Consider the following 55239-nt stretch of genomic DNA (forward strand, 5'->3'; position numbering starts at 1 on the left):
ATCGGCCGGATCCGGCGCGGTGCGATCGGGCTGCGCGATCGCGGCCTCGATCCAGGCCAGCGGAATGCCCCGTTCGCGCAGGCGCCGCTCGGCATGAATGCTGAGGCGGATGATCACCCCCCCTCCGCCGCGATCACGCGCCCCGTCGCGGCATCCACCACCAGGCGCCGTTCGGTGCCGCGGCGGCGCAGCGTGAGGCGGAGCGTGCCGGCATCCGCGCCCTCCCCCCGCTCCACGATGGAGAAGACGACGCCGGCGCGAAGATCGGCCAGGAAGGCGGGCAGCGCCACGCCGAGCAGCGCCGCGGCCTGGTCGGCCGCCAGCACCGCATCCCCCGCGGCATCGATCTCCACCCGGTCCGGCACCATCATGCGCGCATCCTCCGCCCCGCATCATGGCACGGCTTGACCGCGCGCGCGCGGGGCGGCACGGACGCGGGCATGACCGAACAGACCCCCTCCCCCGCCGCACCCGACCTCGATGAGAAGGGCGCCCCCTACCACGACCTGCTCGGCCTGAAGCTGGAACACTGGGCGGATGGCCATGCGCGGCTGGTGTGCGAGGCCGGGGACCAGCACCGCAACCGGTCCGGCATCATCCATGGTGGGCTGGTGCTGTCGATGATCGACCAGGCCGCGGGCTATTCGGGGCTTTGGTGCAGCGTGCCGGGGCATGTGCGCAAGGCGGTGACGCTCGACCTCGACTGCAAGTTCACGGGCCAGGTGAAGGGCGGGCGCCTGGTGGCGGAAGCGAAGGTCGCGACCCGTGGCCGCAACATCTTCTTCGTGCGGACGGAAGTGTTCGACGCCGAGGGCAAGCTGGTGGCCTTCGGGTCCTCCACCCATCGCTGGCGGGCAGGCAGCGAGACGCATGAGGGCCAGCCGGCCAACGCGCCGGACCGCGGCTGACGCGCGCCTAACCCTCCAGCAGCGGCAGGGCGGCCTGGGGGCCGGCCAGCATCTCCACCAGCCGCGCCACCTCCACCCGCGCCAGCCCGCCGCGGCTGGCGGCCAGGGGCAGCAGGCGGCCGATGGTGTCGGCCAGGGTGCGGTCGAAGGCGGCTTCGGCGGCCAGGCGGCGCCCCGCCACTTCCAGCCGCCGCAGGTCGCGCGCCATGCGTTCCAGCATCGCCACCTGCTCATCGGTCGCAGGCGGGCCGGCGGCGATGCGCGTTGCCTCCGCCAGCAGCCCCTCCGCCAGGGCGCGGTCGTAAAGGGTGTAGCAGGCCGCGCCGACCTCCCGCCGCAGGGTCAGCGCCAATTGGCGGCGCTGATCGCGCGCCATCGGGTTGTCGGTCGCTTCCAGCCCCTCCATCCGGCGGACCAGGCGCTGGGCAGCGCTGGCCATCTCCCCGGGTGAGGCAGCGCCGGCGACCAGCGCGCCATCGCGCGTGAGGGCCGCGGCCAGTTCCTGTTCGGCGGTCGGCTGGACCGAGGGCATCAGGCTGCCGGCGACGCAGACGGCGACCCCCGGCCGGGTGGCGTCGCGCAGCAGCAGCGCGAGGCCCGCCAGCAGCGCCGCACGGCCTTCGCCGGCCAGCGGCGCCAGCGCGGCCCGGATCTCCGTCTCGCTGCCGCCCTCCCGCGCGCCGGGATAGGCGGCGGCCCAGAGGGCGGGGGCATGGCGCCAGATCGCGCCGCAGAGGGCGAGCATGGGCGCGGCACTGTCATCCGGCAGGCCGGCCTCCGACCAGCCCTGGGGTGGGATGGGCAGGGTGGCGCGACCGGCCGCGGGCCAGAGGCGCTCCCCCAGCGCCTGGACCAGCGCCTCATCCGACAGGCTGCCGCCGGCGGCCAGCACCTCCAGCTCCACCACGATCTCGCCGACCGCGACGGCGACGGCGGCGGTGATGGGGCGGATGGCGCTGCGCGGGACCAGCAGCGGGGATTGCCGCCAGCTGCCCGGGTTCACCAGCACGCCTTCCAGCGGCAGGCACAGCAGGCGGCCCAGGCGCACGGGGCGCTGCGGGCGCAGGCGACGAAGCCGGGGGCGGATACCGTCCAGCAGGATGTCCACCTCGCTGCGGTCACGCAGGGCATCGAGCATGGCGACGACACGGCCGAGCGCATGATCCGGCGCATCGGCCAGCGCGGCGCGGAGGCCCCTCTCCGCATTGCCGGGGATGGTCATGCCGTCATCGCCCGGAGGCTTTCGTTGCGCGCGGCCATCTCCACAAGGCGCGTGCCGGCCAGGACGGGCAGGGAACCCAGCAGCCGGCGGCCGCGCAGCACCGTGTCCCAGTCCATGGCGCCGCCGGGCCAGCGATCCGTTTCCAGCGCGGGGACCGGAAAGATCGCCGCGATTTCCGCCGCCAGGGCGCTGCGGTCCTTCACGGGGGCGGAAGCCCAGAGGGCGGTGATGGGGGGCCAGCCATCCAGCAGCCAGTCCGGCCGTTCCGCCAGTTCCGCCATCAGCCGCACCCCGGCCGGGCCGCGGGCCAGCAGGCCGGGCAGGTCGTCCAGCAGGGGCCAGAGGGCCGCGAGGCAGGCGCGGATGGAGGCCAGATTGTAGCGTGCCGCCGCCAGAACGACGAGGCCGGCATTCCGGCCCGAGGGCGCCGGCACGCGGCGCGTCCATTCACAGAGATCGGTGCAGAAGGCCTCCAGCCCCGCCACCTGGCGGGATTGCGGCCCGGGTACCGTGGCGGCGATCCCGGAATCCGCGAGCGCTTCCGCCAGCCCCCCCAGCAGCGCCGCCGCCGGCGCATCCAGGGGCGCGGGCAGCCGCGCCTGCAACGCGGCCTTCACCGACTGGATCGCGGCGCGCTGTTCTTCCAGCGCCGCTTCCGCCGCGGCCTGGGCGGGACGGCCGGCATGGCCCATCAGCGCCACCTTGCGCACCACGCCCCGCACGGCGGCAGGCGTAGGGTGCTGGAGCAGCGAGAGCCGGGCCCAGAGCTGGCGGTCATGCAGGGAGGGGGTGCAGGCCGCGACGGCCGATCGCCAGTCCAGCACATAGGTGCCGCGGCCCGTCAGGCTCGGCAGCAGCAATTCGGGGGGGCTGCCCGGCAGGCGGCGAATCCGGCCGCCCCACAGCATGGGTGCGGTGAAGGGCACGAAGATGCCACGCTCCGCACGGTTGGCGGGACGTTCCTGCGACGACGATCCGGCGGTGGTCAGGTCTCGGTCGGGCATTGGCGCGTCACCCTGCGCCAATGCGGGTAAAGAAAGTGTGCCGCGCGGCGGGGATCAGCCCGCCTGGCCGCCGCGCCCCTCAGCGGGCGCGGAACACCGGCTTGCGCTTTTCCAGGAAGGCGCGGGTCGCTTCCTTGAAGTCCTCGGTATAGGCGAAGTCGCCGTTCAGCCGGACATCCTCCGCCGTGACCGGCAGCGCGCCGCGCAGCTTCTGGAGCGCCTGCTTGTGGAAGCGGTTGGACAGCGGCGCGCCGGCGGCGATGCGATGCGCCAGCGCCAGGGATTCCGCCTGCACGTCCTGGTCCGGCACGAGGCGGGAGAGCAGGCCCTTGTCATAGGCTTCCTGGCCGGTCAGCACCCTTCCCTCGATCAGCATCTCCATCGCCACCGCATAGCCCGCAATCTGGAGCAGGGCGTCGAGGTCCGAATAGGCGTACCAGATGCCGAGGTTGCGGGCCGGGATGCCGATGCGGGTGGCGGGGCCGCCGACGCGGAAATCCGCCTTGATGGCGATGCCCGCGCCGCCGCCCATGGTCCAGCCGCGGCAGGAAGCGACGACGGGGTGGCGGCAGCGCTGGATGGAGGCCATGGAGCGGTCGAAGCCCGCGCCATATTCGGCTTCCCGCTCGGGGGTGCCGCGCTCGTTCTGGAAGGCGGCGATGTCGGCGCCGGCGCAGAAGGCTTCCTCGCCCTCGCCCCGGATGACGACGCAGCGCAGGTCGTCGTCGGCGGAGCATTCCTCCATCGCCTCGGCGAGCGCCACCCACATGGGCAGGTCCATCGCGTTGCGCTTGGCGGCGCGGTCGATGGTGACGGTGGCGACGGCGCCGTCGCGGGCGAGGCGGATGTGCGGATGGGGCATGGGGGTGAGCGTAACCCCCCTGCCCCGCGGCGGCCAGATGGGGGGGCGCGGCGACACACGCTTCGCGCAACCCCGGGGGCGGTGGGCCGTTGGCGCCGGTGGAAGCAGAAGGGGAGCCGGGCATGACGGAAACACGGACGGACCAGGAAGCGCGCGACAAGGTCTGGGCGATGATCAAGGACGTCGCCACGGCGATCATGGTGACGGTGGATGCGGGCGGGAACCTCCGCGGGCGGCCGATGCAGGCGGTGGCGATGAAGGAGTTCGACGGCGTGCTCTGGTTCTTCACCAGCCAGCCCTCCCCGAAGACCGAGGAGATCAGCCATGATGGCCGCGTGCTGCTGGCCTATTCGGACCCGTCCTCGCAGGACTATGTCAGCGTCTCCGGCACCGCGAGCGTCGTGCGCGATCCCGCGAAGCAGAAGGAATTGTGGTCCGAATACCTGCGGACCTGGTTCCCCGGTGGGCCGGAGGATCCCAGGGCCGCGCTGCTGAAGGTGGAGGTCGAGGGCGCGGAATACTGGGACGCGCCCAATTCCACGCTCGTGCACGCCTATGGCTACGTGAAGGCGCGACTGACGGGGGAGCCGCCGGAGGCCGGCGCCAACGACAAGGTGGCGTTCAAGCGCGGGGCGTAGGCGCGGGGGAACGCTGTTCTCCCGTGGCATGGTCGGCGGCCAGAGTCCGGCAGGACCCTGGCCGCGGGGTTTTCAGCCGCGGCGGCGCAGCGCTTCCTCGATCAGGCGCCGGTCGCGGGCCTCGCTGCGGCGATTATAGACGACAACGATCGCCCAGATCACCGCGATCAGCCAGGCGCCCTGCCCGACCACGAAGGGCAGCAGGATGAAGAGCAGCCCGCCGACCCAGAGGATGGCGTTGAAGACGGCCTGGAAGGGCCGCCCCTGCAACAGGATGGCCAGCGGCGGGACGAGGATGGCGAGCAGGTAGGACATGAGGGGGAAATGGCCCCGCGGCGGGGCTGGTTCAATCGCCGTCCCCGCGCCTGACAGGACCGTTACGCGGCCAGCCCGCCGGCGGCTAGGCCGCCAGCCGCACCACGCGGCCTTCCATCGCCTCCACCCGCCGCACGCCGATGATCTGGCCCAGATTGCCGGCGACGAGGTGCACCATGCCGAGCGGCATGGCGTGCAGCGCGACCTCCGCCCGGATCACATCCCCCTCCCGCGTCGCGCGGACGAGGTCGGGGATCAGGTCGCGCTTGGCGAAGGGTTGCAGGATGCGGGAGAGCAGGCCGGGGGAGGCATCGGCGCTGACGGTGAAGCGCGCGGCGACCAGTGAGTCGCCATCGAGGAAATCGGACATCTGACGAAAGGCTCCGGAAGGGCGGACGAAGGGACCAGGCACCCGGCAACGCGCGACCATGCCCCCCCATCGGGGGGCACGGGGTCAGGCGGCCGGGCCGGTAATTCGGCCCTTGAGGGTCCGGAACATCGTCACACGGCCACGCTAGCAGCCGGGCCGGGCCGTGTCACGACCTCAGGATGCCGGCTTGGGCGGGGCGGCATCGGCCAGGTCCTCGGCCGGGTGCTTGTTCTCGCCCCGGTCGATGACGAGCTTCTGGTGGGGATAGGGGATCTCGATCCCCAGCTTGTCGAAGCGCTGCTTGATGCGGCGGTTGAACTCCCGCCCCACCGCCCAGCGCGCGGTCGGCTCCCCCTTGATGCGGGCGCGGATGAGGACGCCGCTGTCGGCCAGGCGCTCCACCCCCAGCACTTCCATCTCGTCCCGGATGATGGGGGCGAATTTGGGATCGGCGCGGATCTCGGCCGCGACTTCCTTCATCACCGCCACCACGCGGTCGGTATCCTCGCCGTAGGCAACGGAGACGTCGAGCACGGCGAAGCTGAAGTCGCGCGTCATGTTCGTCACGGTGGTGACGGCGCTGAAGGGGATGATGTGGACGCTGCCATCCTGGGCGCGCAGCCGGATGGAACGGATGGAAAGCTGTTCCACCACGCCGGACAGGCCACCCACCTGCACCACGTCACCGACCGCGACCGCATCCTCGAACAGCAGGAAGATGCCGGTGATGACGTCCCGGACCAGGGTCTGGGAGCCGAAGCCGATGGCGAGGCCGACGACGCCGGCGCCGGCGATCAGGGGGGCGACGTTCACGCCGATCTCGGTCAGCACGTTCAGCGCGATGAAGATCAGGATGGAGGCCGACAGCACGGTGCGCAGCATGGGCAGCAGCGTGCGGACGCGCGCGCTGCGCGCCGCCTTGGCATCGCGGGAGAGCTTCGTGAGGTAGCGCTCGATCGCGGCGTTGGAGAGTTCCCAGACCGTCACCGCCGTCAGCACCGTGAGGCCCACGGAGACGAGGGAGGAGAGCAGCCGCGCGCCGAGCTGGCCGCGGCGGAACCAGGCGAAGGATTCGATCCCCCAGCTTTCCAGCAGGAACAGCAGGGCGAGCACGCCGATGATCAGCGTCACCAGGCCCTTCAGCACCGGGAGGTAGCGGTTGGCGCGCGCCTCCAGCCCGGGATAGCGGCGCGCCATGTCGGGGCCGATGGCGAAGCCGCGGGCGATGCTGCGGCGGATCACCTCATCCGCCAGCTTCGCCAGGCCGAGGATCAGGATGGTGGTGGCGGAGACGCGCAGCAGGCGTTCGAAGCCGTCCCGGACCTCCAGCGCCCAGACGCCCCAGAGCGCCATGAGCCAGAGGATCGCCAGCAGGTGCCAGACATCCGCGACGCGGTCGCGCAGCCCGCGCAGCAGCAGGCGCATGCGGTCCGGCTTCTCCTCCTCCGCCAGTTCGGGCGCGCGGAGCGCATCGGCCACGGCCTCCCGGTTCTGGAGGATGACGATGACCAGCAGCAGGGAGACGATCAGCAGGGCGAGGCGCAGCACCGCGTCATAGGCCGCCCAGGGCATGCCGAAGAGCAGGCCGCTTTCCGCGATGGCGTAGCCGGAGATCGCCACCACCATGATCCGCCGGACCCAGATGGTGACATAGGCAGCCGTCTCGTCGCTGCTCGGCACCAGGCGGAGATGGGTGGAGTTGGGCGAGAAGAGGACGCGCGACATGGCCATCACGGCGCGCAGCGCCATGTAGCTGTTGTTCGCGGTCAGCAGCACCAGCTCCGTCGTCGGCAGGGGCCGCACGAAGCCGATCATGCCGTAGGAGATGATCGCGAAGGCGGCGACCGGCACCAGGTCCAGCAGGAAGCGGGCGAGGACGAGGGGCACGCGGCGCACCCAGGTCCAGCGCGCATCGGCGGCCGGCGCCATGGCATCCAGCCGGTCGGACCAGCGGCGGAGCCCGCGCCGCGTCAGCCATTCCGCCACCAGCCCGGCGCCGAACAGCAGGCCCAGCTTCCAGGCGGCATCGATCACCCGCGCCTGGGTCACCGGATCGCGCGCCATGCCGCCGAGCCAGGTGAAGAGCGCGGGCAGGTCCGTCGCGGCCTGGACGGCGGCGACCATGCTTTCCGAGATGGATTGCAGGCGCTGCTGGGCGCCCATGAGCAGCTGCGCGCCCAGCGTATTGGGGGCCAGCAAGGCGGGCTCCGCGGCCGCGGGCGCGGCTTCGGCCGGCGCCGGCGCCGCGGCGGCAGGGGCGGAGGCAGGGGCGGAGGCAGGGGCGGCGGTGCCGTTGCGCTGGGCGGCGGCCAGTGCCTCCAGCGTCCGCATCAGCTCCGCCCGGCGGGCATCGTCGCGCAGCAGGCCCAGCAGGCGATCGAGTTCCGCCGGGCTGGTGGCCGCCGCCGGGGCAGCGGGCGCGGGGGCAGCCGGGACCTGCGCCAGCGCCGGCAGGGCGATGAGCAGGAGGAGGAGGGGGAAGGCACGGAGGAGGGCGCGCATGGCGCAGGGGTACACCCTGCCGGGGGGGCCGCGGTCAACCCTCGGATGTATCACGCCGTGTCACCCCGCCCCCCGGACGCACGCCCAATCCGGCGGTCCAGGGTCCCCCTGGACCCTGGCGAGGGGGTCAAGGGGGAGCAGCGCTCCCCCTCCTCCGCCACGCGGACGGCGCCCCCCATGTTGCGGTGCAGCGCCACACGGGGGAGGATGGGGGCGTGCCGGGCCCCTCCCCTTCCCTCTGGACCATCATGATCGCGCTGCTGGCGGCGCATCTGGCGGGGATGGGGGCCTTCCTGACGGTGCCGGTGCTGGCGCCCGCCATGGCGGGGGAAACCGGGGTGCCGGCCAGCCTGGCGGGCTTCCATACCGCGCTGGTCTATCTCGGCGCCCTGTTCTCCGGCCCCTTCACCGGGCCGCTGATCCGCCGCTGGGGTGGCGTGCGGATGCTGCAGGTCTGCATGCTGGCCGTCGGGGTCGGCATCGCCATCGCGGCGCTGGGGCATCCGGTGGCGCTGGTGGTGTCCGCCCTGGTGGCCGGGCTGGGGCATGGGCCGCTGACGCCGGGGGGCAGCCACCTGATCGCCGCCCATACGCCGCCGCGCCGCCGCGCCCTGGTGTTCAGCCTGAAGCAGGCCGGGGTACCGCTGGGGGCGATGGTGGTGGCGGCGCTGGCGCCGGCCATCGCGCTGCTGGCGGGGTGGCGGGCCAGCATCCTCTGCATGGCTGCGATCGCCTTCGTGGTGGCGGTGGCGATCCAGCCGCTGCGGGCCGGGCTGGACCAGGGGCGGGAGGCGCCGGGCGATGGCGGCGCGGGATTCGGCGGGCTGCTGCGGGAATCCGCGGCCTCCGTCGCCATGCTGCGGCAGGACCGGGCGCTGGCGCGGCTGACGGCCATGTCCTGCGGCTATGGGGTGGCGCAGTTCTGCTTCTCCACCTTCTTCGTGGCCTACCAGGTGGCCTCGCTGGCCGTGCCGCTGGCCCAGGCGGGGCTGCACTTGGCGCTGGCGCAGGCGGCGGGGGTGGTCGGGCGCATCGGCTGGGCGCTGCTGGCGGATCGCTGGGGCGCGCGAATCGTGCTGGTGGCCTGCGGGCTGGGGGCGGGGATCGCCGGGGGGGTGCTGGCCTTCGCCGATGCCGGCTGGCCGATCCTGGTGGTCACCCTGGCGGGCGTGGTGATGGGGGCGACGGCGATCGGCTGGAACGGGATCATGCTGGCGGAAGCCGCCCGCCTGGCACCCCAGGGCCAGGTGGGGGCCGCGACGTCCGCCCTGTCCTTCGCCTTCGCCATCACCATGCTGGTGGCGCCGCCGGCCTTCTCCCTGCTGATCGCCGGGACGGGGGGCTACCAGGCGGGCTTCCTGATGTGCGTGGCGGCGGTGCTGGCGGGCGCCTGGGCGATTTCGGGGGCGCGCCGCTAGCCGGCCCGATCGGCGGCTTGCCGTCCCGGCCATCCATGCCATGTTGCGGGCATGGTCACGTTCCTGATGGTTCTCGTCGTCCTTTCCATGCTGGGCACCCTCGGCGTCATGTTCGCGGGGATGCTCGGGCTGGTCCGCAGTGACGAAGGCGGCGGCGCGCGGTCCAACAAGCTCATGCGGGCGCGCGTTGTCATGCAGGGCGTGACGCTTGTCCTGTTCCTGCTGCTGGTGCTCGTGAAGGCCTGAGCAGGTGCAGCATCGGGCCGGGCCGCCGCGCCTTGCCCGCCCGGACCCCGCGCCCTATGGTCCGGCCCGTTTTTGCGGCAGCGATTAGCGCCCGGGGCAGCATCTGCGCCGGCGCCGACCAGGGATCCGGCAACCGATGAAAATCCTCGTCCCCGTCAAGCGGGTGGTCGACTACAACGTGAAGGTCCGCGTGAAGGCGGATGGCACGGGGGTCGAGACGGCCAACGTGAAGATGTCCATGAACCCCTTCGACGAGATCGCGATCGAGGAAGCGGTCCGGCTGAAGGAGAAGGGGGTGGCGACGGAAATCGTCGCCGTCTCCGTCGGCCCGACCGCGGCGCAGGAGCAGATCCGCACCGCGCTCGCCATGGGCGCCGACCGCGGCATCCTGGTGGAGGCCGAGGGAACGGAGCCGCTGGCGGTCGCCAAGATCCTGAAGGCGCTGGTGGAGAAGGAAGGCCCGCAGCTGGTCATCCTCGGCAAGCAGGCCATCGATGACGACATGAACGCCACCGGCCAGATGCTGGCGGCGCTGCTGGGCTGGGGCCAGGGCACCTTCGCCAGCAAGGTCGAGATCGCGGACGGCACCGCCCGCGTGACGCGCGAGGTCGATGGCGGGCTGGAGACGGTGGCGCTCACCATGCCGGCCATCGTCACCGCCGACCTGCGGCTGAACGAGCCGCGCTACGCGTCCCTGCCGAACATCATGAAGGCCCGCAAGAAGCCGATCGAGACGATGAAGCCGGGTGACCTCGGCGTCGATGTCACGCCGCGGCTGACGGTGCTGAAGGTGGAGGAACCGCCGAAGCGCCAGGCGGGCAAGAAGGTCGGCAGCGTCGCCGAACTCGTGGACAAGCTGCGCAACGAAGCGAAGGTGATCTGAAGATGGCCGTCCTGGTCCTTGCCGATCGCGGCGAAACCGTCTCCCAGCCCACGCGCAGCGCCCTGGCGGCGGCGCAGAAGCTGGGCGGGGAGGTGCATGTGCTGGTGTTGGGCGCCGAGGGTGCGGCGGCCGCGGCGAAGCTGCCGGGGGTGGCCAAGGTGCTGGTCGCCGCCGGCGACAGCATGGCGCTGGCGGAGCCGGTGGCGGCGCTGCTGGTCAGCCTCGCGCCCGCCTATGACGCCCTGCTGGCCCCGGGCAGCGCGGCGGGCAAGAACGTGATGCCGCGGGTTGCCGCCCTGCTCGACGTGCAGATCATCAGCGATGTCGCGGGGGTGGAGGGGCCGGATACCTTCCGCCGCTTCATCTATGCCGGCAACGCGCTGGCCACGATCCGCACCAGCGATGCGAAGAAGGTGATGACGGTCCGCGCCGCGTCCTTCGACCCCATCCCGGCCGAGGGCGGCAGCGCCGCGATCGAGGATGCGGCCGCCGCGGCGAACCCCGGCGTCTCCACCTTCGTGGGCGCCGAGATCGTGAAGCAGGAACGCCCCGAACTGACGGCGGCGCGCGTCGTCGTCTCCGGCGGCCGGGCCATGGGGTCCTCCGACAGCTTCAAGATCCTGGAAGGCGTTGCGGATCGCCTGGGTGCGGCCATCGGTGCGTCGCGCGCCGCGGTCGATGCGGGCTATGCGCCGAACGACATGCAGGTCGGCCAGACCGGCAAGATCGTGGCGCCGGAACTCTACATCGCCTTCGGCATCTCCGGCGCCATCCAGCACCTGGCGGGCATGAAGGACAGCAAGGTCATCGTGGCCGTCAACAAGGATGAGGAAGCGCCGATCTTCCAGGTGGCCGATTACGGCCTGGTGGGCGACGTCTTCAAGATCATCCCGGAACTCGAAGCCGAGCTCGACCGGAAGTAATCGAGCGCGGGAACACCGACGCCGGCTGTGGCCCCGAACGGGCCGCGCCGGCGTTTTTCATGTGAGGGGGAGTGAGCGATGGCGACGATCCAGCGGCTGGGCATCATCGGCGCGGGGCAGATGGGCAACGGCATCGCCCATGTCGCGGCGCAGGCGGGGGTCGAGGTGGTGATACTGGACGTGGCGGAGGCGGCACTCGCCAAGGCCATCGCCACCATCACGAAGAACATGGACCGCCAGGTGCAGAAGGGCACGCTGGCCGCCGCCGACAAGGATGCGTCGCTCGCGCGCATCGCCACCACGACGGACTACGCCACCTTCGGCGATTGCGACCTGGTGATCGAGGCCGCGACGGAGCGGGAGGATCTGAAGCTCAAGATCTTCGCGACGCTGACGCCGCATCTGCGCGCCGATGCGCTGGTCGCGTCCAACACCTCCTCCATCCCCATCACGCGGCTGGCGGCGGCGACGGACCGGCCCGGCCGCTTCGTCGGCATGCATTTCTTCAACCCCGTGCCGATGATGAAGCTGGTGGAGGTGATCCGCGGCCTGGCGACGGAGGATGCGACCGTGGCGGCCGTGGCCACGCTGGCGGAGCGGATGGGCAAGACCGTTGCCTTCGCCGCGGACTACCCCGCCTTCATCGTCAACCGCATCCTGCTGCCGATGATCAACGAGGCCTGCGTGGCCCTGCAGGAAGGCGTGGGCGACATCGCCTCCATCGACACCGGCATGAAGCTCGGCTGCAACCACCCGATGGGGCCGCTGGAATTGGCGGATTTCATCGGCCTCGACACCTGCCTGGCGGTGATGGAGGTGCTGCATGCCGGCATGGGCGACAGCAAGTACCGGCCGAGCCCGCTGCTGCGGAAGTATGTCGAGGCCGGCTGGCTGGGGCGGAAATCCGGCAAGGGGTTCTACGACTACAGCGTGACCCCGCCGAAGCCGACGCGCTGATGCGCATCACGGCCCTCTCCGCCGCCGCCGAGCATCTGAAGCCCGCCCGGGCCGCCGATGCCTATGCGGGGCGGGAGAGCCTGAGCTTCGTCCGGCTGCGCGTGCAGACCGACCAGGGGCTGTTCGGGGAAGGGCTGACCGGGCGCTTCCTGTCCGCCCAGGTCGTGGCGCTGCTGAACGGCGAAGTCGCGCAGGCCGTCACGGGGCAGGACCCGATGGCGCATGAGGCGCTGCGCGGGATGCTCCTGAAGCGGCTCAACCCGCGGGGCGCCACCGGGCCCTTCGTCGCGGCGCTGTCGGCGCTGGACCTGGCGCTGTGGGACATCAAGGGGAAGGCGCTGGGCCTGCCCGTGGCGCGGCTGATCGGCGGCGCGCGGGATTCCGTGCCGGCCTACGCCACGGCGGGGATGCCGGCCTTCACGGAAGCGGAACTGGTCGGCGCCTGCGAAGCCGCGCTGACCGAAGGCTTCGTGGGCGTGAAGCTGCTGGTGGGCACCGGGCGGCCGATCACGGAGGATGCGGCCCGCATCCGCGCGGTGCGGCGCGCCATCGGCGATGCGCCCCTGATGCTCGACGCCAATTGCGGCTTCACGGTCGCGGAGGCGAAGCGGCTGGCGGCCCTGGTGGCGGACTGCGACATCGCCTTCTTCGAGGAACCGGTCCGGGACAACGACATCGCCGCCCTCGTCGAACTGCGCCGGTCCACGCCGATCCCGCTCGCCTCCGGCCAGATGATGCAATCACCCTCCTGGTTCCGTGACGTGCTGGCAGCGGGTGCCCTCGATATCCTGCAGCCCAATGCCGCCTTCTGCGGCGGGATAACCTCCATGCTGCGGATCATGGCGATGGCGGAAGCCCATGGCGTGCCCGTGACCGGCGCCGGCGGGTTCGAGGCCGCGAACCTCCCCGCCATGGCCGGCCATGCCCATGGCGGCATGCTGGAAGTCCACGGCGCCCATGCCGCGCTGCGCGACCGCTTCGCGCACCATCCCCATGCCGAGCGCGGGCGCATCCTGGTGGCGGAAACCCCCGGACTCGGCTTCGGACTGAAGCCCTGACCGCCCTGCCGGGGTTCCAGGGCCTGGCCGGCAAGCCGGGGGCACTCGCGACCTACGGGCTGCTGGCGCTGGACCTGGCGGCGCTGGGCTGGGTGATCCTGGAATCCTTCCTGCCCGCCAGCACCACGGTGCTGGCCATCGACATCGCCGTCGGGCTGGTGCTGGTCGCCGAGATGGCGATCCGGCTGCGCACCTCCCGCGCCGCGCGGCGGGAATTGCTGCACCCCGCGGGGATCGCGGACCTTCTCGCCGTCATCTCCTTCCTGCTGGCGCCCTTCTTCGCGGGCTGGGGGTTCCTGCGCAGCCTGCGCACGCTGCGGCTGCTGCGATCGGCCCGCCTGGTGCTGCACCTGCGCCAGGACATCCCGGCCTTCCGGCGCAACCAGGACGCGGTGGTGGCCGCGGCCGACCTGCTGGTCTTCATCATCGTGATGACGGGCGTGGTCCACGCCACCCAGCACCGCAACAACCCCAACATCTCCGACTGGGCGGACGCGCTGTACTTCACCGTCACCGCCCTCACCACCACGGGGTTCGGCGACATCACCCTGCCCGGCACCTCTGGCCGCCTCATCACCGTTGTCATCATGCTGGCGGGCGTCACGCTGTTCCTGCGCCTGGCGCAGGCGCTGTTCCGGCCGACCAAGGTTCGCTTCCGCTGCGAAGCCTGCGGCCTGATGCGCCACGACCCAGACGCGGTGCACTGCAAGGCCTGCGGAGCCCTGCTCAACATCCGGGATGAGGGAGATTGAAGGCGGCGCCCCTCGCCGCCATCCTCTCCTGATCCGCCCCGCAGAGGGCGCCACAGGGAGATACCGTCGAATGCGCCTGACGCGCCGTAGCCTGCTCGCCACCCCCCTTCTCCTCCCCGTCTCCGCCCGCGCCCAGACGGGCTGGCAACCGACGCGGCCGATGCAGCTCATCGTCGGCTTCGCGCCGGGGGGCGGGACGGACATCATCGCCCGCACGATCGTCGAGGCCGTCGCGGCCACCTTCCCGGTGCCCCTCGTCGTCGTGAACCGGCCCGGCGCGGGCGGGGCCATCGCCGCCGAACAGGTGGCGCGCGCGGCACCGGATGGCCACACGCTGCTGATGGCCGGCGGGTCGGAAAGCACCTCCCTCCCGGCCCACCGGGACCTGCCCTACGATCCGAAGCGAGGCTTCTCCGCCGTCATCCGCCTGACCCGGAACGCCCACTTCATCTGCACCCGCGGGCGCGGGGGGAAATTCACCACCCTCGCCCAGGTGATCGAGGCGGCGAAGGCCAACCGCGGCGGGATCACCCACGGATCCTCCGGCGTCGGCACGCTGTCGCACTCCATCTTCATCATGTTCGAACGCGCCACCGGCACGGAACTGCTCCACGTCCCCTACACCGGTGGCGGACCGCAGCAGCAGGCGCTGCTGGCCGGGCAGATCGACCTGGCCGTGCAGGCCTCCGACGAACTCGGCGGGCTGGTGGCGTCGGGCGACATGCTGCCGCTGGCCGTCACCACCGCCGAACGCCACCCGGCCTACCCCAACGTGCCGACCATGCGCGAACTCGGCAGCGACCTGGTGGCGGAGAACATGAAAGGCTGGGTCGGCCCCGCCGGCATGACGGAAGACATGATCGGCTACCTGCACGACCGCTTCCGCCAGGGCATGTCCACCCCCGTCTGGCGCCGCTTCATGGAACGCGCCGGCGACCCCGACGGCTACGCCAACGGGCCGACCTTCCAACGCGACATGGACACGCTGCTGGACGCGATCCGCGGGGCCATCCGGCGGGGGTGAGGCGCGGGCTGTCCAGGGGAAGAGGGCTCCGCCCCCTTCCCCGAACCCCTTCCCCCGCAAAGGGCCAGCGGGCCCTTTGAACCCATGAGATTGGCCGGTGATGGGAGGGGCGCCGCGCGACCGCGTGTTGCCGCGCGCGCGGAGCCCCTCCCATCACCGGCCAATAACCCCGCGGTCCAGGGTCCCGCTGGACCCTGGCGCGGGTGAGGTCCGGAGAGGGGCGCGCAGCCCCTCTCCGGGAAAGCGCCACGCCCTACGGCGCCCCGGGGCTCAAATTGTGCTCCCGCATCACCTGCTGGAGGGCCGGCAGGTCGCGCGCGCGGACCAGGCGGATGATGGCGAAGTGGTGGTCGGCACCGCGGCGAAGCAAATCCATCGTGTTGCGGCGGCGGATCACGGCGGCGGGGACGCGGGCGCGGAGATCGAAGAGCAGGTCCACCATTTCGCGGTTCGGGCAGGGGGCGAGCATGGTGGTGTGGAAGGCGATATTCGCGGCTTCCTGATCCTCCACCGTGCCGGCTTCGAGCGCCCTGGCGAAGGCTTCGGCGTGAAGCTGCATGGTGGCAAGGGCGGCGTCGTCCAGCCGGTCGATCACCAGCGCGGCGGCGGCCACTTCCAGCACGGCGCGGGTTTCCATCACCTGGGCGACGCGGGCGGGGTCGAAATCCTCCACCTGGTAGCCGCGGCGGGCGATGTGGCGGACCAGGCGCTTTTCCACCAGGCGGTCCAGCGCCTGGCGGATATCGAGCCTCGTCGCGTTGTAGGCGGCTTCCAGGTCGATCTGCCGCAGCCAGGACCCGGCGCCGAGGCGACCGAGATGGATGTCCGTTTCCAGCAGGCGGACGAGGTCACGCGTGCGGGCGGGGGCGGCGGCCTGCATCACGGTTTCTCCTGACGGGATTGGACGGTTGACCCTATGGCGCCGATCATGGCATCAAAATTGGCGCCAATCCAGAAGGACGCGGCATGAGCCTTTCCCCCCGGCTTCGCATCGGCGTGGATTCCGGCGGCACCTTCACGGATGTCTGCCTGTGGGATGGCGCGTCGGGGCGGCTGGCGGTCTGGAAGGTCAGCAGCACGCCGGGCGATCCCAGCGAGGGCATCGCGACAGGCATCGGCCAGGCGCTGGCGGAGGCCGGGCGGGCGGGGGCGGAGGTCGCCTATTTCGGCCATGGCACCACGGTCGCGACCAATGCGCTGATCGAGGGGCGGGGCGCGCGGACGGGGATGGTGACGACCCGGGGCTTTCGCGACGTGATCGAGATCCGCCGCCAGATGCGCCCGGCGCTCTATGACCTCCAGGCCCGGAAGCCGGAGCCGCCGGCGCCGCGCGACCTGCGGCTGGAGGTGTCGGAGCGGCTGCGCTTCGACGGCAGCGTCGAGACGGCGCTGGATGAGGACGAGGCGCGGGCAGCCGTGCGGCGGCTGCGGGATGCGGGGGTGGAGGCGGTCTCCATCTGCTTCCTCTTCGGCTACCTGGCGCCGGCGCACGAAGCCCTGGTGGCGCGGCTGGTCGGGGAGGAAATGCCGGGTGCCTTCGTCAGCACCTCCCACCAGGTGGCGCCGGAATTTCGCGAGTATGAGCGGTTCTCCACCACGACCGTGAATGCGGCGCTGGGGCCGGTGATGCGGGGCTATCTCGGGCGGCTCGCGCCGCGGCTGGCGGCGATGGGCGTGGCGGCCACGCCGCATCTGACGCAGAGCAATGGCGGGGTGATCTCGGCGGAGGCGGCGTCCCGCTTCCCGGTGCGGACGGTGCTGTCGGGGCCGGCGGCGGGGGTGACGGGGGCGCTGGCCATCGGGCGCGCGGCCGGGGTGCCGGGGATCATCACCTTCGACATGGGGGGCACCTCCTCCGACGTCGCGCTGATCGATGGCGGGCGGCCGCGCATGGCGGTGGATGTGGCGGTGCATGGCAATCCGCTGCGGGTGCCGATGCTGGATATCCACACCGTGGGCGCGGGCGGCGGCTCCATCGCGTTTGTCGATAGCGGCGGGCTGCTGAAGGTGGGGCCGCGCAGCGCGGGGGCCTTGCCGGGGCCGGTCTGCTACGGCCTGGGGAACGGGGAGCCGACGGTCACGGATGCGAACCTCGTGCTGGGCGTGCTGAACCCCACGCATCTGCTGGGCGGGCGCATGGCGATCGATCGCGGGCGGGCGGAGGCGGCCATCACGCGGCTCGGCGCGCGGATCGGGCTGGATGCGATGCGGACGGCGCAGGGCATCATCAGCGTCGTCACCGCCAATATGGCGAAGGCGATCCGCGTGATCTCCGTGGAGCGCGGCTATGATCCGCGCGACTACGTGCTGATGGCCTTCGGCGGCGCAGGGCCGCTGCATGCGGCGCGGCTGGCGCGGGAGCTGGGCATGGCGCGGGTGCTGGTGCCTCGCAATCCGGGCATCCTGTGTGCCATGGGGCTGCTGCTGAGCGATCTGCGCACGCATCTCTCCGCCGGGCGAATGCTGCCGCTGTCGGCCGAGGGGCTGGCGGGGCTGCGGGAGGGCTTTGCCGGGTTGGAATCGCAGGCCGCGTCCTGGTTCGCCGATGAAGGGATTGCCGAGGCGGATCGCGCCACGGCGCGCGCCATCGACCTGCGCTATGAAGGCCAGGGGCATGAGCTGATGGTGGATTGCCCCGACGGCCCGTTGGACGATGCCGCGCTGGCCGAGGTGACGCGGCGCTTCGAGGCGGCGCACAAGCAGGTCTATGGCTATGCCTCCCCGGAGGAGCCGATCCGCGTGGTGACCCTGCGGCTGGAGGCGACGGGCCGCGTGCCGAAGGCCGATATCGCAGCGCACCCGCTGGCGACGACGGATGCGGCGGAGAGCATCATCGGCACGCGTCAGGTCTGGCTGCCGGAAGCGGGCGCCGTGGTCCCCTGCCCGCTGCATGACCGCGCGCGGCTCGGCCCCGGGCATCGCGTGGCCGGGCCCGCGGTGATCGAACAGATGGACAGCACCACGCTCCTGCTGCCGGGGCAGATCGCGACCGTCGATCCCTGGCTGAACCTGATGGTGGAGGAAGCGGCGTGAACGCCCCCGTCGATCCCATCACGGTCGAGGTGATCGGCAGCGCGCTCTCCACCATCGTGGAGGAGATGGGCAAGGCCATCATCCGCGCCGCCTATTCCGCCAACATCAAGGAACGCCGCGACTGCTCCGCCGCGCTGTTCGACACCGAAGGGCGCATCATCGCACAGGCGGAGCAGATCCCGCTGCATCTGGGATCGCTGCTCGGCATCGCGGATCGCGTGCTGGGCAGCACGGATCTGGCCGCGATCCAGCCCGGCGACGTCTTCATCGGCAATGACGCGCATACCGGCGGCGGCACCCACCTCAACGACATCGTCTTCCTGGAGCCGGTCTTCGTGCAGGCTGCGTTGGTCGCCTGGGTGGCGAACCTCGCGCATCACTCGGATTTCGTCGATCGCGGCCACGCCCACATCTTCCAGGAAGGGCTGCGCATCCCGCCCATCCGCCTCTATCGCGCCGGCGTGTTGCAGCAGGATGTGCTGGACCTCGTGCTGCTGAACTGCCAGGTGCCGCGGGAGCGGGTGAATGATTTCCGCGCGCAGATGGCGGCGAACCGCCTCGGCGTGCAGCGCTACCAGGCGCTGGCCGCGCGCTACGGCGTGGCGGTGCTGCACCAGGCGACGCGCGACCTGCTGGACTATGCGGAGCGCAAGACCCGCGCCGGCATCGCCGCCATCCCCGACGGACGCTACGCCTTCCAGGCGCCCTTCGACACCAGCCTGTGGCCGGACCTGCTGCATCTGGCGGTCGCGATCGAGGTCGCCGGCGACGAGATCCGCTTCGACTTCGCGGGCAATCCGGCGCAGACGCGGTCGGGCCTCAACATGGTGTTCACCGCCTTGCAGGCGACGGTCTACTACGTCGTGAAGACGCTGCTGGACCAGGACACACCCGCCAATGCGGGTTTTCATCGGCCGATCCGGATCAGCGCGCCCGCGGGCTCCATCGTCAATGCGCTGCCGCCCGCTGCCGTCTACAGCCGACACGACGTGGCGCAGCGGCTGGTCGATATGTGCTTCGCGGCGCTGGCGGAGGCGATCCCGGATCGCGTGCCCGCGGCCTCCACCGGCGTGACGGTACTGACGATGAGCGGCACGCATCCCCGCACCGGCCGCTACTACGTCTACAATGAAAGCATGGGCGGCGGCTTCGGCGCGCGGGCGGGGCAGGACGGGATGGATGGCGTCCACGTCCACACCACCAACTCCGCCAATATCCCGGTGGAGGCGCTGGAATCCGAACAGCCCGTGATGGTCGAGGCCTATGAGTTGGTCCGCGACAGCGGCGGCCCCGGGCGTTTCCGCGGCGGCATGGGCATCCGGCGCCGCGTGCGCGCGGTGGGGCATGAGGCGACGGTCAACCTCGGCGGCCCCTGCAACATCGTCCCGGCCTGGGGGCTGGAAGGCGGGCTGCCCGGCGGGCTGGCGCGCGTCGAACTCTCCGCGGGCGTCGCCGCGCTGAAGCGGCGGGACGGGTTGATCCCGGATGGCGGGTCGGGCGCGGCCGTGACCTCCGGCGGCGGCGGCCGCGGCGATCCGCGCCTGCGGGATCGCGATGCGGTGCGGCGTGACTTGCGGGAGGACCGCATCAGCGCGGAAGCCGCGCGCAGCATCTACGGGCTGGAGGATTGATGGGGCGCTTCCTCCTCTCCCGCCTCGGTGACGGGATCGTGGCGATCTGGGGCGTGGTGACGATCGTCTTCGTCGTCTCCCGCCTGCTGGGCGATCCTGCGATCCTGCTGCTGCCCGTGGGCGCCACGGAGGAACAGCTCCAGGCGCTGCGCGCGGGGCTCGGGCTCGATCGGCCGATCTGGGAGCAGTACGTCACCTTCCTAGGCGGGGCGCTGCGTGGCGACTTCGGACAATCCTTCCAGTTCATGCGCCCTGCCCTGTCCGTGGTGCTGGAACGGATGCCGGCGACGATGGCGCTGGCGGGATCGGCGCTGCTGGTGGGCGTGGTGCTCGGCTGTGTCGCGGGATCGATGGCGGCGCTGTTCCGCGGCACCATCGTGGAAGGCGTGGTGATGCTGCTGGCGCTGCTGGGCCAGGCGACGCCGGTCTTCTGGCTAGGGCTGCTGCTGATCCTGCTCTTCGCCGTCGATCTCGGCCTGCTCCCGACCGGCGGCTATGACGGGCCGATGAGCCTGGTGCTGCCAGCGCTGACGCTCGGCACCTTCACCACCGCCAGCATCGCGCGGCTGCTGCGATCCGGCATGCTGGATGTGATGAAGGACGACCATGTGCGCACGGCGCGTGCCAAGGGGCTGCTGCCGGGCACGGTGTTCCTGTGGCACATCGCGCGCAATTCGCTGATCCCCGTCGTCACCATGGTCGGGATCCTGGCCGGTGAGCTGCTCGGCGGATCGGTGGTGACGGAGACGGTCTTCTCCTGGCCCGGGGTCGGGCGCCTGATCGTGCAGGCGATGGAGGCGAAGGATTTTCCCGTGGTGCAGGCGGGGGTGATGGTGATCGCCACCATCTTCGTCGTCATCAACCTCTTCGTCGACCTGCTCTACGGGCTGCTCGACCCGCGCATCCGGGCACGGCGATGAGGGCGGTGTGGCAGGCGCTGACGCGCCGTTCCGGATGGCTGGGCCTGTTCGGCGCCACGCTGCTGGTCGTGCTGGTGCTGCTGGCGCTGTTCGGACCATGGCTGGACCTGCCCGACCCCACGCGGACGAATCTCCGCGCGCGCATGGTGGGGCCGACCATCACCTGGTTCAGCCTGGGCGCGCATCCGCTGGGCACGGACCAGCTGGGGCGGGACATCCTGTCCCGCATTGTGGCGGGCAGCCGCGTGACCTTGATGGTGGCGGGCGCGGCCGTGCTGCTGGGGGGCGTGCTGGGCACGCTGCTCGGCCTGATATCCGGCTATTTCGGCGGCTGGGTGGATCGCATCCTCATGCGGCTGGTGGATATCCAGCTCGCGCTGCCGCTGATGCTGCTGGCGCTGATGGTGGTGGCGGCGCTGGGGCCGAGCCTGCGGAACCTGATCGGCGTGCTCGCCCTGGTGTCCTGGGTCCGCTACGCGCGCATCGTGCGCGGCCAGGTGCTGGCGGTGCGGGAACGGGAATTCGTGCAGAGCGCGCGGGCCATCGGTGCCTCACATTCCCGCATCATCCTGCGCCACATCCTGCCGAATGTGCTGACGCCGGCGCTGGTGGTGGCGACGCTGGAACTGGCGCGGGTGATCGTGCTGGAGGCGGGGCTTTCGTTCCTGGGCCTCGGCATCCAGCCACCCGATCCATCCTGGGGACGGATGCTGGCGGATGGGCGGACCTACATCTCATCCGCCTGGTGGATCATCACCTTCCCGGGCCTGGCGCTGATGCTGACGGTGCTGGCGGTGAACCTGCTGGGCGACTGGCTGCGGGACTTCTTCGACCCGCGACTGGCGGTGCGGTGATGGCGCTGCTGGCGATCGAGGGTCTGTCGGTCGGCTTCGCGCGGGAAGGCCGCTTCGCCCGCGTCATCCCTGACCTGACCTACAGCGTCGAGGCGGGCGAGACGCTCGGCATCGTCGGCGAAAGCGGCAGCGGCAAAAGCGTGCATGCGCTGGCGCTGCTGGGCCTGCTGCCGCAGCCGCCGGGCCGCATCCTGGGCGGGCGGGCGGTGTTCGACGGGCATGACCTGCTGGCGATGCCGGAGGCGCGGCTGCGGGACCTTCGCGGCGGGCGCATCGGCATGATCTTCCAGGACCCGATGACGGCGCTGAACCCGGTGCTGACCATCGGGCGGCAGATCGCGGAACCGCTGATCCGTCACAAGGCGATGTCCATGCGCCAGGCACTGGACCGCGCCACGGATCTGCTGGCGCTGGTCGGCATCCGCGATGGCGCGCGGCGCCTGTCGCAATACCCGCATGAATTCAGCGGCGGCATGCGCCAGCGCGTGATGATCGCCATCGCGATTTCCTGCGAACCCGCCTTGCTGATCGCGGATGAGCCGACCACGGCGCTGGACGTGACGGTGCAGGGGCAGATTCTCGACCTGATGGCGGAACTGCGGGACCGGCTGCGCATGACGATGGTCTGGATCACGCATGACATGGGCGTCGTGGCCGGCATCGCCGATACGATCCAGGTGATGTATGCCGGCCGCATCATGGAACGCGGCCCCGTCAATGCCGTCTTCGCCAGCCCGCGCAGCGCCTATACCTACGGGCTGCTGCAATCCCTGCCGCATGGCGCGCGGCCGCCGGGCGGGCGGTTGATGCAGATTCCCGGCGCGCCGCCTGACATGTTCGCGCCAACACCCGGCGATCCCTTCGCCCCCCGCAACCCCTTCGCCACGCCCCGCTGCCATCGCGAAGCGCCACCGCTGCGCGCGGTGGAGGACAGCGTCGCAGGCCATATGGTGGCGGCCTGGTACGATCTGCCGAGGCTGCTGGCATGACCGCACCGCTGCTCCGCGTCAAAGGTCTGCGCCGCCACTACGCCAGTGGCGGCGGGTTGTTCGGCCGCGCGCGCTACGTGACGCGCGCCGTCGATGATGTCTCCTTTGCCGTGATGCCCGGGGAGACGCTGGGCCTCGTCGGGGAGAGCGGCAGCGGTAAGAGCACGACAGGCCGCCTGGTGATGGGGCTGGAGGAGCCGGATGCCGGCCGCGTCGTCTTCGACGGCACCGACCTGACATCGCTGTCTGCGTCACGACGCAAGCCGTTCCGCCAGCGCATGCAGATCGTCTTCCAGGACCCCTATGCCGCGCTGAACCCGCGCATGCGCGTCGGCGACTTCGTGGAGGAACCGCTGCTGGTGCACGGGGTGGAGGCCGGTCCGGATCGCGTCGCGGCGCTGTTCCGCACTGTCGGCCTCGATCCCGCCTTCATGCAGCGCTACCCGCATGAATTCAGCGGCGGCCAGCGCCAGCGCATCGGCATCGCGCGCGCCATCGCGCTGCGGCCGCAATTCCTGGTGGCGGATGAACCCATCACGGCGCTCGATGTCTCGATCCAGGCGCAGATCGTGAACCTGTTCCAGGACCTCCAGGAAAGCATGGGCCTGGCGCTGCTGTTCATCGCGCATGACCTCTCGATGGTGCGCTATTTGTGTTCGCGCGTGGCGGTGATGCTGCGCGGACGGATCGTGGAGATGGGGCCGACCGAGGCGGTGTTCGGGGATGCGCGGCATCCCTACACGAAGGCGCTGCTTTCCGCGGTGCCGATCCCGGATCCGGCACAGGAACGCGGCCGCCGGAGGCTGGCCTTCGATGCCGGCGGCTATGTCTTCCCGCCGGATGCTGCGCTGCGCGATACCGGCGATGGCCATTACGTCCTGATGGGAGAAGCGGCATGACTCCGGCCGATCTGGTACGCGCCACCATCGCGGGGGAGAGCACGCCCCGCCCGGCCTTCTCCTTCTGGACGCATTTCCCGGGCATCGACCTCGACCCCGATGCCATCGCGCGGGAGACGGTGGCCTTCACCCGCGCCACCGGCGCGGATTTCGTGAAATCCATGCCGAACGGCCTCTATGTCGTGGAGGATTGGGGCGTCCGCGCGGACTATTCGGAGATCGCGGCGGGCGGCGTCGCGAAGGTGACGGCGAGCCCGATCCAGGCGCCGGAGGATTGGACGCGCGTGAAGCGCCTGGACCCCACGGCCGGCGTGCTGGGGCGCGAATTGCGGCATCTGGGGCTGCTGGTGGCGGCGCTGGGGCCGGCGGTGCCGGTCCTCGCCACCGTCTTCTCCCCCGTCACCATCGCCAAGAAGCTGATCGGCGGCAACGGCTTCGCGACCCATCTGCGCGATCATCCCGCGCTGGTGCAGGCGGCGATGGCGGAGATGGCGGAAACCACCGCCGCCTTCTCCCGCGCCGCCATCGCGCTGGGCTGCGCGGGCGTCTTCTTCGCGGTGCAGGACGCGACCAGCACGGTCGGCGCCGAGGCCTATCGCCGCGACTTCCTGGCGCATGACCTGGCGGCGCTGGAAGGCGCGAAGGCGGGCTGGTTCAACGCCGTGCACATGCATGGGGACGACATCCTCTTCGACCTGCTCAGCGAACTCCCCGTGCCCGTGCTGAACTGGCATGTCGGGGAGACCGCGCCCTCCATCGCGCAATACCGCGCGGCGGGCGGGCGGAAGCCGATCCTGGGCGGGCTGCGCCGCACGCCGATCACCCAGGGCGACATGGCCGCGATCGAGGACGACCTGGCCGCGATCCGCGCCAGCGGGAATGGCGTGCTGATCTCGCCAGGCTGCGTCATCCGCCATCCCGTCGATACCGCGCTGCTGGCGCGGATCGGCGCGCGCATCCGGGGGGAGGCATGAAGCGCGTCCCCATCGCCGGCGCCGAGCTCCTCGTCGAGGATATCGGCGAGGCGAAGCGCGGCACCATCATCCTGGTGCATGGCGGCCGCGGCATCGGCGACCATGCGGGGGAGATGGCGGCCTACCGACCGCTCTCCGACGAATACCGCGTGATCGCCTATGACCAGCGCGGCTGCGGGCAATCATCCCTGACGCCGCCCTTCACCTTCGACCGCCTGGCGGATGATCTGGAGGCGTTGCGCGCCACGCTGGTCGGCGCGCCCTGCATCATCCAGGGCGGCAGCTTCGGCGGCATGATCGCGCTGACCCATGCGCTGCGCCACCCCGGCAGCGCCACGCACCTGATCCTCCGCGGCACGGCGCCGAGCCACCATCACGAGGCCGAGGCAATCGCCAACATCAAGGCGCGGCTGCACAAGGCGACCAGCGCGTCGGTCCGCATGGTGGAGAAGATGTTCTCCGACCAGGTAGTGGACGATATGGAACTGCGGCTGATCTGGGCGGCGCTGCAGCCGCTCTACTACGAGCGGTTCGATCCCGATGCCTCCCTGGAGCGCACGCGGACCATGTCCTTCCATGCGAAGACGCATAACGACCTCTTCGCGGAGAAGGATTACGACCTGCGCCCCCGGCTCCCGGAGATCGCCATTCCCACCCTGGTCGTGTGTGGCGCGGCGGACTGGATATGTCCGCCATCCCAGTCCAGGCTGATCGCGGAAGCGGTGCCGAAGGCCGAGCTGTTCATGGTCGAGGGCGCCAATCATTCGGTGCATGTGGAGGCGCAGGACGCGGTGCTGGCACGCATCCGGCGCTTCCTTTCGGAACATGAGGAGAGGCAGGCATGACGGGCATCCCATTCGCGCGCCGCGCGGCGCTGGCGGCACTGCTGGCCACGGGCCTTGCGGGGCAGGCGCTGGCGCAGCCGCGCAACCTGACCATCGCGCTGTCCACCAATGTGAACACGCTGGATCCGCACAACACGACGACGATCGGCACCGATCTGTCCGTCATCTCCCACATCCACATGGCGCTGCTGGTGCGCGGGCCGGACATGAAGCTGCAGCCGCAACTCGCCACCGAATGGCGCGCCGTGGACGATACCACGTGGCGCTTCACGCTGCGCAGCGGCGTCACCTTCTCGAACGGGGAGGCGCTGGACGCAGAGGCGGTGAAGTGGAACCTCGAGCGGGTGATGAACCCCGCCAATAATGCGCGGGTGCGGCCCTGGTTCGCGCTGGTGTCGGAGGTTTCCGTCATCTCGCCGACCGAGATCGAGGTGAAGACGCGCAGCCCCTATCCTGCGCTGGCCGACCAGCTCTCCACCTTCTTCCTGCTCCCGCCGCGCTGGACGCAGTCGAACAACCCGGCCAATTCAGCGGTCGGCGCCGGGCCCTATGAGCTGCGGCAATTCACCAGCGGCGACCGCGCCGTGCTCCAGGCCCGCGCGGGCTGGACGGGCGATCGCCCGGCCTTCGACACCGTGACCTTCCGCGTGATTCCGGAGGCCGGCGCCCGCATCGCCGCGCTGATGGCCGGCGAGGTCGACCTCATCACCGGCGTGCCGCCGAGCGAGATGCGGCGCATCGACCAGTCCGGCCGCGCGCGCAGCGGGCATGTCGATTCCATCCGCAGCGTCTTCGTGAAGTACAATCTGCTGACGCCACCCTTCCGCGACAGTCGTCCTCTGCGCCAGGCGCTGAACGCCGCCGTGGACCGGGAGGCGATCCGGGACGCGATCTGGAACGGCATCGGCAGCGTCTCCACCTGCCAGGTCCTGACCCCCGCCTATTTCGGCTACAATGAATCCCTCCGCGCGCCGACCTACGACCCCGCCCGCGCGCGGCGCCTGTTGCAGGAAGCGGGTGTGCGGCCGGGGCAGCTGACCATCGAGTTCGAGGTGCCGATCGGCCCCTATCTGCTCGCGCAGGAAATCACCCAGGCGGTGGCGGCGCAGCTGGAGGAAGTCGGTGTCCGCACGCGGATCGTCGAGATGGAGTTCGGCGCCTGGATGAACAAGTATCTCCGCGCGCCGACCATGGGGCAGATGGCCTATCTCTCGCAGGCCTGGCCGACGCTGGATGCGGATGGGCTGCTGGCGCTGTTCGAAAGCGGCAGCCCCTATGCCTACTGGAACGACGAGCCCTTCACCACGCTGCTGCGCCAGGCGCGGCAGACGACGGATGCGGCACGGCGGCGCGCGATCTATGCGCAGGCCACGCAGCGGATGTGCGAGGAATCGCCGGTGCTGTTCCTGTTCACCCAGCCCGTGACCTACGCCACCTCCAACCGCGTCACCTGGCGGGCACGGGGCGATGACTGGGTGCGGGCGGGCGACATCGCGCCACGCTGATCCGGCGGGACCGGTGCGCCATGGCGCGCCGGCCCCGGCGGCGAAGGCTATTCCGGCTGGTAGTTCACGCTGCGGAGGAGCTCCGTGGCGCGGCTGATTTCGTTACGGATGAAGGCCTTGGTCTGGTCGATGCTCTCCGTCACCGGCTCCAGCACCTGGCTCGTGAGGCGCGAGACGATGGCGGGGTCGCGCATCGTCTCCTGCATCAGCGCGTTCACCCGGCCGCAGATCTCCTGCGACGTGCCCTTCGGCGCCCAGGAGGCATACCAGGACTGGAATTCGTAGCCGGGCAGCCCGGCCTCCGCCATCGTCGGCACGGTGGGCGCCAACGGGGAACGCTCGGCAGCGGCGATGCCGAGGGCACGGACGCGCCCATCGCCCGTCGCCGGCAGCAGCGCGAAGGACGGGTCGATGAGGAGCTGCGTGCTGCCGCCCATCAGATCCGTCAGCGCGGGCTGCGTGCCGCGATAGGCCACCATGTCGAGATTGGCGCCGGTGCGGCGGTTGAACTCGATGGTGGCGAGGTGCCCGGCGGAGCCGAGCGAGGAGATGGCGATGTTCCAGTCCCGCGGATTGGCCTTGGCCGCGGCGACGACCTCGGCGACCGTGCGCTGCGGGCGTGCACCGCTCATCACCATCACCAGCGGCGCGCGGGCGACGCGGGCCATCACTTCCAGGTCGCGCTCGGGGTCGAAATTGGCCCCGCGGAGGACCAGCGGCATGACCGCCGTGTTGAAGGCGGAGGCGAGGAGCGTGTAGCCATCCGGCGCCGCGGACAGCACTTCGCGCGTGCCGACCAGGCCGGCGCCGCCGGTGCGGTTTTCCGCGATCGCGGTCGCGCCCAGCTTCTCCTGCAGCTTCTGCGCCAGCAGGCGGGCCAGCGCATCATTCGCCGCGCCGGGCGGCCAGGGGCACACCACGCGGATGGTGCGGCCATGCGGCCAGGCGGCCTGGGCATGGACAACGGGGGCGGCGAGCAGGCCGAGGCCGCCGGCGGCGGACTGGATCAGGGTACGGCGAAGCATTGGTTTGTTCCTCCTTCTCGGGTTGTCAGCCACGCACCCAGTCGAGTGGGACGTGGACGTATTTGATGGCCTGGCGCCAATAGGTGTAGGCGATGTGCAGCGACCCATCGGCGGCCTGGCGGAGCGAGGGGTAGCTGAACTCCCGGTTCAGCCTCTCCTTCGAATTGTTCGTCATGCAGAAGCCATCGCCGGTTTCGAGGTTGCGGCGATGCGGCCAGGTGAGGCCGCCATCGTCGCTCACCGCCAGGGTCATCGGCGCGCGCGGCGCGCCCCAGAAGGCGCTGCGGCCTTCCGTGGGCGGCGCCACCGGGGCCTCCATGTCGCCGATGTCGTCATAAAGCGACACCCGGCGATCCGTCGCATTCTTCGCGCTGCTGTCGTTGAACAGGATGGCGATGCCGCCATCGGCCAGGCGGATCGCCTGGATGGAGGAGTTGTTGTTGGGCAGCGTCGTGGGCTGCGGCGCCGTCCATGTGCGGCCGCCATCCTGGGACGTGCTGCGGTACACCCAGTCGGCCCAGCGGCTGCGGTAGAACGCCACCAGCGTGCCGTCCTGCATGTCCAGGATGCACATGTGGCAGGTGCCGGTGCTGTCGGGCACCGCGTGTTCCGTCCAGGTCCTGCCCTGATCGGCGGAGAGCATGACGGAGGAGGTGTCGAGGTCACCCGTCCAGGCGCCGGCGGGCGGCTTGGTGCAGCGCCAGATCGGCAGCAGCCAATTGCCTTCCGACGTCACGATGATGGGCTGGCGGATGAAGGTGCCGAAGCCCGGCTGCTCCCCGATCATCGTCTCGATCGGGCCCCAGGTCGCGCCGCCATCCCGGCTGATGCGGCGGCGGATCATCGCCGTGTCCTGGTTGCCGCTGATCTGCGCGGTCCAGAGCAGCCAGAGCGAACCATCCGGCGCGGGGAAGAGCAGCGGGTTCTGTTCCGACCGCGTCGGGTCATCCGACAGTGTCTGTGTTTCGGACCACCGCGTGGCACCAGGCGCGAGGCGGGAGAAGCGGACCGAGATGTCCGGCACGCCTTCCTGGGTGCCGCCGAACCAGACGCAGCCGAGATCGCCGCCCGGCAATTCCATCAGGAAGGCGGCGTGGTTCTGCACGCAGGGCGTGGGGATGAAGCATTCCCTGCGCGCGGGATCGCCGGGGGCGGCGGCCAGAGTCTCGGGCTTGTCGATGATGCCGGTATCCATCGCGGCGGTTCCTCAGAAGGCGCGGCGGTAGATCGCGAGGATCTCCGCCGCACTGATGTCGCGGGGGTTGTTGTCCAGCAGGCGGCGGATGGCGTGGGCCTCGGTCGCCATCGACTCCAGCGCGGATTCGGGCACGCCGAGCGCGGAGAGGCGCATCTCGATCCCGAGCCTGGCGCAGAAGGCATGGGTGGATTCCCGCACGACACCTTCATCGCTGCTGGCGGGCAGGCCGAGCGCCTGCAGCACCAGCGCCGTCTTCTCCGCCATCACCGGCGCGTTGAAGGCCAGGGTATGCGGGAAGACCAGCGCGCAGGCATGGCCATGGGCGATGTGCTGGCGCGTGCCGAGCGGATAGGCCACGGCATGGCCCGCCGTGGTGTTCACCGGGCCGAGGCAATAGCCGCCATAGAGCGAGGCGAGCATGAGGCCAGCGCGGGCTTCCTTGTCGCTGCCATCGGCGACGGCACGCGCGAGGTAGCGGCCGACGAGGCGGATGCCCTCCAGCGCATAGAGGTCGATCAGCGGATGCGCGCGCCTGCTGGTGAAAGCCTCCACGCAATGCGCCATGGCATCGACGCCGGTGGCGGCGGTGACGGCGGGCGGCACGCTCATCGTGAGTTCCGCATCCACCACGGCCAGGTCGGCCAGCATGTGGCGGCTCTGCACCGCCAGCTTCTGCTCCGTCGCGGGATCGGTGACGAGGGAGCGCGTGCCGGCCTCGCTGCCCGTGCCGGCCGTGGTCGGCACCTGCACGAGCTTCACCTGGCGGCCCTTCACCTTCTCCGGCCCCACCACCTCATGCAGCGTCTGCCCGCTGCCCGGCAGCACGGCGACGAGCTTGGCGAGGTCAAGCGCGCTGCCGCCGCCGAAGCCGACGACCAGTTGTGGCTTCACCTGCTCCGCCATGGCGAGGGCGGCGTCGAGGTTCGGCAGGTCCGGCTCCGGCTTCACATGGCCGAAGACCGTGACTTCACCGGGCAGGCCCAGCACATCGACACGCTTCGCGTTGAAGCCGCCGCTGATGACGAGGGTGCGGGTGATGCCCTGCTCCCGCGCCCACTGCCCGACGATGCCGACGGTGCCGGCGCCGAATTCCAGCCGTGTCGGGCGCAGGATCTCGATGGGACGCAGAAGATCGGTCATTGGGGCGCTCCGGCCGCGAGTTGCTCGGCGTATTCGATGGCCTCGATCAGGCTGGTCTCGCTGGCGATGCCTTTGCCCGCGATGTCGAAGGCGGTGCCGTGGTCGACGGAGGTGCGGATCACCGGCAGGCCGAGCGTGACGTTCACGCCGGACAGCGCCTCCCACTTCCCCGTCTTCGGATCGACGTTGAAGCCGAGCAGCTTGACGGGGATGTGGCCCTGGTCGTGATACATCGCGACCACCGCATCATACTGGCCGGCGCGCAGCTTCACGAAGACGGTGTCGCCGGGGATGGGGCCGAGAACGTCCATGCCATCGGCGACGGCCTTCGCGATGGTGGGTTCCGTCACGTCGATGTCCTGGCGGCCGAACAACCCGCCCTCCCCCGCATGCGGGTTCAGCGCGGCGACGGCGATGCGGGGCTTCTGGATGCCGAGGCGCTTCAGCGCGCCATGCGTCAGGTCCAGCACGCGGCGGATGCGCTCGGGCGTCGCGCGCGGGGCCACTTCCTCCAGCGCGCAATGCGTCGTCACATGGCTGACGCGCATATTGCCATGGGCCAGCAGCATCACGCTGCCCTTCACGCCGGTGAGTTCCGCCAGCATCTCCGTATGGCCGGCATAGTGGTAGCCGGCGTTGTTCAGCGCCTCCTTGTTCAGCGGCGCGGTGACGATGGCGCCGACGCGGCCTTCCATCGCCAGCTTCACGCCCTGTTCGATGGCGAGATAGGCGAAGCGCCCGGCCTCCGCCGCCACCTGGCCCTGGATGATCGGGGCCTGTTCCTCGCCCGCCTGCAGGAAGGCCAGCGCCGGCCAGTGGCCATCGGCGGGGACATGCGGGATGGGCGGCGCGCCGGCGGCGGCGCGGGCCTGTTCCAGCGCCGTGCCGTGGCCGATGACAAGCAGCTTGAGGTCACCGGCGGCGATGCGCGGGGCCAGCGCCGTGCAGGCCTTGACGATGATCTCCGGCCCGATGCCGGCGGGGTCGCCCATGGTGATGGCGAGGTGGCGACTCATGCGGCTTCTGTTCCCGTCAGGATGCCGTTCGCCGCCAGCAGGTCGCGCCACAGCGCATCCCCGCCGAAGGCGCCGGATTTGGAGATGACCTCGACGCCGTCCCAGCGCCCGCCGAGCAGGCGGGACCGGGGCACGCCTGGGGCGAGCAGGCCGGTGGCTTCCAGCGCCGTCGCGCCCAGCGCCTCGCACAGCGCGCGCAGCGTCTCGCCCCCCGCCACGATCAGCGTGCCGGGACGCGGCAGCGCGGCCACCAGGCCGTGCAGCGCGGTGGCGATGTGGCGGGCGGCGGCGGCGCGGGGCGTGCCCTCAGGCAGGGTGAAGCCGGCCAGGGCGGCGCCCTCGGCCCGCATCAGGGCGGCCAGCCGCGCGGCGCTGTCGGCGCCCCCATCCGGCAGGCGCAGCGCCAGCGGCCCGCAGGCCGCCAATTGCCGCGCCGTGACGCCCTGGTCGGAGCCGAAAAGGCCCAGCACGGGGCCGCGCAGCATGGCGTCGCGCGTCGCGGGATGGCGTCTGGCCAGGGCGCCCGCCAGCCCGCCGCTGCCGCACCACAGCACCGGGCCTTCGGCGGCCAGGCCGCGGGCGACGATGCGCGCCAGGTCGCCATCGCGCTCCGCATCGCAGACCAGGATCCCATCGGGCAGCGCCCCGCTTTCGGGCAGCGGCCGCGCCGAGAGCCCTTCCTGCGCCAGCAGGGCGGGCAGCGCGGCGCGCGCGGACCAGCCGCCGGGTGCCTCGGCGTATTGCGTGCCGGCCCGCGTGATGCGTCCCATGGCCGGGAAGGCGGGTGCCAGCACCACATGGCGAAAGCCGTCGCGGCAGGCCGCGAGTTCGGCGATGGGATGGCCGCGCAGCAGGCTGTCCAGCTTCTTGAAGGCGATGGTGGCGCCGGCGAGCATCGGCGCCGCGGCCCGCAAGGCCACCAGCGCGGCGCCGCGCGTCGCTTCCCGCGTGCCGGTGTCGAGGGCGAGGCTGCCCGCCGCATCGCCATGCCAGGCCACGCGGACAGGACCGAAGAGGCCGGTGAACTCCGCCGCGCTGTCCAGCGCGCCGGTCAGGTCATCCGCCAGCAGGCGCAGCATCAGCGGCCGCCCCGCGCGACGCCGATGGCGCCGAGGGAAAGGCGCACGCCCTCCCCCAGCTCGGCCGCGATGCGCAGCGCCTGGGGCACGGCATCGGCCACGAAATCCGCGATGGGCGCTCGGCCCGCGGCGATGGTCATGCTGATTCCGGCGATGGGCCGGCCGCGCCCGTCCAGCACCGGCGCGGCCACGGTGCGAAGGCCATAGGCATTCTCCCCGTCGGAGACCGCATAGCCCTGGGCCCGCACCGCCGCGAGGCGCGCCAGCAGCGCATCGAGATCCGTGACCGTGCGTTCGGAGAGCATGAGGCGCGGCACGGCGGCGAGGTGTTCATGCTGCTCCGCCACCGGCAGCCAGGCCAGCATCGCCTGGCCAAGCGCGGTGGCATAGGCGCCGATCCGCGTGCCCGCGCGTCGCACCAGGCCATGGCGTTCGAGGCCGGCTTCCACGCGGGCGAGATAGACGACCTCCCCCTGTTCCAGCACGCCGAGGGAAGCCGCATCGGCATGGGCGGGCACGACCTCCTTCAACAAGGGCGTGGCGTGGCCGGGAAGATCATCGGCCGACAGCGCGGCGAAGCCGAGTTCCAGGCATTTCAGCGTGAGCCGGAAGCGCCGCGTGTCCGGCACCGCGCGGAGATGGCCGAGATCGGCGAGCGTATGCACGAGGCGATAGGCGGTGCCGCGATCCAGCCCGCTGCGCGACGCGACTTCCGCCAGAGTCTGCTCCGGATGGTCCGCGGTGAAGCTGCGCAGCACGGCGAAGACCTTGGCGACGGACTGCACCTGGTTCTTCGGGTTGTCCATGGCGCGCGCGGAGGCGCTGCGCATCGAGGCCCCGTTGCTGTCCTGCGCAAGGCTCATGCCCGGCGACGTCCCTTCCCCTTGATTATCGGATTCCGAACTTTTGTTCGGAACTGATGCTTAGGGGTACTCCCGGCGGCTTCGGGCCGTCAAGCGGAAGCCTGCTACAGGGAGGCGCCGCCGCAGATCATGATCTGCTGGCCGGTGATGGCCGCGGCCTCCGGCCCCAGCAGGAAGGCGGCCAGCGCGGCCACTTCCTCGGGCCGGATGAAGCGGCCGATCGGCGGCGCCTTGGGCTGCATGGAGGCCCGGGCGGGATCGCGCAGCATCGGCGTATCCGTGACCCCGGGCGCCACGACATTCACCGTGATGCCGCGCGGCGCCAGTTCCGCGGCGAAGGAACGCGCGAGGCCGACCAGCGCGGCCTTGGTCGCGGCGTAGTAGGCGCGGCCCGGCGCGCCGCCGGAGGTGCGGCTGCCGATGAAGACGACGCGGCCACCCGCTTCCATCCGCGGGATCAGCGCATCGGCAAGCCGCGCGGCGACATCGACATGCAGGCGCCAGAGCTGGTCCCCGGTCTGCGGCTGCATGGCGCCCAGCGCCTCCGCCCGCATCAGGCCGGCGGCGTGGACAAGGGCCTGCGGCGCCAGCCCATCCAGCACTGGCAGCAGCGCATCGGGGTCCAGCAGGTCGACCGCGCGATGCGTGTAGCCCGCGCCCGCCCAGTCCGGCGCCTTGCGGCTGAGGCCGGTGACCTGCCAGCCATCGGCGAGGAGGCGCTGCGCGATGGCGGCGCCGATGCCGGAGGAGGCGCCGGTGACGACGGCGTGACGAGGGGACATGGCGATCACCGCGCCTTGTTCAGGAATTCGCCCATCACGCGCTGCGGCTCCCCGGCATCGAAGGCCTGGCGATGGAGCAGGCGCGCCGCCTCCATCGTCTCGTCGAAACCGGCCTGGGTGGCGGCGCAGAAGCGCTGCTTGTTGAGCTTGAAGGCGAGCGGCGGCTTGGCGGCGAGTTCCGCGGCGATGGAAAGCGCCTTCGGCAGCACCTCCTCCGGCGCCACCAGGTGATGCAGGATGCCGAGGCGGTGGCATTCCTCCGCGCTCGCCAGCCGGCCGGTCAGCACCATCTCGATGGCGCGGGACAGGCCCAGCATCTCCCGCATGATCCAGAAGCCGGTGGCGCTGACCATGCCGGAATTGATCTCCGGCTGGCCCATGCGCGACCCCGCATGGCCGATGCGGATGTCGCCGAGCAGCGCGGTCTGGAAGGCGGAGCCGGCGGCGAGGCCGTTCAGCGCCATGATCATCGGCTTCTCGAAGCGCCGCAGCGCGCCATAGAGGCGGCGCCATTCCTCGATCCATTCCTCCGCGCGGGCGCCATCGAAGGTCCGGCCCTCATTCAGGTCCTGCCCCGCGCAGAAGGCGCGCGTGCCGCTGCCCGTCAGCACGACGGCGCGGATGGCCGGGTCCGTGTTCGCGCCGTTGATGAGGGCGACGAGCCGCGCGCGCATCGGCGCGTTCCAGGCATTCAGCCGATCCGGCCGGTTGAGGGTGATGAGGAGGATGCCGTCGCGATTCTCCGCAAGGACCTGGCCCACGGCCTCGGCGTCGATGGTCATGCTGCGTCTCCCCGCGTCGCGCCGGATGCTTCCACCCGCGCGCATGCAGCGTCAAGCGCGGGGGGCGTCGATTGACGCGGCGCCGGACGCGCGGGAGCATCGCGGCGGGAGGGCCGCGCATGCAGCAGGGCGTGCCGCCGCCGGGCGGGTTTCTCGAGTTTTTCCGTGCCATCGCGGCGACGGAACCGGCGCGGGTCTTCGCGATCGTCGATGGGGCGACGCTGGATTTCGGCACGCTGGATGCGCGGAGCGATGCGATGGCGCAGGCGCTGCGGGGCCTCGGCGCGGCGCGCGGCGACCGCGTGGCGGTGATGCTGCCGAATGGCGCGGGGGCGCTGGCGCTGGTCTTCGCGCTGGCCAAGGCCGGGCTGGTCTGGGTGCCGCTGAACACCGCGCTGGTCGGCGATTCCCTCCGCTACATCCTGGGCCACGCGAAGCCGTGCATCCTGGTGGCGGAGGAGGCTCTGCCGGGCGCGGTGCCGCTGGCGGCGCTGGAGGGCGGGGCGGCGGCGCGGTTCGAGGAAACGCTGCCCGACCCCGCCGATGACTTCGCCATCGGCTACACCAGCGGCACCACCGGCCCGCCCAAGGGCGTGCGCGTGTCCCACCGCATGTTGCGCCTGGCGGGAGAGGGCGTGCTGCTGGTGGCGGATGCACGCGATGGCGACGTGATGTTCATGTGGGAACCGCTGTACCATATCGGCGGCGCGCAGATGGTGGTGGTGCCGCTGCTGAAACGCGCCGTACTGCACCTGGTGCCGCGCTTCTCCGCCAGCCGCTTCTGGGATGAGGTCATCGCCGCGGGGGCCACGCATCTCCACTACCTCGGCGGCATCCTGCAGATCCTGCTGAAGCAGCAGCCGAGTGCGAAGGAACGCGCCCATGGCGTGCGCGTCGCCTGGGGCGGGGGCGCGCCCGCCGAGATCTGGGATGCGGTGCGGGACCGCTTCGGCGTCGAGCTCCGTGAATGCTACGGGATGACGGAGGCCAGCAGCTTCAGCACCGCCAACCGCAACGGCACCCATGGCGCCGTTGGCACGGCCATGCCGTGGTTCGAGGTGACGCTGCGCGGCCCCGATGGCGGGCCGGTGCCACAGGGCGAGCGCGGCGAGATCATCGTCAGCGCGCGCGATCCGCTGGCGCTGACGCAGGGCTACCTCGACAACCCGGAGGCGACGGCGAAAGCGCTGCGAGGCGGTGCGCTGCACACCGGCGATTCCGGGTCCTTCGATACTGAAGAAAATCTGTTCTTCCATGGCCGCATGTCCGACAGCGCGCGGGTGCGCGGCGAGAATGTCGGCGCCTGGGAGGTGGAGAGCGTCGCGGCGCAGCATCCCGATATCGCGGATTGCGCCATGATCGGCGTGGCGGCCGAGGTCGGGGAGCAGGAGATCAAGCTGTTCGTCCAGCCCAAGCCTGGCGTGTCGCTGGACGCGGCGGCGGTTTCCGCCTGGCTGGATACGCGCCTCGCCCGCCACCAGCGGCCGCGCTACATCGCCGTGGTGGAGGGTTTCGAGCGCACGCCGAGCCAGCGCATCATGAAGCACCGGCTGTCGCGCGGCACCGACGATGCGTGGGACCGGATGGCCTAGCCGCCCCAGACGCGCCCGAGCAGCCGCAGCCAATTGCCGCCGAGCAGCTTGAGGATGAGGTCGTCACCCCAGCCGCGCCGGACCATGGCGGCGGTGATGTGCGGCATCTCATGGATGCGCTGGATACCGCGGGGCTTGTTGATCTTCGCGGTCGCGAATTCCGTCAGGTTGCGGGCCATTCCCTTGTCCCGGCTGGCGTAGTTCTGGTACGGGCCGGGCCGCGGATGGTCCAGGCTGAAATCGGCGCCGAGGCCGACGTGATCCTCGCCGACCAGCGCGATCACATGCGCCATCGCGTCGATATAGTCCTCCACCGTCGCGTCATTGCCGGCGCGCAGCCCCGGCGCGAAGAGGCTGATGCCGATGATGCCGCCGGCTTCCGCGCAGGCTTTCAGCAGCGCATCCATCTTGTTGCGCGGCACGTCATGCAGGGCGCGCGGCAGGACATGGCTGATGGCGCAGGGCTGCCTGGACCAGGCGATCGCGTCGAAGCTCGTCCTCTCCCCGACATGCGAGAGGTCGCAGAGCACGCCGACGCGGTTCATCTCATGCACCACCTCGCGCCCGAAGCCCGTCAGGCCGGAATCGGTCAACTCCAGGTAGCCGGCGCCCGAATAGTTCTGCGTATTGTAGGTCAGCTGCATGATGCCGACGCCGAGATCCTTGAAGATCCCGATATCCTGCAGCCGGTCCTCGATGGGGGAGGTGTTCTGCCAGCCGATGCTGATCCCCGTCCGCCCTTCCCGCTTGGCGGCATGGATATCGGCAACCGTCCTGACGGGCCGCAGAAGGTCCGCATTCTCCGCCAGCATCCGCCGCCAGTCGCTGATGTTGTCGAGGCCGCCGCGCAGATCCTCCCACAGCACGGAAGCGGCGTTCACGGCGGTGACGCCGCCGGCCTTCATCTCCTCGAAGATGGTGCGGGACCAGTTGCAGGTGGACAGGCCATCGAAGACGACCGCGCGCGCATGCAGCGCGGCGGCGCGTTCCATGATGGCGGGGTCCTCATGCGCCAGCATCACGCGGCCTTCGCCAAAGCGCGATCGACGAAATCCAGACGATCCTGGCCCCAGAACAGCTCGTCATTCACGACATAGGTGGGCGTGCCGAAGATGCCGCGCTGCTCGGCTTCCGCCAGGTTGCCGTGCCAGGTCTCGATGTGGCGCGGCAAGGCGGGATCACGGACGAGCGCGGCGCCTTCCTCCCCCACCGTGGCGCGGGCCAGGTCGCGCAACGTCCCGACATCCGCGATGTCGCGATCCTCGGCCCAGAGCGCGCGCTGCACGGCGAAGCTGAAGGCGGCCGCGTCGAGCGCGGCTTCCTGCACCGCGATCACGGCCTGGGCCGCGGTCTCGATCGTCCGGCAGGGGTAGAAGCGCGGCGTCAGGTTCAGCGGCATGCCGAGATGCCCGCGCCAGCGCGCCAGTTCCAGCCCGTGGTAGTCCTGCCGCGGCTGGGCGCGGGTGCGCAGCGGGATGCCGCCATTGGCCTCGATCACGCGGATGGGCCGCAGCACGATCCGCGCGCCATGCTTGCGCGCGATGGACCAGAGTTGCGGCGTGCCGAGATAGGCCCAGGGGGAGGAGATGCCGTAGAAGACCAGGATCTCAGGCTGCGGCATCGCTGTCACTCTCCAGGGGTCCGGTCCAGGGCGTCCATTCGTCGCCCTGCAATTCGGCGGTATCGTAGCGGTCGAACTGGTCGCGGATCAGGGCGCGATCCTCGACGAAGAGGCTGCGGGCCATCGCCTCCGCCAGGCGGCGCGCGCCTTCGCTGACCGAGGGGATGCCGCTGGTCAGCTTGCCGTGCGACAGCACCGCGGGGAAGGTGAAGCAGGCGATGCGCGACAGGCCGGGACAGGCACCGGGATGGCGTTCCTGGAACTCGAATCCCGGGCCGAGGTCGGGGTGCTGCGCCAGCGCCTCGTCGCGTTCCTCCGGCGGGGGCGTGTAGCTGTCCGCCCAGCGGCGGATATGCGGCGCGATGGCCTGCAATTCCGGCCGCGTCTCCGGCGCGATGGCGAAGCCGGTGGCGAGGATGAGGAAATCCAGCCGCAGCACGCCGCGTGGCGTCTCCACCCGCAGCGCGCCGCGATCCTCCCGCGCCGACAGGATCGGGCAGCCGAAGAGGAAGCGCGCATTGGGGAAGGCGGAGACGCGCAGCACGGATTGGCGCGGCGCGGGCAGTTGCGCGTCATTGGCCAGGCGGAAGAAGCGCCATTTGTCCGCCATGGGCAGGCCCATGAAGCCATGCGCCATGCCCTTGCTGCCGATGCCCGTGAACTTGTCGATGCGCGGCATCTCGGCACGGCGGATCAGCATGTCCACGGACGCCGCGCCGGCTTCCAGCGCCACCGCGGCGTTGTCCATGGCGGAAGCGCCGGCACCGACCACGCCGACGCACTTGCCGGCGAGGGAGGCGATCTCGATCGCCTCCGCCGAGTGGGCCCAGAAGCGGCGCGGCAGGTCGCGCAGCACCGCGGGCACGGCGGGGCCGCCGAGGCCGTCGATCCCGGTGGCCAGCACCACGCGGCGCGCATGGATCACGCCCGTATTGGTCGCGATGCGGACAGGGCCATCGGGCAGCGGCTCAATCGCCGTGACCTCGATCCCGTTGCGGACGGGCAGCGCCAGCACGCGGCGATACCAGACCATGTAGTCCATCCACATCGGGCGCGGGATGCGGAACATCGCGGCCCAGGCGGCCTCCCCCCACTGCGCCTCGAACCAGGCGCGGAAGGTGAGCGAGGGGATGCCGAGCGCGGGGCCCGCGACCTCCTTCGCCGTGCGCAGCGTGCGCATGCGCGCCGTCGTCACCCAGGGGCCCTCGGTGCCGGCCTCCGCGCGGTCCAGAACCGCCAGGCGCGTGATGCCCAGGAAGCGCAGCGCCGCGGCGGCGCAGAGGCCGGAGAGGCCGCCCCCGATCACGGCGACGTCGAGCAACTCCCCGCCCTCGAAGCGCGTCTCCGGCACCCAGGCCCTGGGCGGCAGGTTGAGCAGCGCCAATTCGCGCGCAAGGCGCGCTTCCAGCGCGGGCAGGCCTTCGGGCGTGGCGGCGGATTGCTGCATCGCGGCGAAGCCTAGGACCGCGGGGCGCGGGGCCACAACCCTGTGGCGGTCCGGCACCGGATGTCGGATGCTTCATCTTCGGGATTGCGCCGTCGCCGGAAGCCCCGCAGATTGTGCGTCAGGCGCATTGTTGTTCGCAATACGAACAGGCGTCGGGGGGGCTTGGTGCGGCGGCTGGGCGTCATCGTGAATCCCATCGCGGGCATGGGCGGGCGCGTCGGGCTGAAGGGCACCGACGGGCCGGCCGTGCTGGCCCGCGCGCGGGCGCTGGGGGCGGAGCCGGTCTCGGGCCTGCGCGCGGCACGGGCGCTGGCCGAGTTGCAGGGGGTGGCGGTGCTGGCGGCGCCGGGCGCGATGGGCGCGGAAGCCTGCGCGGCGGCCGGGCTGGCCTGCGAGACGCTGGACGGCGTGACGATGGATGCCGCCGGCACGCGGGACGCGGCGCGGGCCATGGCGGCGGCCGGTGTGGCGTTGATCCTCTTCGCCGGCGGCGACGGCACGGCGCGGGACGTCACGGGCGTGGTCGGCACGGCGGTTCCGGTGCTCGGCATCCCGACGGGCGTAAAGATGCAATCCGCCGTCTTCGCGACCAGCCCCGCCGCCGCCGGGCGGCTCGCCGCGCGCGTCATGGCAGGCGAAGCGCGGTTCCGGGAGGCAGAGGTCATGGACCTCGATGAGGAGGCGCTGCGCCAGGGCCGCGTCAGCCCCCGCCTGCATGGCGTGGCGCTGGTGCCGGAGGAACGCGTGCTGATGCAGGCGGGGAAGGCCGGCGCGGTGGTGACGGATGAGGCCGCGCTGGAAGCGCTGGCCCGGCGCATCGCCGGCGAGATGGGGCGCGGGCGCCTCTACATCCTGGGCTGCGGCACGACCATGCGCCGCGTGAAGCGCGCCATCGGCTTCGACGGCACGCTGATGGGCGTGGATGTCGCGCTGGATGGAAGGCTGCTGGCGGCCGATGTGAGCGAGGCGCAGCTGCTGCGGCTGACGGAGACGACGCCGGCGACCGTGATCCTCGGCGTCTCCGGCGGCCAGGGCTTCCTGCTCGGCCGCGGCAACCAGCAGGTCAGTGCCGCGGTGCTGCGGCAGGTCGGGCGGGCGAACCTGGTGGTGGTGGCGGGGGCGATGAAGCTCGCCGCCCTCGATCCCGCCTGCCTGCATGTGGATACCGGCGATGCGGCGATGGATGCGGAACTCACGGGCTACATCGCGGTGCGCACCGCGCCGGACCGCAGCGCCATGATCCGGATCGCCGCCTGAAGGAGATGAGGGACGTGACAGGAGAGAGCATGACGGCGCATCCCTGGATGGCCAATTCGGTGCCCGCGATCAAGGAGGCGATGCTGCGGGAAACCGGCGCACCCTCCATCGAGGCGCTGTTCGAGCAGATCCCCGAGGCGCATCGCACGCAGCACGCCTTCAACCTGCCGCCGGCGCTGCGGTCGGAGGTCGAGCTGCGGCGGCACATGCTGCAGCTGCTGGCGAAGAACAGATCCTGTGAGGAGAACCTCTCCTTCCTCGGCGCCGGCATCTGGCAGCATCACGTCCCGGCCATCGTGGATGAGGTGGCGGGGCGGAGCGAGTTCCTGACCTCGGTCTGGGGCACCGCCATGTCGGACCACGGCCGCAACCAGGCCTGGTTCGAATTCTGCTCCCAGCTCGGCGAGCTGGTGGCCTGCGATTTCGTCGGCCTGCCCGTCTATTCCTGGGGCTGCGCCGCGGGCAACGCCATCCGCCTGGCGTCGCGGCTGAACGGGCGGCGGCGCGTGCTGGTACCCGCCTGGATGGACCCGGAGCGCCTGGCGGTGATCCGCCAGTATTGCGAGCCGGAAGGCATGGCGTCCCACATCGCGGTGGTGACGGTGGCGCAGGATGCCACGACGGGGCTGCTGGACCTGGCCGACCTCCGCGCGAAGATCAGCGAGGGTGTCACGGCGGTCTATTTCGAGAATCCCTCCTTCCTCGGCCTGATCGAGACGCAGGGCGAGGCCATCGCGCATCTGGCGCACCAGGCGGGGGCGCAGGTGATCGTCGGCGTCGATCCGATCAGCCTCGGCGTGCTGGCGCCGCCACCGGACTACGGCGCGGACATCGTCGTCGGCACGACGCAGACGCTGGGCGCGCATATGAGCGCGGGCGGCGGTGCGGGCGGCTTCATCGCATCGCGCGACGAGGAGCGCTATGCTCGCGAATACCCAACGCTGAACATCTCCATCACCACGACGCGCAATCCCAGCGAGCACGGCTTCGCGCTGAGCCTGGCGCATCAGTCGAGCTACGGGATGCGGGAACAGGGCAAGGACTGGACCGGCAATTCCGTCTACCTCACCGCCATCGCCAATGCCGTCTACATGTCCCTGATGGGCCCGGAGGGTTTCCGGGAGTTGGGCGAGTTGGTGCTGGCACGGTCCCATGCGGCGGCGAGGCGGATCGCGGCGGTGCCGGGCGTTGCGGTGCGCTGGACGGGCGGGTTCTTCCGGGAGTTCGTCGTGGATTTCTCGGGCACCGGCCAGACGGTCGCGGCGGTGAACAAGGCGCTGCTGGCGCGCGGCATCTTCGGCGGCAAGGACCTGTCCGCCGACATCCCGGCGCTGGGGCAGAGCGCGCTCTATGCCGTGACGGAGATCCACTCGCCGGAGGACATCGAAAGACTGGCACTGGCACTCGAGGAAATCGTGCGATGAGCGGGACGCCGAAGCTGATCCACCAGGCCCGGTGGAACGAGCCCGTCGTGATGGAGATGGGTGTGAAGGGGCGGCGGGGCATCGTCTTCCCCAGGCCGGAGACCGATGCAGCCGCGCTGGTGCCGGCGGGGATGCGCAGACGCCAGGCCCCTGCCCTGCCGGAGATGACGGAACACGACGTGCTGCGCCACTACCTGCATCTCTCGCAGCAGGTGCTCGGCATGATGGGCGTGAGCCTCTTCGGCACCTGCACCATGAAATACAACCCGCGGGTCAGCGAAGCGCTCGGCCTGCGGCCGCAGATGGCGGAGATCCACCCGCTGCAGGATGACAGCACCATCCAGGGCCTGCTGGAGATCGTGCACCGCTTCGACCTGATCCTGCGGGAGCTTTCCGGCATGGACCAGTTCGTCTTCCAGGCCGCCGGCGGGGCGGATGCCGCCTATACCCATACCTGCGTGACGCGCGGCTATTTCGCGGCGAAGGGGGAGCTGGAGCAGCGGAACGAGATCATCACCTCCATCCAGGCGCATCCCTGCAACCCCGCCACCGCCGCGACCGCGGGGTTCAAGGTGGTGACGCTGATGCTGGAGGAGAATGGCTATCCGAGCATCGAGGCGCTGAAGGCCGCGCTGTCCAACCGCACCGCGGCGCTGATGATCAACAACCCCGACGATATGGGCGTCTACAACCCGCAGATCGTCGAATGGACGAAGCTCGTGAAGCAGGCGGGCGGCCTTGCCTTCTACGACCACGCCAACTTCAACGGCGTGATGGGCCGCATCCGCGCCCGCGAACTCGGCTTCGATGCCTGCATGTTCATGCTGCACAAGACCTTCGGCGGGCCGAAGGGCGGCGGCGGGCCGGCGGTGGGTGCCTATGGCTGCTCCGCCGAACTGGCTCCCTTCCTGCCCAAGCCGATCGTGGTGAAGGATGAGGCGACGGGCCTGTACCGCATGGACCATGACCGGCCGGATTCCGTCGGCAAGGTGCGGGAGTTCCTGGGCAATCTGCACATCGTCATGCGCGCCTATGTCTGGGCGCGGGCGATGGGGGGCGACGGCATCAAGGAAGCCGCCGATCTTGCCGTGCTGGCCAACAACTACATGGAGAAGAAGCTCCTCGCGATCCCCGGCGTCGCGCGGTCCAATCCGGAAGCGAAGACCTGGCGGATGGAGATGACGCGCTACGGGCTGGGGCCGCTGAAGGAGGAAACCGGCCTCGGCGTTGTCGAAGTCGGCAACCGCATGACCGACTACGGGATCGACGCGCCCTGGCTGTCGCATGAGCCCTGGGTTGTGCCGGAACCCTTCACGCCGGAAGCGGGCGAGCTGTGGTCGAAGGAGGATATCGACCTCTGGTGCGACGTGCTGGCCAAGGTGTGCGACGAAGCGCGCAGCGATCCGGAGATGGTGCGCACCGCACCCCACAACGCGCCGATCGGCCGCGTGGATGGCGAGGCGCCGGAAGACCCCGCGCGCTGGGCCACCACCTGGCGCGCCTGGCAGCGCAAGCGGGCGGCCCTGGCCCAGCAGGCGGCGGAGTGATCCAGCAGGCCGATGTCGCCATCATCGGTGGCGGCATCGTCGGCCTCTGCCTGGCCCGCAACCTCGCCATCGCGGGGCGCGACGTGCTGCTGCTGGATGACGGGCGCCATGGCGGCACCAACGCCAATGCCGGCAGCCTGCATGTGCAGATGCAGAGCCGCTTCCTGCGGATGTATCCGGAGCTGGTGCCGAACCTGGAAGCGTCGCTGCCGCTGTATCCGGCGGCGGCGCGGCGCTGGTCCTCGCTGGCCGAGGAACTCGGCGCGGATGTGGAGCTGCGGCAATCCGGCGGGCTGATGGTCTGCGAGGATGCCACCAGCTACGAATTTCTCGCGCGGAAATGCGCGCGGGAGGAGGAACTGGGCCTGCGGGTGGAGATGCTGGATCGCGCGGCGGTCCGCCGCATCGCGCCCTATCTCGGCGATGCGGTCGTTGGCGCGGAGCTCTGCCATGACGAGGGCAAGCTGAACCCGCTGCTGGCCAATCGGGCGCTGTGGGATGACCTCCGCCAGCGTGGTGTCCCGCATCGGCTGAAGGTCTGGGTGGAACGGATCCAGCGCGACGGCGCCGCTATGGCACTGACGCTGTCGGATGGCAGCGCCCTGCGCGCCGGGACGGTGGTGCTGGCCGCAGGCGCGGGAACGGGCAGGCTGGCGGCGCAGCTTGGCGCGCATGTCCCGACCGTCGCCGAGCCCCTGCACATGAACATCACCGAAGCCGCCGCGCCGCTAGTGAAGCACCTGGTGCAGCATGCGGAGCGCATGATCACGCTGAAGCAGCTGGCGAGCGGCCAGGTGGTGATCGGCGGCGGATGGCCCGCGCGATTCGCGGGGCCGGATCAGGCGCCCACCGTGCGGATGGAGTCGCTGGTGGGCAACCTCACCCTCGCGCAGCATATCGTGCCCAGCGTGCGCGACCTGCGGCTGCTGCGCACATGGGCCGGCGTGAACACGACGACGGATGGGCAATGCGTGCTGGGGCCGCTGGCCGCAGCGCCGCGCGTGCATGTCGCGGTGCCGGGCGATGCCGGCTACACGCTCGGCCCGCTGGTGGCCGACATGGCAGCCGCCATCCTGCTCGGGCGCGATCCGGGCTTTGACGTCGCGCGCTTCACGCCCGACCGCTTCAGTCCCGCAGCGAGCGGTTGATGCGGTCCGCGGCCTCCAGCAATTCAGGCAGGAAGCGGCTGTGAAGCACCTCGGCCGTGACGCGCGACGACGGGCCGCAGACATTCAGCGCCGCCAGCACCGCACCGCCTGGGGCGCGCAGGGGCACGGAGACGGATCGGAGCCCGACCTCCAGCTCCTCATCGACAATGGAGAATCCGTTGCGGCGCACATCCTCGATGATTGCGCGCAGCTTCGACTTCGAGGTCACGGTATTCGGCGTATGCGCCACGGGCTTCATCGCTGCCAGCGCCTGGCCGAGCGCCTGGTCGCCAAGCCCCGCGAGCAGCACGCGACCCACCGAGGTCGCATAGGCCGGCAGGCGGCGACCGACCGCGATGCCGACCGCGACGACACGACCGGGCGAGGGCGCATGCGCGACATACAGCGCATCCTCCCCATCCAGCACGGCGGCGAAGGCGGCCTCCCCCAGCCGCATGGACAGATCCGCCATGATGGGCCGCGCGATGTCCCAGAGGCCCAGCGACGCCACGGCGGAATGGCCGAGTTCGAGGAGCTTGGCCGTGGGACGGAAACGCCCCCCCTCCTGCTCCATGTAGCCGGCATGGGTGAAGGTCAGCAGGAAGCGACGCGCGGTGGCGCGGCTGAGGCCCGTGCGCTCCGCCACCTGGGACAGCGTCTGTCGCGGGCTCTGCCGGTCGAAGCTGCGCAGCACGTCGAGCGCACGCAACACGGATTGCACGATCTCCCGATCCTCCCGCGGGGGCGCTTCGGGCGCGTGCAGGTCGCGCGGCATCGCATCATCCATCGTGGTCGTGCCCATCAGGTCAGGCTGTTCGCAGGGCGAACTTAGGTCGCGTGAATCCGCGCGGTCAACGGCCGAAATTCGTGGAAAGCCCCTTGCGGCTTCGTCATGTCGTGTTTCACACTGCGGGCACGCGTTCGCTGTGCGGTTGACGCCGGCGGGTGACAGAAGCAGGGAAGGAAGGGAAGAGACATGACCGAGACCACCCGCAGCGGCCTCTCTCGCCGCAGCCTGGGCACCGCGCTGGGCGCAGGCGCCGTGGCACTCGCCGCACCTGGCGGCGCGAGAGCGCAGACGCCGACGACGCTTCGCTGGTGGTCGCCCCAGACCGCGCCGGCGCAGCGCGAGGCCTACAACTTCCAGATCCGCACCTTCGAGGAAGCGAACCCCGGCGTGCGCGTGGTGTTCGAGGCCACCTCGGACGAAGGCTATCCCGCGCAGATGGCGGCCGCCTTCGCCTCCGGCCAGGTGCCCTCCGTCGTCACGCATCTCCCGCATTTCGCGGTCGCGACCTACTGGCAGAACGGCCTGCTGGAGCCCTTCAACGACGTGATCAACATGATCGGCACGTCGAATTTCTATGAGGGTGCGAACCGCATCTATGAGATCACGCCCGGCCAGTTCGCCGGCACCGGCATCGGCAATTCCGCCGCCAACATGATGTGGCTGCGCCGTGATCTCATGCAGCGCGCCAACATCGCGGAGGCGCCCCGCACCTGGGACCAGCTGCGCGATGCCTGCCGGCGGATGCAGGGCGGCGGCGTCTTCGGCGCGCCGCTACCCTATGCCCGCAATTCCATGACCAGCCTGATCTTCATCTGCTTCGTCCATGGCGCCGGCGGCAGCATCTTCACGCCGGACCTCCAGGTGAATGTCGACAATGACGCGTTCCGCAACGCGCTTGAATTCTACAAGTCGATGCGCGAGCTCTGCCCGCCCGGTGCCACCAACTATTCCTGGGGCGAGAGCCTGACGGCCTTCGTGGCAGGCGCGACCGCGACGGGCATCTATACCGGCCGCGTGCTGGCGAATGTCGCCGCGCAGAACCCGCGCATCGCGGATAGCGTCACCTGCGCGCGCTACCCGACGATCTCGACCAATGTCGCCCCCTGGACCTTCAACGACTTCCCTTCAGTCATGATCCCGAAGGTCGCGCCGAACATGGCGCTGGCAAAGCGCTTCGCGGCACATCTGTTCCGCGCCGATGGCTATATCCGCCAGCTGCACGCGGCGCCGGGCCATGTGCTGCCGGTGCTGAAGACCATCAGCGCCATGCCGCAATACCAGGAGAATGCGCTGATCCAGAAGTATCGCGCCGAAGTCGACCTGATGAGCGAGAGCGCGGCGGCGGGCCACAACCTCGGCTGGGAATCGACGCGGCATCGGCCGAACACCGCTGCCGGGCGCATCATCGCGAGCCACGTCCTGGCCGAGGCCGTGCAGCGCTACGTCATCAACAACGAACCGATGGCGGCCGTCGTCTCCACCACGGCGCAGCGCCTCGAAGCGCTGATGCGCGGCTGACGCATCGGCATGGGGTCCGGGGCTGGCGGGCCGGCGAGGGGCAATCCCCTCGACCGGCGGGACGCGATGCTGGGGGTGATGCTGATCGCCCCCTGCGTGCTGATCTTCTGCGCCGTCATCGTCTATCCGCTGGTCTCCGCCGTCTATCTGAGCCTGTTCAACATCTTCACGCCAACGCTCAAGGGCAATTTCGTCGGCTTCCAGAATTACGCCGACCTCTTCGCGGGCGAGGAGTTCTGGCGCTCCCTCTTCAACACGCTGGTCTGGACCGTCTGCACGCTGTTCCTGCAGGTGGTGCTGGGTGTCGCGGCGGCACTGATGCTGCACCAGGCCATCGTCTTCCGGGCGCTCGCGCGCAGCCTGATCCTGTTCCCCTATTTCGTCTCCACCGTGGTGGCCGTGCTCGTCTGGCGCTGGCTGTTCAACGACCTCTACGGCATCCTGAACCACCTGATGATGTGGTCGGGCCTGTTGCAGATGCCGCTGGATTGGCTGGGATCGATGCCGAACGCGATGGTCAGCATCGTGCTGGTCGGCGCGTGGAAGTACTTCCCCTTCGTCGTCATCGCCATCCTGGCGCGCCTCCAGACCATCCCCGACCAACTCTATGAGGCCGCGACCATCGATGGCGCCGGCGCCTGGGCGCGCTTCACGGATGTGACACTGCCGCAGTTGAAGGATGTGCTGATGGTGGTGGTGCTGCTGCGCGCCATCTGGGACTTCAAGGAATTCGACCTGATCTACCTGATGACAGGTGGCGGGCCGCTGATCTCGACGCAGACGCTGCCGCTGATGGTCTACAAGGAAGCCTTCGGCCTGGATGCGATGGGCCGCGCCACCGCGGTCGCCGTCGCGATGATGGCGGTGATGCTGGTCTTCATGGTGCTGTACCTGCGCCGCATGGGGAAGGAGGAAGCGCGATGAAGCGCATCGCCTTCAACCTGATGGCCTGGACCATCGTGCTGGTCACGGCCTTCCCGCTCATCTGGATGGTCATCACCTCGGTCAAGCCGCAATTCGAGCTGTTCCGCATCCCGCCGACCTTCTGGCCGGAGGAAATCACCTTCGAACACTACCGGCGCCTGTTGTGGGAGACGCCGTTCCTGCTGTTCATGCGGAATTCGCTGATCCTGTCCTTCTCCACCACGGTGCTGGTGGTGGGCGTCGCGACGCTGGGGGCGCACAGCCTGGTGCGCTTCCGCTATCCGGGGCGGGAGAGGCTGGCGCAGCTGGTGCTCTTCACCTACCTGCTGCCCTCCGTCGTGCTGATCCTGCCGCTATACCTGATGATGGTGTGGCTCGGCGTGGCGAATTCGCTGCTCAGCCTGGTGATCGCCTATACCAGCTTCGCCCTGCCCTATGCGCTGTGGCTGCTGCGCAGCTTCATGCAGGGGATTCCGGATGACCTGGAATCGGCCGCGCTGGTCGATGGCGCGACGCGGATGGAGGCGTTCTTCGACGTGATCCTGCCCCAGGCGCTGCCGGGGATCATCTCGACCTCCCTGTTCACCTTCATCCTGTCCTGGAATGAATATCTCTATGCGCTGGTGCTGGTGAACACGGACAGCGCGCGGCCCCTGACGACGGGCGTGATGAGCATGCTCGTATCCTCCTTCAACATCGAATGGTCGCTGCTGATGGCGGCCTCCGTCATGATGAGTGTCCCCTTGATCATCATCTTCGCCGTCCTGCAGAAATACCTGACCCGTGGCTTCGGCGCCGGCGGGGTGAAGGGATGAGCGCGGCGGAAGTCACCTTCACCCGCGTCCGCAAGGCCTTCGGCGATGCCGTGGCGGTGAAGGGGCTGGACCTGTCGATCAGGCCGGGGGAGTTCGTCTCGCTGCTCGGGCCCTCGGGCTGCGGCAAGACGACGACGCTGCGGATGCTGGCGGGGCTGGAATTCCCGACGAGCGGCGAGATCTCCATCGGCGGGCGCGTCGTGAATGATGTCGCACCGGGCAAGCGGGACATCGCGATGGTGTTCCAATCCTATGCGCTCTACCCGCACATGACGGTGGGCGAGAACATCGCCTATCCCCTGAAGAAGCAGGGCATGGCGAAGGCGGAGCGTGCCACGCATGTCGCCCGCATCGCCGCCATGCTGAAGCTGGAGGCACTGCTGGACCGCAAGCCCAGGCAGCTCTCCGGCGGGCAGCAGCAGCGCGTGGCGCTGGGGCGCGCGCTGGTGCGCAGCCCCAAGGTCTTCCTGCTGGATGAGCCGCTGTCGAACCTCGACGCCAAGCTCCGCGCCCATATGCGGGCGGAACTGATCGAGTTGCACCGCACGCTGGGCCGCACCTTCGTCTACGTCACGCATGACCAGCTGGAAGCGATGACGATGTCGGATCGCATCGCGGTGATGGAGGGCGGGGAACTGCGGCAATTCGCCCCGCCGCGGGAGGTCTATGACCGTCCCGCCAACCTCTTCGTCGCGGGCTTCATCGGCACGCCACCGATGAACACGCTGCCCGGCAGCTTCGCCGACGGCGTCTATACCCATCCCGCCATTACCGTCCGCTTCGCCGTGACGGGCGCGGGGTCGAAGGTGGTCCTGGGCGTACGGCCGGAGGATGTGCTGATCGGCCAAGGCCCCTACCGCGCCACCGTCCGTGTGGTTGAGCCGACGGGGCACGAGACCATCGTGATGCTGGATGCCGGCGGATCGCCGCTGACGGCCCGGACGCCGGCCGAATCCACGCTGAACCCTGGCGATGTCGTGTCCTTCGCGCTACGCGCCGAACGCCTGCATCTGTTCGATGCCACAAGCGAGGCGCGCCTGGATGCGCGCGCCATGTCCGTTGAGGAGAGTGTCTGATGAACCGCGATGACGTCGCCTGGTCGGGCCCCATGCCGGCGCTGACGACGCCCTTCGATGCGGCGGGGCGCGTGGACAATGCGGGCTTCCGCGCCAATGTCACGCGCATGCTGGATGCCGGCGCCACCGGCATCGTCGCCTGCGGCTGCACCGGCGAATTCTGGGCGCTGGCGATGGAGGAACGGAAGGCGCTGTATGCCGAGGCCGTGGCCGCCACGGCGGGCCGCGGGACCGTCATCGTCGGCACGGGCTGCGTGGGTGAGGCCGATACCATCGCGCTCGCGAAGCACGCGAAGCAGGTCGGCGCCGATGCGGTGCTGGTGCTGCCACCCTATTTCGTGAAGCTGACGGATGACGAGATCTTCTCGCATTACAAGGCGGTCTCCGACGCGATCGACCTGCCGATGGTGGTCTACAACATCCCCGGCAATGCGGTGAACGCGATCTCCCCGGCGCTGGCGGACCGCCTGGCCGATCTGGAGAAGGTCGTCGCCATCAAGGAATCCTCCGGCGACTGGAACAACTTCTACAGCACCATGCTGGCGGTGAAGGACCGGCTTCGGGTGTTCTGCGGCCCCTCCTCCGTCTTCGGCGTGCCGGCCGTGGCGCTGGGTGCCGATGGCACGGTCGATTGCTTCCCGAATGTCTGGACCGGATGCCTCGACCTCTACTACGCCGCGCGCGACGGGCGCAGCGATGCCGCGGATCTGCAGGAGACGGGGCGCAAGCTCACGGACCTCTTCACCAGCGGTGGCCGCACGCTCTACCCCGCCACCAAGGCGGCGATGGACATGATGGGCTTCGCCGGGGGCGGCACGCCGCGGCCGCCGCTGCGCGCGCTGGCTGGCGCACCGCTCGAAGGCCTGCGCACAGGTCTCAAGGATATGGGGCTGCTCTGACATGGACCTCGGCATCAGGGGGCGCCACGCGATCGTCTGCGGTGGCAGCAGGGGATTGGGCGAGGCCTGCGCGCGGTCGCTGGCGCAGGAGGGTGCGAACCTCACCATCGTCGCGCGCGGCCAGGAAGCGCTGGATGAGGCAGCGGAAGCGCTGCGGCGCGACACGGGCGTCACCGTGCAGACGGTGGCGGTGGATGTGAACACGCCGGAAGGTCGGGACGCGATCCTGGCCGCCTGCCCGGCGCCGGATATCCTGGTCTGCAATCCCGGCGTCCGCCAGGTGCCCGGCGATTTCCGGGGCTGGGAGCGCGACGAATGGCTGCGCTGGTGGGATGTGCATTTCTACTCCTCGATGGAGCTGATCCGCCGCGTGACGCCGGGCATGTGCGATCGCAAGTTCGGCCGCGTGGTCAGCATCTCCGTCAGCTTCATCAAGTTCCCGCAGGTGGGCTTCGCGCATTCGCATGCCGCGCGCGTGGCGCTGTCCGGCGCCATCGGGTCCATCGCGCGGGAATTGCTGCCGCACAACGTGACGGTGAACACGGTGTGCCCGGGGCTCTTCGACACGGATGCGCTGCGCACCAACCTGCATGGCCATGCGGCGCGGCGCGGGACGACCTATGAAGCCATGGTCGAGGACCGCATCAATGGCTGCCCCGCCGGCCGCTTCGCGCATCCCTCGGAATGCGGCGACCTGGTCGCCTATCTCTGCAGCGCCCAGGCAGGCTTCATGTCGGCGCAGAACATCGTCAATGATGGCGGCGTCTATCAGGGCCTGTTCTGACCATGCGTGACGCGGAACTGATCCCCGCCACGGGCCGCGTCATCGCCATCTCCGGGGCCTCGCGCGGCCTCGGCGCCGCCATCGCGCGCAAGCTGCATGGGGAGGGCTATACGCTGGCCCTCGGCGTGCGCGATCCCGCTGCGGCGCGCGCGCGGCTCGGCTTCACGGAACGCGCCAGTTTTCACGCCTATGACGCGATGAAGCCCGCGACGGCGGAGGCGTGGATCGAGGCCGCGGCCGCGACGCATGGGCGCCTCGATGGCCTCATCAACAATGCCGGCATCCTGCGCCGCGTGACCTGGGACGAGGGCGGCGAGGAAGAGCTCGACGAGCTCTGGACCGTCAACGTCAAGTCTCCCTTCCGCGCCACGAAGCGCGCTTTGCCGCATCTGCGCGCGGCGGGGCATGGGCGCGTGGTCAACATCGCCTCCACCGATGGCAAGCGCATCCGCGATGCCTCCGTCTCCATCGGCTATGCCATGAGCAAGCACGCGCTGGTGGCGCTCAGCCAGGCGACGAAGCTGGCGGGGTGGGAGGAAGGGGTGCGCGTCACGGCGCTGTGCCCCGGCGCCATCGATACGGAATTGCTGGCCGGCCTGCCTGGGATTTCCGCCAACCGCCTGTCACCGGCCACGATCGCGGAGATCGTCTCGCTGCTGCTGCGGCTGCCGGATACCGCGACCATCGCCGAACTCATCGTCAACACCCGATCCGAACACAGCCTCTAGAGGAGCCCACCATGGCCGATCTTCGCGTTGCCGCCTCGACCTTTCCCTTCCTCTATTCGCATGACGGGCTGGGCGCGCTGAAGCACCTGCACGCGCAGGGCTATCGCGCCTTCGAGATGATGATCTTCCCGCCGCATTGCTGGCCCTCCGAACTCACGCCCGCGAAGCGGCGCGACTACAAGGCCTGGCTCGGCGATAGCGGTTCCGCCATCACGTCCTTCTGCTATCCGCTGCTCGACAACAACCCGAACAGCGTCTGCGCGAAGATGCGGCGCTATACGCTGGACAGGTATCGCGAAGCCATCGACCTGGCCGCGGATTGGGGCTGCCCCTATGTCTGCGCCATCCCCGGCCCCGTGAACTCCCTGATCGATCCGCCCGTGCCCTGGATGCGCGCCTGGTTCATCGAGGGCATGCGCGAACTCGTGGATTTCGCGAAGGGTTCCGGCGTCGAGATCATCCTGGAGAATGTCCCCTTCACCTTCCTGCCCAAGGCCGCCGACATGCTGGCGGTGGCGGAGGAGATCGGGCCGGAAGTCGGGATCAATTTCGACGTCTGCAACAGCGCCTACATCAAGGAAGACGTCCCCGCCGCGATCCGGCTGCTCGGCAAGCGGATCAAGAACGTCCACATCTCCGACAGCGGCTATGCCGTGTTCAAGCATGAACGGCTCGGCACCGGCATCGTGGAACCGGCAGCGGCGGCGGCGGCGCTGGAGGAGATCGGCTACCAGGGCCTGACGGTGCTGGAGATCATCACCGATGCGCTGACGCCGGGCGCCGATCCGGATGGCGATATCCGCGTGAGCCACGACATCCTGGCTAAATCGGGCTGGGCGGCGCGCTGAAACGGGGCGGCGCTTCGGCGCCCCCCCCTTCCCTCGGGACTTGGATACATCTTGTGTGTCTGCAACCGATGATCTAGCGTCCGGGGCGAGGAACAACCGGACTGAGTCGCATGAAGCCCTGGGATGGAATCATCTCCGAGGAAGAACAACGCGCCTATGGCGCCGCCGGGTTCGGGCGGCGCTCGGGCCTGGGACGCCGCCCCGCGCTGCTGATCATCGATGTGCAGTACCGTACCGTCGGCACCAAGCCCATGCCCTTCTGGGACGCGATCAAGGAATATCCCACGAGTTGCGGCGAGGTCGGCTGGGCCGCCGTCGCGCGCATCCAGGCACTGCTGGCGCTGTTCCGGGAGAAGGGATGGCCCGTCCTCTACCCCCACGTCTCGCCGAAGGAGAGCTTCGACACGGGGCGCCTGGCGGCCAAGGTACCGGCGCTGATGACGGTGCCCCGGGACAGCTACGGCTTCGTCGCGGAAGTGGCGCCGCGCGACGGCGACATCCTGCTGCCGAAGAAGCATCCCAGCGCCTTCTTCGGCACCCCGCTGGCGAGCTACCTGGTCGATCTCGGCGTCGATACGCTGGTGGTGACGGGCTGCACGACAAGCGGCTGCGTGCGCGGCTCCGTCGTCGATGCCTTCGCCTATAACTGGCGTGTCGTCGTGCCGCAGGACGCGGTCTATGACCGCAGCGCGACGTCCCACGCCGTCAACCTCTTCGACATGGCCGCGAAGTATGCGGATGTGATGACGACAGAGGAGGCTGTCGCGGCCCTCGGCCAACTGGCGCCGCGGGACGACGCGTGATGCGCTACGACCTGCTGCTGCGCGGCGGCAGCGCCGTGCTGCCGGGCCTCGGCCCCACCACCTGCGAAATCGCGGTGAAGGATGGGCGCATCGCAGCCATCCTCGCTCGTGGCGCTGCGGCGGAAGCGGCGGAGGTCTGGAACGTCTCCGGCCTGGTCGTGATGCCGGGCGCCATCGACGTGCATCTGCATCTCGGCCATGGCAAGGACATCAGCCGGCCGCGCGTGCCGGGCGATGCGGCGCAGGAAAGCGCGGCGGCCGCCGCCGGCGGCATCACCTGTTTCATCCCCTACCTCATGGCAACCGATCCCTTCGAGGATTTCTGGGACGAGGTCATCGCCGTCACGGAGGCGGGATCGCGCATCGATTTCGGCTACCACCCCATCATCTCGACCGAGGCGCAGCTTGCGGGGCTGAAGCGCTATGTCGAGGAGTTCGGCGCGCCCAGCTTCAAGATCTTCATGAACAACCGCGGCGGCGAGGGCAAGCGCCTCGGCCTGCCGGATATCGATGACGGCTTCCTGCTGCGGCTTTGCGAGACGGTCGCCGCGCATGGCGGGATGGTCTGCCCGCATCCCGAGACGATCGAACTCGCCTGGGTGCGCCGCAAGCAGATCATGGCGCAGGACCCCGAGGGCCAGGGCGGGCTCGCGAGCTGGAACGCATCCCGCCCCCCCTTCGTGGAGGCCGATGCCGTGCAGCGCGCGGCGCTGGTGGCGAAGGAAGCCGGCGCACCGCTCTATATCGTCCACACCTCCTCCGCCGAGGCGCTGGAGGCCGCGAAGCGGGGCCGCCAGGCCGGCGGCAAGGTCTGGGTGGAGACCTGCCCGCACTACCTCACCCATGACGTGACCTGGGAGGGCGGCGTGACGGGCAAGATCAACCCGCCGCTGCGCGAGGAAGCGGACCGGGAGGCGCTGTGGCGCGGGCTGTTCGATGGCAGCATCGATACCGTCGCCACCGACCATGTGCATCGCGACCTCTCGGGCAAGGAGGGCGGCATCTGGGCGGCCTCCCCGGGCTGCCCGGGGATGGAGACGATGCTGCCCGTGCTGCTCAGCGAAGGTCACATGAAGCGCGGGCTGAGCCTGGCGCGCATCGTGGAACTGGTTGCGACCAATCCGGCGAAGGCGATGGGCCTGCATCGCAAGGGCGCGATCGCGCCGGGCATGGATGCGGATTTCGCCATCGTCGATCCCGGCCGGCGCTGGACCGTCACGCGCGATGGCGTGCTCTCCTCCGCCGGCTATTCGATCTATGAGGGCTGGACCCTGACGGGCCAGGTCGTCCACACCATCGTCCGGGGCCGCGCCGTCATGCGCGATGGCGCGCTGGACGACACGGCCGTGGGCAGCGGGCGCTACGTGCCGCGCTCACTCGTCTGAGAGAGGCATCTTCAAC

56 protein-coding genes (2 of these 56 running past the window's edge) are annotated in these 55239 nt (G+C 70.3%); 34 read left to right on the top strand and 22 right to left on the bottom strand.

All coding sequences use genetic code 11. The annotated features are described in order from the left end of the window. Together BM041_RS23270 and BM041_RS23275 are read right to left on the bottom strand one after the other, a co-directional pair. On the bottom strand, positions 1-117 hold the 5' portion of the coding sequence (locus BM041_RS23270) for a DUF4258 domain-containing protein (RefSeq protein WP_092962311.1). Its footprint begins 99 nt before the window's first position; 117 of the gene's 216 nt are visible here — the first part of the coding sequence; the start codon lies at positions 115-117; its stop codon lies beyond the left edge, outside the window. Then, a complete protein-coding gene (locus BM041_RS23275; protein ID WP_092962312.1) occupies positions 114-371 on the bottom strand; it encodes a DUF6522 family protein in 258 nt (85 codons plus the stop codon). Before BM041_RS23275 ends, BM041_RS23270 begins: the two co-directional genes overlap by 4 nt. Before the next feature lie 69 nt (positions 372-440). Here BM041_RS23275 and BM041_RS23280 point away from each other — a divergent pair, with 69 nt between their 5' ends. Next, on the top strand, positions 441-908 hold the full coding sequence (locus tag BM041_RS23280) for a PaaI family thioesterase (protein WP_092962426.1): 468 nt from the start codon (positions 441-443) through the stop codon (positions 906-908). 7 nt (positions 909-915) lie between these two features. On the opposite strand, the gene BM041_RS30770 is transcribed toward BM041_RS23280, so the two are convergent. From BM041_RS30770 to BM041_RS23295, 3 genes are all read right to left on the bottom strand, one after another. Then, on the bottom strand, positions 916-2130 hold the full coding sequence (locus tag BM041_RS30770) for a hypothetical protein (protein WP_092962313.1): 1215 nt from the start codon (positions 2128-2130) through the stop codon (positions 916-918). Further along, on the bottom strand, positions 2127-3134 hold the full coding sequence (locus tag BM041_RS23290; protein ID WP_092962314.1) for a hypothetical protein: 1008 nt from the start codon (positions 3132-3134) through the stop codon (positions 2127-2129). The genes BM041_RS30770 and BM041_RS23290 overlap by 4 nt, the downstream gene beginning before the upstream one ends. Before the next feature lie 79 nt (positions 3135-3213). After that, entirely contained in the window at positions 3214-3996 is a 783-nt protein-coding gene (locus BM041_RS23295; protein WP_092962315.1) for an enoyl-CoA hydratase/isomerase family protein, read from the bottom strand. A gap of 122 nt (positions 3997-4118) precedes the next feature. Here BM041_RS23295 and BM041_RS23300 point away from each other — a divergent pair, with 122 nt between their 5' ends. Then, positions 4119-4634 carry a pyridoxamine 5'-phosphate oxidase family protein gene (locus tag BM041_RS23300; RefSeq protein ID WP_092962316.1) on the top strand — a complete coding sequence of 172 codons (516 nt, stop codon included), beginning with the start codon at positions 4119-4121 and terminating at the stop codon, positions 4632-4634. Between the two features lie 72 nt (positions 4635-4706). On the opposite strand, the gene BM041_RS23305 is transcribed toward BM041_RS23300, so the two are convergent. The 3 genes from BM041_RS23305 to BM041_RS23315 form a co-directional block, all read right to left on the bottom strand. Next, complete coding sequence (locus tag BM041_RS23305) at positions 4707-4949, bottom strand: hypothetical protein (protein ID WP_092962317.1); 243 nt, start codon at positions 4947-4949, stop codon at positions 4707-4709. Positions 4950-5034: 85 nt separating this feature from the next. Then, complete coding sequence (locus tag BM041_RS23310; protein WP_092962318.1) at positions 5035-5319, bottom strand: hypothetical protein; 285 nt, start codon at positions 5317-5319, stop codon at positions 5035-5037. Positions 5320-5493: 174 nt separating this feature from the next. After that, positions 5494-7821, bottom strand: coding sequence for a mechanosensitive ion channel domain-containing protein (locus BM041_RS23315; RefSeq protein ID WP_092962427.1), 2328 nt, complete (start codon positions 7819-7821; stop codon positions 5494-5496). A 215-nt stretch (positions 7822-8036) separates the two neighbouring features. Here BM041_RS23315 and BM041_RS23320 point away from each other — a divergent pair, with 215 nt between their 5' ends. From BM041_RS23320 to BM041_RS23355, 8 genes are all read left to right on the top strand, one after another. Continuing rightward, positions 8037-9239, top strand: coding sequence for an MFS transporter (locus tag BM041_RS23320; protein WP_092962319.1), 1203 nt, complete (start codon positions 8037-8039; stop codon positions 9237-9239). Positions 9240-9290: 51 nt separating this feature from the next. After that, a complete protein-coding gene (locus BM041_RS23325) occupies positions 9291-9485 on the top strand; it encodes an HIG1 domain-containing protein (RefSeq protein WP_092962320.1) in 195 nt (64 codons plus the stop codon). 136 nt (positions 9486-9621) lie between these two features. Next, entirely contained in the window at positions 9622-10368 is a 747-nt protein-coding gene (locus tag BM041_RS23330; protein WP_092962321.1) for an electron transfer flavoprotein subunit beta/FixA family protein, read from the top strand. Between the two features lie 2 nt (positions 10369-10370). Continuing rightward, positions 10371-11291 carry an electron transfer flavoprotein subunit alpha/FixB family protein gene (locus BM041_RS23335; RefSeq protein WP_092962322.1) on the top strand — a complete coding sequence of 307 codons (921 nt, stop codon included), beginning with the start codon at positions 10371-10373 and terminating at the stop codon, positions 11289-11291. A 78-nt stretch (positions 11292-11369) separates the two neighbouring features. Continuing rightward, positions 11370-12248 carry a 3-hydroxybutyryl-CoA dehydrogenase gene (locus BM041_RS23340; protein ID WP_092962323.1) on the top strand — a complete coding sequence of 293 codons (879 nt, stop codon included), beginning with the start codon at positions 11370-11372 and terminating at the stop codon, positions 12246-12248. After that, on the top strand, positions 12248-13306 hold the full coding sequence (locus BM041_RS23345) for a mandelate racemase/muconate lactonizing enzyme family protein (protein ID WP_092962324.1): 1059 nt from the start codon (positions 12248-12250) through the stop codon (positions 13304-13306). The genes BM041_RS23340 and BM041_RS23345 overlap by 1 nt, the downstream gene beginning before the upstream one ends. Positions 13307-13398: 92 nt before the next feature. Continuing rightward, a complete protein-coding gene (locus tag BM041_RS23350; protein ID WP_217648822.1) occupies positions 13399-14058 on the top strand; it encodes a potassium channel family protein in 660 nt (219 codons plus the stop codon). Between the two features lie 70 nt (positions 14059-14128). After that, positions 14129-15082, top strand: coding sequence for a Bug family tripartite tricarboxylate transporter substrate binding protein (locus tag BM041_RS23355; RefSeq protein ID WP_175534116.1), 954 nt, complete (start codon positions 14129-14131; stop codon positions 15080-15082). A gap of 253 nt (positions 15083-15335) precedes the next feature. Here the strand turns inward: BM041_RS23355 and BM041_RS23360 are convergent, their stop codons facing one another. After that, positions 15336-15962, bottom strand: a complete 627-nt coding sequence (locus BM041_RS23360; protein WP_092962327.1) for a GntR family transcriptional regulator — start codon at positions 15960-15962, stop codon at positions 15336-15338. 86 nt (positions 15963-16048) lie between these two features. On the opposite strand from BM041_RS23360, the gene BM041_RS23365 reads away from it, so the two are divergent. From BM041_RS23365 to BM041_RS23405, 9 genes are read left to right on the top strand one after another with little or no spacing between them, the layout of a single operon-like run. Continuing rightward, the gene (locus BM041_RS23365) at positions 16049-18115 is read left to right on the top strand and encodes a hydantoinase/oxoprolinase family protein (protein WP_092962328.1); all 2067 of its coding nucleotides are present in this window, start codon (positions 16049-16051) and stop codon (positions 18113-18115) included. Next, positions 18112-19746, top strand: coding sequence for a hydantoinase B/oxoprolinase family protein (locus tag BM041_RS23370; RefSeq protein ID WP_092962329.1), 1635 nt, complete (start codon positions 18112-18114; stop codon positions 19744-19746). The genes BM041_RS23365 and BM041_RS23370 overlap by 4 nt, the downstream gene beginning before the upstream one ends. Beyond that, positions 19746-20666, top strand: coding sequence for an ABC transporter permease (locus tag BM041_RS23375; RefSeq protein ID WP_092962330.1), 921 nt, complete (start codon positions 19746-19748; stop codon positions 20664-20666). Before BM041_RS23370 ends, BM041_RS23375 begins: the two co-directional genes overlap by 1 nt. After that, on the top strand, positions 20663-21520 hold the full coding sequence (locus BM041_RS23380) for an ABC transporter permease (RefSeq protein WP_092962331.1): 858 nt from the start codon (positions 20663-20665) through the stop codon (positions 21518-21520). The genes BM041_RS23375 and BM041_RS23380 overlap by 4 nt, the downstream gene beginning before the upstream one ends. Continuing rightward, positions 21520-22509, top strand: a complete 990-nt coding sequence (locus BM041_RS23385) for an ABC transporter ATP-binding protein (RefSeq protein WP_092962332.1) — start codon at positions 21520-21522, stop codon at positions 22507-22509. The genes BM041_RS23380 and BM041_RS23385 overlap by 1 nt, the downstream gene beginning before the upstream one ends. Then, the gene (locus tag BM041_RS23390; protein WP_092962333.1) at positions 22506-23408 is read left to right on the top strand and encodes an ABC transporter ATP-binding protein; all 903 of its coding nucleotides are present in this window, start codon (positions 22506-22508) and stop codon (positions 23406-23408) included. Before BM041_RS23385 ends, BM041_RS23390 begins: the two co-directional genes overlap by 4 nt. After that, complete coding sequence (locus tag BM041_RS23395) at positions 23405-24382, top strand: uroporphyrinogen decarboxylase family protein (protein WP_092962334.1); 978 nt, start codon at positions 23405-23407, stop codon at positions 24380-24382. The genes BM041_RS23390 and BM041_RS23395 overlap by 4 nt, the downstream gene beginning before the upstream one ends. Beyond that, a complete protein-coding gene (locus BM041_RS23400) occupies positions 24379-25227 on the top strand; it encodes an alpha/beta fold hydrolase (protein ID WP_092962335.1) in 849 nt (282 codons plus the stop codon). Before BM041_RS23395 ends, BM041_RS23400 begins: the two co-directional genes overlap by 4 nt. After that, positions 25224-26732, top strand: coding sequence for an ABC transporter substrate-binding protein (locus BM041_RS23405; protein WP_092962336.1), 1509 nt, complete (start codon positions 25224-25226; stop codon positions 26730-26732). Before BM041_RS23400 ends, BM041_RS23405 begins: the two co-directional genes overlap by 4 nt. A 47-nt stretch (positions 26733-26779) precedes the next feature. Here BM041_RS23405 and BM041_RS23410 read toward each other — a convergent pair whose 3' ends face one another. The 8 genes from BM041_RS23410 to BM041_RS23445 form a co-directional block, all read right to left on the bottom strand. Further along, positions 26780-27757, bottom strand: coding sequence for a Bug family tripartite tricarboxylate transporter substrate binding protein (locus tag BM041_RS23410; protein ID WP_092962337.1), 978 nt, complete (start codon positions 27755-27757; stop codon positions 26780-26782). Between the two features lie 25 nt (positions 27758-27782). After that, complete coding sequence (locus tag BM041_RS23415) at positions 27783-28952, bottom strand: sialidase family protein (protein ID WP_092962338.1); 1170 nt, start codon at positions 28950-28952, stop codon at positions 27783-27785. Positions 28953-28964: 12 nt separating this feature from the next. Then, positions 28965-30095 (bottom strand): iron-containing alcohol dehydrogenase, encoded by a 1131-nt coding sequence (locus tag BM041_RS23420; RefSeq protein ID WP_092962339.1) that lies wholly within the window; start codon positions 30093-30095, stop codon positions 28965-28967. Then, positions 30092-31111 carry a 4-hydroxythreonine-4-phosphate dehydrogenase PdxA gene (gene pdxA / locus BM041_RS23425; protein WP_092962340.1) on the bottom strand — a complete coding sequence of 340 codons (1020 nt, stop codon included), beginning with the start codon at positions 31109-31111 and terminating at the stop codon, positions 30092-30094. Before pdxA ends, BM041_RS23420 begins: the two co-directional genes overlap by 4 nt. Further along, positions 31108-32190, bottom strand: a complete 1083-nt coding sequence (locus BM041_RS23430; RefSeq protein WP_092962341.1) for a four-carbon acid sugar kinase family protein — start codon at positions 32188-32190, stop codon at positions 31108-31110. Before BM041_RS23430 ends, pdxA begins: the two co-directional genes overlap by 4 nt. Next, a complete protein-coding gene (locus tag BM041_RS23435; protein WP_245762237.1) occupies positions 32190-33053 on the bottom strand; it encodes an IclR family transcriptional regulator in 864 nt (287 codons plus the stop codon). Before BM041_RS23435 ends, BM041_RS23430 begins: the two co-directional genes overlap by 1 nt. A gap of 104 nt (positions 33054-33157) precedes the next feature. Next, positions 33158-33835, bottom strand: coding sequence for an SDR family NAD(P)-dependent oxidoreductase (locus BM041_RS23440; RefSeq protein WP_092962429.1), 678 nt, complete (start codon positions 33833-33835; stop codon positions 33158-33160). Positions 33836-33840: 5 nt separating this feature from the next. Beyond that, positions 33841-34617 carry an enoyl-CoA hydratase/isomerase family protein gene (locus BM041_RS23445; protein ID WP_092962342.1) on the bottom strand — a complete coding sequence of 259 codons (777 nt, stop codon included), beginning with the start codon at positions 34615-34617 and terminating at the stop codon, positions 33841-33843. A 119-nt stretch (positions 34618-34736) separates the two neighbouring features. Between BM041_RS23445 and BM041_RS23450 the strand changes: the two genes are divergently transcribed. After that, positions 34737-36209, top strand: a complete 1473-nt coding sequence (locus BM041_RS23450; RefSeq protein ID WP_092962343.1) for a class I adenylate-forming enzyme family protein — start codon at positions 34737-34739, stop codon at positions 36207-36209. Here the strand turns inward: BM041_RS23450 and BM041_RS23455 are convergent. The 3 genes from BM041_RS23455 to BM041_RS23465 are packed head-to-tail and all read right to left on the bottom strand — an operon-like array spanning position 36206 to position 39277. Beyond that, a complete protein-coding gene (locus BM041_RS23455; RefSeq protein WP_245762238.1) occupies positions 36206-37228 on the bottom strand; it encodes a membrane dipeptidase in 1023 nt (340 codons plus the stop codon). The genes BM041_RS23450 and BM041_RS23455 overlap by 4 nt on opposite strands. Further along, on the bottom strand, positions 37228-37830 hold the full coding sequence (locus BM041_RS23460) for a 2-hydroxychromene-2-carboxylate isomerase (protein WP_092962344.1): 603 nt from the start codon (positions 37828-37830) through the stop codon (positions 37228-37230). The genes BM041_RS23455 and BM041_RS23460 overlap by 1 nt, the downstream gene beginning before the upstream one ends. Then, complete coding sequence (locus BM041_RS23465; RefSeq protein ID WP_092962431.1) at positions 37817-39277, bottom strand: NAD(P)-binding domain-containing protein; 1461 nt, start codon at positions 39275-39277, stop codon at positions 37817-37819. Before BM041_RS23465 ends, BM041_RS23460 begins: the two co-directional genes overlap by 14 nt. Positions 39278-39463: 186 nt before the next feature. Here BM041_RS23465 and BM041_RS23470 point away from each other — a divergent pair, with 186 nt between their 5' ends. Genes BM041_RS23470 through BM041_RS23485 form a run of 4 tightly spaced genes read left to right on the top strand, consistent with a single transcriptional unit; the run spans position 39464 to position 44653 of the window. Next, positions 39464-40534, top strand: coding sequence for an ATP-NAD kinase family protein (locus BM041_RS23470; RefSeq protein WP_217648823.1), 1071 nt, complete (start codon positions 39464-39466; stop codon positions 40532-40534). Positions 40535-40563: 29 nt separating this feature from the next. Continuing rightward, positions 40564-41958 (top strand): aminomethyl-transferring glycine dehydrogenase subunit GcvPA, encoded by a 1395-nt coding sequence (gene gcvPA / locus BM041_RS23475; RefSeq protein WP_217648824.1) that lies wholly within the window; start codon positions 40564-40566, stop codon positions 41956-41958. Then, a complete protein-coding gene (gene gcvPB, locus BM041_RS23480) occupies positions 41955-43505 on the top strand; it encodes an aminomethyl-transferring glycine dehydrogenase subunit GcvPB (protein WP_092962345.1) in 1551 nt (516 codons plus the stop codon). Before gcvPA ends, gcvPB begins: the two co-directional genes overlap by 4 nt. Next, complete coding sequence (locus BM041_RS23485; protein ID WP_175534117.1) at positions 43502-44653, top strand: NAD(P)/FAD-dependent oxidoreductase; 1152 nt, start codon at positions 43502-43504, stop codon at positions 44651-44653. The genes gcvPB and BM041_RS23485 overlap by 4 nt, the downstream gene beginning before the upstream one ends. Here the strand turns inward: BM041_RS23485 and BM041_RS23490 are convergent. Then, positions 44631-45455 (bottom strand): IclR family transcriptional regulator domain-containing protein, encoded by an 825-nt coding sequence (locus tag BM041_RS23490; protein WP_217648825.1) that lies wholly within the window; start codon positions 45453-45455, stop codon positions 44631-44633. The two genes, BM041_RS23485 and BM041_RS23490, sit on opposite strands and share 23 nt — an antisense overlap. Positions 45456-45629: 174 nt before the next feature. Here BM041_RS23490 and BM041_RS23495 point away from each other — a divergent pair, with 174 nt between their 5' ends. The 10 genes from BM041_RS23495 to BM041_RS23540 all read left to right on the top strand — a co-directional run bounded on the left by BM041_RS23495 (position 45630) and on the right by BM041_RS23540 (position 55223). Beyond that, positions 45630-46961 carry an ABC transporter substrate-binding protein gene (locus BM041_RS23495; protein WP_092962347.1) on the top strand — a complete coding sequence of 444 codons (1332 nt, stop codon included), beginning with the start codon at positions 45630-45632 and terminating at the stop codon, positions 46959-46961. Positions 46962-46970: 9 nt separating this feature from the next. Continuing rightward, a complete protein-coding gene (locus BM041_RS23500) occupies positions 46971-47885 on the top strand; it encodes a carbohydrate ABC transporter permease (protein WP_092962348.1) in 915 nt (304 codons plus the stop codon). Then, on the top strand, positions 47882-48700 hold the full coding sequence (locus tag BM041_RS23505; RefSeq protein ID WP_092962349.1) for a carbohydrate ABC transporter permease: 819 nt from the start codon (positions 47882-47884) through the stop codon (positions 48698-48700). Before BM041_RS23500 ends, BM041_RS23505 begins: the two co-directional genes overlap by 4 nt. Then, on the top strand, positions 48697-49776 hold the full coding sequence (locus BM041_RS23510; protein ID WP_092962350.1) for an ABC transporter ATP-binding protein: 1080 nt from the start codon (positions 48697-48699) through the stop codon (positions 49774-49776). Before BM041_RS23505 ends, BM041_RS23510 begins: the two co-directional genes overlap by 4 nt. Further along, positions 49776-50675, top strand: a complete 900-nt coding sequence (locus BM041_RS23515; protein ID WP_092962351.1) for a dihydrodipicolinate synthase family protein — start codon at positions 49776-49778, stop codon at positions 50673-50675. The genes BM041_RS23510 and BM041_RS23515 overlap by 1 nt, the downstream gene beginning before the upstream one ends. 1 nt (position 50676) lies before the next feature. Next, positions 50677-51459, top strand: coding sequence for an SDR family oxidoreductase (locus BM041_RS23520; protein WP_092962352.1), 783 nt, complete (start codon positions 50677-50679; stop codon positions 51457-51459). A 2-nt stretch (positions 51460-51461) separates the two neighbouring features. Then, positions 51462-52187, top strand: coding sequence for an SDR family NAD(P)-dependent oxidoreductase (locus tag BM041_RS23525; protein ID WP_092962353.1), 726 nt, complete (start codon positions 51462-51464; stop codon positions 52185-52187). A gap of 11 nt (positions 52188-52198) precedes the next feature. Then, the gene (locus BM041_RS23530) at positions 52199-53035 is read left to right on the top strand and encodes a sugar phosphate isomerase/epimerase family protein (protein ID WP_092962354.1); all 837 of its coding nucleotides are present in this window, start codon (positions 52199-52201) and stop codon (positions 53033-53035) included. 110 nt (positions 53036-53145) lie between these two features. Then, entirely contained in the window at positions 53146-53838 is a 693-nt protein-coding gene (locus BM041_RS23535; protein ID WP_092962355.1) for an isochorismatase family protein, read from the top strand. Beyond that, positions 53838-55223, top strand: a complete 1386-nt coding sequence (locus BM041_RS23540) for a dihydroorotase (protein ID WP_092962356.1) — start codon at positions 53838-53840, stop codon at positions 55221-55223. Before BM041_RS23535 ends, BM041_RS23540 begins: the two co-directional genes overlap by 1 nt. Here the strand turns inward: BM041_RS23540 and BM041_RS23545 are convergent. Then, a protein-coding gene (locus BM041_RS23545) for an amidohydrolase family protein (protein WP_175534119.1) crosses the window boundary here: on the bottom strand, positions 55212-55239 show its 3' portion. The gene runs 854 nt beyond the window's last position; the window shows 28 of its 882 coding nt (coding positions 855-882); its start codon lies off the right edge, out of view; it ends in the stop codon at positions 55212-55214. The two genes, BM041_RS23540 and BM041_RS23545, sit on opposite strands and share 12 nt — an antisense overlap.

Origin of the sequence: Falsiroseomonas stagni DSM 19981 (genome assembly GCF_900114315.1) — a bacterium.
Lineage (GTDB): Bacteria > Pseudomonadota > Alphaproteobacteria > Acetobacterales > Acetobacteraceae > Falsiroseomonas > Falsiroseomonas stagni.

Bases quoted from the DNA above. Each gene is read 5' to 3' on its own strand.
- BM041_RS23525 (WP_092962353.1), top strand. From the start codon at position 51,462: ATGCGTGACGCGGAACTGATCCCCGCCACGGGCCGCGTCATCGCCATC.
- BM041_RS23300 (WP_092962316.1), top strand. From the start codon at position 4,119: ATGACGGAAACACGGACGGACCAGGAAGCGCGCGACAAGGTCTGGGCG.
- BM041_RS23315 (WP_092962427.1), bottom strand. From the start codon at position 7,821: ATGCGCGCCCTCCTCCGTGCCTTCCCCCTCCTCCTCCTGCTCATCGCC.
- BM041_RS23345 (WP_092962324.1), top strand. From the start codon at position 12,248: ATGCGCATCACGGCCCTCTCCGCCGCCGCCGAGCATCTGAAGCCCGCC.
- BM041_RS23505 (WP_092962349.1), top strand. From the start codon at position 47,882: ATGAAGCGCATCGCCTTCAACCTGATGGCCTGGACCATCGTGCTGGTC.
- BM041_RS23310 (WP_092962318.1), bottom strand. From the start codon at position 5,319: ATGTCCGATTTCCTCGATGGCGACTCACTGGTCGCCGCGCGCTTCACC.
- BM041_RS23495 (WP_092962347.1), top strand. From the start codon at position 45,630: ATGACCGAGACCACCCGCAGCGGCCTCTCTCGCCGCAGCCTGGGCACC.
- BM041_RS23385 (WP_092962332.1), top strand. From the start codon at position 21,520: ATGGCGCTGCTGGCGATCGAGGGTCTGTCGGTCGGCTTCGCGCGGGAA.
- BM041_RS23380 (WP_092962331.1), top strand. From the start codon at position 20,663: ATGAGGGCGGTGTGGCAGGCGCTGACGCGCCGTTCCGGATGGCTGGGC.
- gcvPA (WP_217648824.1), top strand. From the start codon at position 40,564: ATGACGGCGCATCCCTGGATGGCCAATTCGGTGCCCGCGATCAAGGAG.
- BM041_RS23415 (WP_092962338.1), bottom strand. From the start codon at position 28,952: ATGGATACCGGCATCATCGACAAGCCCGAGACTCTGGCCGCCGCCCCC.
- BM041_RS23375 (WP_092962330.1), top strand. From the start codon at position 19,746: ATGGGGCGCTTCCTCCTCTCCCGCCTCGGTGACGGGATCGTGGCGATC.
- BM041_RS23465 (WP_092962431.1), bottom strand. From the start codon at position 39,277: ATGCAGCAATCCGCCGCCACGCCCGAAGGCCTGCCCGCGCTGGAAGCG.
- BM041_RS23280 (WP_092962426.1), top strand. From the start codon at position 441: ATGACCGAACAGACCCCCTCCCCCGCCGCACCCGACCTCGATGAGAAG.
- BM041_RS23395 (WP_092962334.1), top strand. From the start codon at position 23,405: ATGACTCCGGCCGATCTGGTACGCGCCACCATCGCGGGGGAGAGCACG.
- BM041_RS23305 (WP_092962317.1), bottom strand. From the start codon at position 4,949: ATGTCCTACCTGCTCGCCATCCTCGTCCCGCCGCTGGCCATCCTGTTG.
- BM041_RS23455 (WP_245762238.1), bottom strand. From the start codon at position 37,228: ATGCTGGCGCATGAGGACCCCGCCATCATGGAACGCGCCGCCGCGCTG.
- BM041_RS23275 (WP_092962312.1), bottom strand. From the start codon at position 371: ATGATGGTGCCGGACCGGGTGGAGATCGATGCCGCGGGGGATGCGGTG.
- BM041_RS23295 (WP_092962315.1), bottom strand. From the start codon at position 3,996: ATGCCCCATCCGCACATCCGCCTCGCCCGCGACGGCGCCGTCGCCACC.
- gcvPB (WP_092962345.1), top strand. From the start codon at position 41,955: ATGAGCGGGACGCCGAAGCTGATCCACCAGGCCCGGTGGAACGAGCCC.
- BM041_RS23435 (WP_245762237.1), bottom strand. From the start codon at position 33,053: ATGAGCCTTGCGCAGGACAGCAACGGGGCCTCGATGCGCAGCGCCTCC.
- BM041_RS23500 (WP_092962348.1), top strand. From the start codon at position 46,971: ATGGGGTCCGGGGCTGGCGGGCCGGCGAGGGGCAATCCCCTCGACCGG.
- BM041_RS23540 (WP_092962356.1), top strand. From the start codon at position 53,838: ATGCGCTACGACCTGCTGCTGCGCGGCGGCAGCGCCGTGCTGCCGGGC.
- BM041_RS23420 (WP_092962339.1), bottom strand. From the start codon at position 30,095: ATGACCGATCTTCTGCGTCCCATCGAGATCCTGCGCCCGACACGGCTG.
- BM041_RS23355 (WP_175534116.1), top strand. From the start codon at position 14,129: ATGCGCCTGACGCGCCGTAGCCTGCTCGCCACCCCCCTTCTCCTCCCC.
- BM041_RS23430 (WP_092962341.1), bottom strand. From the start codon at position 32,190: ATGCTGCGCCTGCTGGCGGATGACCTGACCGGCGCGCTGGACAGCGCG.
- BM041_RS23535 (WP_092962355.1), top strand. From the start codon at position 53,146: ATGAAGCCCTGGGATGGAATCATCTCCGAGGAAGAACAACGCGCCTAT.
- BM041_RS23360 (WP_092962327.1), bottom strand. From the start codon at position 15,962: ATGCAGGCCGCCGCCCCCGCCCGCACGCGTGACCTCGTCCGCCTGCTG.
- BM041_RS23440 (WP_092962429.1), bottom strand. From the start codon at position 33,835: ATGTCCCCTCGTCACGCCGTCGTCACCGGCGCCTCCTCCGGCATCGGC.
- BM041_RS23290 (WP_092962314.1), bottom strand. From the start codon at position 3,134: ATGCCCGACCGAGACCTGACCACCGCCGGATCGTCGTCGCAGGAACGT.
- BM041_RS23410 (WP_092962337.1), bottom strand. From the start codon at position 27,757: ATGCTTCGCCGTACCCTGATCCAGTCCGCCGCCGGCGGCCTCGGCCTG.
- BM041_RS30770 (WP_092962313.1), bottom strand. From the start codon at position 2,130: ATGACCATCCCCGGCAATGCGGAGAGGGGCCTCCGCGCCGCGCTGGCC.
- pdxA (WP_092962340.1), bottom strand. From the start codon at position 31,111: ATGAGTCGCCACCTCGCCATCACCATGGGCGACCCCGCCGGCATCGGG.
- BM041_RS23325 (WP_092962320.1), top strand. From the start codon at position 9,291: ATGGTCACGTTCCTGATGGTTCTCGTCGTCCTTTCCATGCTGGGCACC.
- BM041_RS23460 (WP_092962344.1), bottom strand. From the start codon at position 37,830: ATGCCGCAGCCTGAGATCCTGGTCTTCTACGGCATCTCCTCCCCCTGG.
- BM041_RS23330 (WP_092962321.1), top strand. From the start codon at position 9,622: ATGAAAATCCTCGTCCCCGTCAAGCGGGTGGTCGACTACAACGTGAAG.
- BM041_RS23510 (WP_092962350.1), top strand. From the start codon at position 48,697: ATGAGCGCGGCGGAAGTCACCTTCACCCGCGTCCGCAAGGCCTTCGGC.
- BM041_RS23405 (WP_092962336.1), top strand. From the start codon at position 25,224: ATGACGGGCATCCCATTCGCGCGCCGCGCGGCGCTGGCGGCACTGCTG.
- BM041_RS23400 (WP_092962335.1), top strand. From the start codon at position 24,379: ATGAAGCGCGTCCCCATCGCCGGCGCCGAGCTCCTCGTCGAGGATATC.
- BM041_RS23530 (WP_092962354.1), top strand. From the start codon at position 52,199: ATGGCCGATCTTCGCGTTGCCGCCTCGACCTTTCCCTTCCTCTATTCG.
- BM041_RS23335 (WP_092962322.1), top strand. From the start codon at position 10,371: ATGGCCGTCCTGGTCCTTGCCGATCGCGGCGAAACCGTCTCCCAGCCC.
- BM041_RS23445 (WP_092962342.1), bottom strand. From the start codon at position 34,617: ATGACCATCGACGCCGAGGCCGTGGGCCAGGTCCTTGCGGAGAATCGC.
- BM041_RS23390 (WP_092962333.1), top strand. From the start codon at position 22,506: ATGACCGCACCGCTGCTCCGCGTCAAAGGTCTGCGCCGCCACTACGCC.
- BM041_RS23490 (WP_217648825.1), bottom strand. From the start codon at position 45,455: ATGGGCACGACCACGATGGATGATGCGATGCCGCGCGACCTGCACGCG.
- BM041_RS23365 (WP_092962328.1), top strand. From the start codon at position 16,049: ATGAGCCTTTCCCCCCGGCTTCGCATCGGCGTGGATTCCGGCGGCACC.
- BM041_RS23515 (WP_092962351.1), top strand. From the start codon at position 49,776: ATGAACCGCGATGACGTCGCCTGGTCGGGCCCCATGCCGGCGCTGACG.
- BM041_RS23520 (WP_092962352.1), top strand. From the start codon at position 50,677: ATGGACCTCGGCATCAGGGGGCGCCACGCGATCGTCTGCGGTGGCAGC.
- BM041_RS23340 (WP_092962323.1), top strand. From the start codon at position 11,370: ATGGCGACGATCCAGCGGCTGGGCATCATCGGCGCGGGGCAGATGGGC.
- BM041_RS23450 (WP_092962343.1), top strand. From the start codon at position 34,737: ATGCAGCAGGGCGTGCCGCCGCCGGGCGGGTTTCTCGAGTTTTTCCGT.